The following is a 57,671-nucleotide window of genomic DNA, read 5'->3' on the forward strand; positions in this document are numbered from 1 at the left end:
TACAGGAGTTTTATTTTTAAGTTCACTTCTGTTTATTCCATTTATCAAGCTGGTTCCAGATAGTGCTATTGCACCTATTCTCATTGTTATTGGAGCATTGATGATTCAAAATATCAAAAACATCAATTTACAGGACTTAACAGAAGGTTTCCCTGCATTTTTAATTATTGCGCTTATTCCTCTTACGTACAGCATTGCTGATGGAATTGCATTTGGGTTCATTGCGTATCCACTGCTTAAATTATTCCTTGGTAAAATGCGTGAAGTATCGATGTTTATGTATGTAAGCGCGCTGTTGTTTTTCTTGAATTTTGTGCTGCATTATATTGCTTAAAATAGACAGCTGAGTATTTTTTCTCAGCTGTTTTTTGTGTTTGCGGTAAAGAATCCTCTTTTTAGATATCATACTCCGTATTTCGTGTCCTTTGGCTAATCTGCCGCTTCTAAAATGACGTTTCCTGCGTAAAGTAGTACAGAAGTCGGAGGGGAATATAAGGGGGGGAGAAAATGATGGGAATTAAATTAATTAAAATATCAGCCGTTTATTTTGGAATTGGCATCATATTGGGGTATTATATGTCAATTGTTCACAGCTACGCTTTGACACCTGTTCACGTGCACATCAATTTATTAGGATGGACATCGCTTACGTTAGCGGGACTTATTTATTATTTATTTCCTGCGTTTAGCGAAAGTAAATTAGCCAAACTGCACGTATGGTTGCATAATATAGGATTACCGGTCATGATGATTGGTTTATTTTTCATGATCGTACTAGAAAACCAAGCTTTTACCCCCGTAGTGGCAGCAGGAGCAACACTTACGGCTATTGGCGTTTTAATTTTCGTATATCACATCCTTAAAAATTTGAAATCTGAACGATAAACGAAGAAGGTCGGTGACGCCGGCTGCTAATTTCAAAAGGAAAAAGAACCAGCTATAGCGAATATACATGTAAACAAGGTGAAAGAGTGATTTACATAAAGGTGTGCTAGGCATCTTTATAAGGAGGGGTAAGCTGCAGGGATTTCTAGCTCTTATAAAAGCCAATAAAAGGGCTGATTATAAGTTTCTTGCGGCGGAGATACTATGGGAGAACATCAACAATTAGTGCGTGTTAGGGAGCTAGCAAATGAAATTATTCGACTTCGTCTTCAAGACCGTACAACTTATGACGAATTAGAGTTGCAAAATAATGTAGAGTTGTTGTCTCGTTCTGTGGTTGACTTAGTAAATATTATGTTAGCCGAAGATGTGGATTCTTCTACGTCTTTAAAAGCTACAGCTTCTAAAATGAAAATGGTGTATAATAACATGCATCAAGCTGAGAAAAAAGATTATTTGCATTTCTAATTGCTAGGCTCCTTTTCGCCACAAACGAAATGGAGGTGTACGAGGCAGATGCTATCGTCACTAACGACTTCTGAAGCTATTGTAGCATCCGTTCTTGCACTGGTTGTCATTGCCGTTTCCATTATCTTTTTTGCCACTCTTATTATGGTTGTTGTTCGACGAGAAAGAATCAGCAGCTTGGTTAATCACGGAGAGCATGCAGATGGAAAGCAAAAAAGCTTAGGTGAATTTTTTCGTTCTTTACGGAAAAAATAACTACCGTTTTCTTATTAAATAGATAAAAGCGGTCAATTTAAACGTTGACCGCTTTTTTTAGATGGTTTGCTTATTTTTTTCTAAAACAATACCCGCTGCTTCACTAACAGATGACACAACAGCAGAGGCATGGCGCTGAACAGCTTCAGGAGCTGTAGCCATAGCGAAACTGTTCGGCGTTAATTGAAACATAGGAATATCATTAAATGAATCCCCCACACATGCAATTTCCTCTGGTTTTAGCTGAAGATGATTTAATAAAATTTCAATGGCATTTCCTTTGCTGATATGTTTAGGCATAATATCCAAACACTGCTTGGCAGAAATATATGTATCAATATAATCACCAAACTCTTCGTTCACTTCTTTTTGCAGAGCTACCATTTCATCATGATCTCCAAGAACCGTGATTTTAGATGGAGAAAGAGCGTGACCAAATGAATCCGTCATTTTAATTTGTTCTTCGATAGGGAAAAACATGTGAGTTTCAATCGCTTCAATAATTTCATTTCGCTGCTCTACATAATTCGTGTCGTTTGAACAGACAAGTGTAATACGGTTAGGATCTATCGTTTTTTTATAAAGTTGAGCCGCTAAATCATCTTCAAACACTTTTCCATGAAGTTCTTGATTTTCTTTAGTCCACACAAATCCTCCGTTTTGGCTTATGCGATGAAATGTATTATTAATATCAGTAGAAATCTTTAAAATTTCCGCATCCATTCGTCCCGAAGCAAGACAAACCTCTACTCCTTGGCGCTGAAGTTCACTAAGTGCGTCTGCATTATGCTGTTCTACGTATTTTTCTTCGTGTAAAAGAGTGCCATCTAAATCGCTTACAAATAACTTAATCATTTCTTGAAAATTCCTTTCCCTAAAAAATTTGCTGTGATAAGAGCGTTACAAATTTATTACATTCCTTATTCTATCAGTGTTTCCCAAGAAACTCATAAAAAAAGCTCAAACCGGCGGTGAATTCAAAGAGATTAAGACATAACTACATCAATTTTTTCCGCAGGAGTCTTCGCTTTACCCTTCAAACAGCTAGAAACAGCTACATGAAATCCAGTTCACGATCACAATGAAAAAAATCCGAACGCAGTTGATTCTCAATTAAGAATCTGGATTTACCGTTCGGATCTTTCTTCAGCTACAATTCATTTGTCGCAGCCTTTTTTTCAGGTTTGTTCACTGTAAAAAAACAGCCGCGGTCTAAAAGACCGCGGCCATATTTTACAATACGTTAAAATATTTCGCTTCAGGATGTGCAAAAACAAGGGCTGTAACAGAAGCTTCTGGTTCCATCATGAAACCGTCTGTTAACTGAATGCCGATGTCTTCAGGTTTAAGTAATTTAAACAGTTTTGCTTGGTCTTCAAGGTCTGGACATGCAGGATATCCAAATGAAAAACGCTGACCTTGGTATTTGGCTGAAAAACGCTCCGCCATTGTAAAGTCAGGCGAATCAGGGAATCCCCAGCGGTCACGAATTTGCTGATGAACACGTTCTGCTAATCCTTCAGCTAGTTCAAGCGCAAGAGCTTGGAATACGTGACTCTTTAAAAACTCGCCGTTTTCTTTGAATTTCGCCGCGCGTTCGCGAATGCCTGTTCCTGCTGTTACAGAGAAGAAACATACATAGTCCATCTCTTTTTCTTTAGGCTTTGCAAAATCAGATAAGCACAGGAACTGTCCTTTTGCTTGCCGAGGGAAGGTAAAGCGTTCAATTTCTGTTTTCTCATCAGCAGGATCATAAATAATTAAATCATTTCCGTCTGCTTGAGCAGGGAAGAACTGATAAATAACCGCTGGCTTAATTAAGTTTTCTTTTAGTGCCAGTTCGAGCAGGTCATCAACGGTTTCTTTTAATTGAACAGCACGCTCGTCTTTTTCAGCAAGCAGCTTATTCACTTTTCCTTTTAGTCCTAAGTGATGGCCTAAAAGCATCTGCCAGTTAATATACGGAAGAACCTGTGCCAAATCGTAGTGTTTGACAACGTGCCGCTTTAAATCAGCCGGTACAAAAACAGGAGCGTCCGTTGAAATGGCGGATCTTTCTAAAACAGCGGTAGCTGCTTGAGCGGTTTGAGGCTGGCGTTCTCGAACTGTTACTTTCTTTTCTTGCCGCGTTTTTAAATCTGCTAAAAGCTGAATAACTTCTTCTTTGTTCTGCAGCTTATTTGCTAACGCTAATCCGTCCATCGCATCTTTGGCGTAGAGGACCGCACCTTCATATTCCGGGGCAATTTTAAAGTCAGTAAATTTACGGGAAAGGGCAGCGCCTCCTACCATAATTGGAACATCAATGCTTGATTGTGTTAAATCTTGGGCAGTTAAAACCATTTGCTGAGCTGACTTTACTAGAAGACCTGACAGGCCAATGATGTCTGGCTTTTCTTCTTTTACTGCTTCAATCAGCTGCTGTGGCGTTACTTTAATCCCTAAATCAATTACTTTAAAACCGTTGTTGCTTAAAATGATGTCTACTAAGTTTTTACCGATATCGTGCACGTCGCCTTTAACCGTTGCAAGAATCACTTTGCCTTTTCCAGAATCATTTTCAGTTGCTTCCATATGAGGTTCTAAAAAGGCAACGGATGCTTTCATAACTTCCGCACTTTGAAGCACTTCTGCTACAATCAGCTGGTTGTCATTAAACAAACGTCCAACTTCCGCCATCCCCTTCATAAGCGGTCCGTTAATAATATCTAACGGATCATCATATTGAGCTAAAGCTTGTTCTAAATCAGGAAGCAATCCTTCTTTTGTCCCTTCAACAATATACATTGCCAATCGTTCTTCGAGTGTTAGCGTAGAAATTTCTACTTTTGCTTCTTTCTTTTTATCACGATAAAAGTCGGTAAACGTGCTTAACGTTTCATCAGTTGTGTTAAATAATAACGCATTAGCAAGCTCAATTTCAGCTTCTGGAATAGAAGCATAGCGTTCTAATTTTTCTGTATTAACAATGGCATAATCCAGTCCAGCCTGCGTACAGTGATAAAGGTAAACCGCATTTAGTACTTCACGTCCGACTGGAGGAAGACCGAATGACACGTTACTTACGCCAAGAATGGTCAGGCAATCAGGCAGGGCTTCTTTAATCATTTTAATTCCTTTAACTGTTTCTTCAGCAGAACCAATATATTGTTCATCACCAGTCCCTACAGGAAACACAAGAGGGTCAAAAATAATATCTTTTGGATTAAAGCCATGTTTTTCAACAAGTAAATCATGTGAGCGTTTTGCAATCTCTACTTTTCGTTCTGCAGTAACGGCCATGCCTGTTTCATCGATTGTACCGACAACCAGAGCTGCACCGAATTTTTTTACTAGCGGTAAGATTGCATCAAAACGCTCTTCACCATCTTCTAAGTTAATGGAGTTAATAATGACCTTACCTTGCGAGTACGTTAAAGCTTTTTCAATAACTTTCTCGTCGGTTGAATCGATTACAAGAGGAACCTTCACTTTTTTTACAACTTCTTGAATAAACTCCTCCATGTCTTCCATTTCTTCACGGTCCGGATCTGCTAAGCAAATATCAATAACGTGAGCACCATTTTTAACTTGAGCACGCGCAATTTCAGATGCTTCTTCAATTTTTCCTTCCGCAATCAGACGCTTGAACTTGCGAGAACCGATTACATTCGTACGTTCTCCCACAAAAAGAGGGCGCATAGAATCATCATATACAAGTGGTTCAATACCGGTTACAGCATGGTTATGCTCGGAGCGATCAAGCGAACGAGGAGCAACCTCTTTTACCGCTTCAGCCAGTGCTTTAATATGAGCAGGTGTTGTACCGCAGCATCCGCCTACAAAGTTCAGCCAGCCTTTATCAGCAAACCCTTTAATTTTTTGAGCAAGCAGCTCAGGAGATTCATGATAATTGCCTTCTTCATCCGGAAGTCCAGCGTTTGGATAACAGCTAACTGCTGAAGTGGCTAGGTCTGAAAGAGAGCGAATATGATCCGTCATAAATTCAGGGCCTGTTGCGCAGTTAAGTCCGACTGAAAGAGGCTTCATGTGTTCCAGTGATAAGTAAAAAGATTCGATATCTTGACCAGCGAGAGTTGTTCCCATCGGCTCAATTGTTCCTGAAATCATAATAGGAACTTCGGTTTTGAGTTTTTCAAACGCCGCTGTAATGCCTAGAAATGCGGCTTTTACGTTCAGCATGTCTTGACAGGTTTCGACTAAAAGCAAGTCAACGCCGCCGTCTAACAAACCTCGAGCTTGCTCTTCGTACGATTCTACTAACTCAGGGAATGTAATACCTCCGGTAACAGAGAGAGTTTTAGTGGTAGGACCGATAGCTCCAGCTACGAACCTAGGCCATTCGGGAGTTGAATATTTATCGCGGGCTGCACAAGCAAGCTTCACAGCTTCGATATTCAATTCATACGCCAAGTGACCTAAATCGTATTCATCAAGTACGGTAGATGTTGAGCCAAACGTATTGGTTTCAATGATGTCAGCACCTGCTGCAAAGTACTCTTCATGAATGCGTTGAATGACATGAGGCGCTGTTCGAGTCAAATATTCGTTGCAGCCTTCATATTCTTCGCCGCCGAAATCTTCAGCGGTTAAATCAGCATCTTGAATCATCGTTCCCATTGCTCCATCGATGACGAGTATTCGCTTCTTTAGTTGTTGTTCGATAAGTGAGCTCATTTATATCTTCCTTTCTGATGTAACAAGTTGCTTGTCATGAATATAGCGTGTTAGAATTTCAGTCATTTCATAGCGCATAAACGGCGTAATTAAGTAAATACCGTCAAATAGCTCATATGCTGTATCAATTAAGTTTTTTGCAATGGCAAGGCCTTCGACTTCACCGCGAATCCGGTCATTTCCCGTTGTGTCCATGCGTTCTAGAATATCTTCTGATAATTTAATTCCAGGTACTTCATGGTGAATAAATCGAGCGTTTCTCGCGCTTGTTAACGGCATGATCCCGATGTATACCGGTGTTGTTAAATGTTTGGTTGCTTCATATACCTCTTCAATTTGCTTAGTTGAATAGAGAGGCTGAGTAATGAAATAGTGAGCCCCGCAATCGATTTTCTTTTCCAAACGCTGAACGGCTCGGTCTAAGTGACGCACGTTTGGGTTAAAGGCAGCCGCGATGGAAAAATTGGTTTTTTGACCAAGCGGTTTGCCGGAATAAGATAGTCCTTCATTAAACTGAGCGATTAAACTAATCAAGTCAAATGAAGATAAATCGTAGACAGAAGTGGCGCCAGGGAAATCGCCAACTTTTGACGGATCACCGGTAATTGCAAGCACTTGATTCATTCCTAGCGTATGAAGTCCCATTAAATGAGATTGAAGTCCAATTAAATTTCGATCGCGACAGGTAATATGAATAAGCGGTCGTGCTTTTGTTTCTTGCTGCATCAGTGTTGCCATTGCCAAGTTGCTGATGCGAGGTGAGGCAAGAGAATTATCAGCTAATGTAATAGCATCTACGCCGACTTTATCGAGTGCTTTTGCACCTTCTAAAAATTTCGTCGGACCCAGCTGTTTAGGCGGATCTAGCTCGACGATAACCGAGCGGCGCTTCTTCACAATTTCATGCATATGAGGTTTATCCTGCTGCTCACGCTCTTGAACCGTAACGGCTGGTCTCATTTTAACGACTTTGCTTGTAATCGGAGGCAGGTCTTTTAAGGCAGATGACATTGCGCGTACGTGAGCTGGTGTTGTACCGCAGCATCCTCCAATTAAGCGAACCCCTTGTTCGCGGAATAAACGTGCGCTTTCTACAAAGTAGTCTTCATTCGTTTCATACTCCAGCTTTCCTTCCACATACGCCGGAAGGCTGGCATTAGGGTAAGCAGATAAGAAAGCACGATCAGGAAGCGGTACTTCTTCAAGAGACTGAATCATATGATAAGGACCTAAACGGCAGTTTAGCCCGACAACATCTGCTCCTAAGTCTTCTAATTCTTTTAATGCATCTGCTAAAGGACGCCCATCTTGCAGTACGCCAATATCATGCAGGGAAACGTGGGTAATAATAGGCTTATCCGTTTCTTTTCTTGCCAGTGTAAGAACGGTTTTTAATTCTTCGAAATCATAGTATGTTTCAAACAAAAGGCCATCCACGCCTTCATTTAAAAGCCAAAACATTTGTTCACGAATGCTTCGCTTAACTTCTTCTAAACTAATAGCGTTTTTTTGGAAAGAACGAATTCCGCCGAGTGTACCAACCACGTAAGCCTGATCTTTTGCAGCTTGTTTCGCTAATTTTACACCAGCAACATTGATGTCTTTGACTGAATCTTCTAATCCATAACGGGCAAGTTTTTGATAATTAGCAGCGTACGTATTTGTTTGAATAACGTTTGCACCAGCTTCTACATAGGCTCTGTGAATACGAGAAACCTCTTCTGGTTTGGTGATGTTTAGTTCTTCAAAACAGCTGTCAATACCGTGTGAGTAAAGGAGGGTACCAGTGGCACCATCCCCAATTAAAATTTTAGACTTTAAATCTTCAAGTAACCCCATGTCAAAACCTCCTTAAATTGTTCCGCTTCTATTTCACGATTGATTCGTTTTATGCAATATGCCGATAAAATAGAAAAAGTCTTCTTAAGAAGAAGACTTTTTTCGCCTTCTTATCTTCCAAGCAATAAATTGCTTGCTGGATTTAGCACCATGTCTCTAACGACTGGTTGCTGAGGTTTCAAAGGGCCAGTCCCTCCACCTCTCATGATAAGAATCAATTGTATATAATTGAAACATATTTTTTTAAATAGAAAGAATACTTATTTAATAATTTATCTGATTTTTAGAAATTATACAACAGTAAATTGTGAATTTCCAGCAAATATTGAGGAAAATTTAAAAGCTAAAGGGAAAATATCCGTATATTTTGTTTGAAAATGACTGTTATGTTAGGGGTTAAGGAGTTTTTTGTGAAAAATACAAAAAGAAAATGAAAAAGAAAAAATAAACGAAAAGGCACAAGCGCTGGGATATGCGTAGATTTACACGTAAAAAGGCTCGTCTTTTTTTTACCGTTTCTACATATAGTGAACTATGAAGGGTAGAAGGGTGATGGGCATGAAAAGGTGGAAACTCACGCTGCAGGTTGCTGCTACGTATGTAGGCACTGTTGTAGGAGCCGGTTTTGCAACAGGCAAGGAAATAGTTCAATTTTTTACACAGTACGGGGAACTTGGAATGGTCGGGATTTTGGTCAGCGGCTTGTTTTTTATTTGGCTAGGTTCGAAAATGATGCTGCTTTCGCACGCAATTGGGGCTTCTTCTTATCAGCAGCTTAATACATATTTATTTGGTGATGTGCTTGGAAAAGCGGTAAACGGTGTAATGATTGTCATTTTATTTGGAGTAACTTCAGTCATGCTAGCGAGTACGGGAGCAATAGGAAAAGAACAGTTCGGGCTATGGCCTCCTGTTGGGATGATTTTTACAATTGTTTTAACTTATATATTTATCGCCAAAGGAATTAACGGTATTTTAATGGTTAATTCTCTTGTTGTGCCGATGATGCTTTCATTTGCTTTTATCATCTTTGTGCCAAATATCAGCTATTTCTCACTGATTCAAACGAAGCCGGATTTAACGCTCGTCACGCAGTGGAAGTGGGCGGTTAGTCCCTTTTTATATATTTCCCTAAATCTAGCTTTGGCTCAGGCTGTTTTAGTTCCATTAGGAAGCTCCGTAAAAGATAGGAGCGTGATTAAAAAAGGGGCCGTAATAGGAGGATGTGTACTTACGTTTATGCTTGTTTCTACTCATCTTGCCCTTTCCAATTTGCCTTATTCATTTCAACTTGATATTCCGATGAGTGCCGTTGTTAAAAATATCTCAGCGTGGGTGAATGTTTTATTTACGGTAGTTGTGTTAGGCGAGATTTTTACTACATTGATTGGAAATGTATTTGGAATCGCTAAGCAGATTCAGTCATTTCTTCCCCTGAATGACAAACAAGCTTTTGCATTTATTATCTTGGCTTGCTTTATTATTGGGCAATTCGGATATGCCCAGCTTCTTGAGTTTTTGTATCCGATATTTGGCTATATTGGACTAGCTTTTGTATGGATGCTATGTATTAAAAAAGAAAAAATAAGCTAAAAGCTGGATTTTAAAGAATAGATGTGAAAAAACGAAGTTAAATGATGTGACAAGTCGATTTTACTTTGCTATAATGTAAAACAAATAAGACTCTAGCAGTCGAATATATTATCCTTCGGGGTCGGGTGTAAGTCCCAACCGGCGGTGATAAAGCGTATGCTTTTAAGCCCGTGACCCGTTTTCATACGATGTATGTTAGCGGTGGATCTAGTTAAAATCTAGAGCCGACAGTAAAAGTCTGGATGGGAGAAGGATCAGGAAGCACAGTTGTTTTTTTGTGTTGAATTAATAAGGGACACGCTCGCCTTTTTTAAAGCTACCCTTGTTTTTATACACAAAATATAACTGTTTATTTCGTATACAATTAGCGGAATTTTGCATAGATAAAACTGATTCAGCTCAGCCGACCCTTTGGACATTTGTTCAAGGGGCTTTTTTATTTTCAGTGGTTGGGGGAAAGATAAATATGAAAAAAAAGCAGCTGCTATTTCAAAACGGTATAAGAAGTTGGAATAGCGCCAAGGCAGGTGAAGAAAATGTTCACGGGTATCATTGAAGAAATTGGAAAAATAAAACGTATTCAAAAGGCCACAGAAGCAATTGTTCTTACGATTGATGCGAAGACCGTGTTAGAAGATGTGAACTTAGGGGACAGTATTTCAGTTAACGGCGTGTGTTTAACCGTAACGGCTTACTCTCAAAATGAATTTACGGTCGATGTCATGCCGGAGACGATTAAAGCAAGCACCCTTCAGCTTCTAACCGTTGGATCACGTGTTAACTTAGAGCGGGCGATGGCTGCAAATGGCCGGTTTGGAGGGCATTTCGTTAGCGGACACGTTGATGGAATTGGAACCATTGTAAGCAAAACACGCAAAGGAAATGCCTTTTATTATGAAATTCAAGTCGATCCTGAACTTCGTGAATTTATGATGTTAAAAGGATCTGTTTCCGTAGACGGAACAAGTCTTACTATTTTTGATGTCAGCAACCAATCATTTACTATTTCTCTTATTCCCCATACGGTGCTTCACACAGTCGTAGGAGACAAACAGCGAGGAGACAAAGTGAATATTGAATGCGATATGTTAGCTAAATATATGCATCAGATGATGACAAATAAGTCAACTCCTGGCGCCTCGAATCGTTCAGGTAACATGAAGGATTTATTGCAGCAGCATGGTTTTACAAATTAACAGTGAGGTGAAAGAGATGTTTCATAAAGTAGAAGAAGCCATTGAAGAGTTAAAAAAGGGAAAAGTGGTTATTGTATGCGATGATGAAGATCGAGAAAACGAAGGAGATTTTATTGCATTAGCCGAAAAAACGACGCCTGAGGTTATTAACTTTATGGCTACTCATGGAAGAGGATTAATTTGTACACCTGTTAATGAAGAAATTGCACATAAATTGAATCTTCACCCGATGGTAGCGAACAATACGGATGTACATGGAACAGCATTTACAGTAAGTATTGATCATATTTCAAGTACAACAGGTATCAGTGCATACGAACGCTCTGCTACCGTTATGGCTCTTGTGAATGAAGCGACGGTACCAAGTGATTTTCAACGCCCAGGACATATTTTCCCATTGATTGCAAAAGACGGGGGCGTTCTCCAGCGTGCAGGTCATACAGAGGCTGCTGTTGATTTAGCAGTATTAGCAGGAGGAAAGCCTGCGGGTGTTATTTGTGAAATTATGAATGAAGATGGAACAATGGCACGCGTGCCGGATTTAACAAAAATTGCGGAGCAATTTGATTTAAAAATGATTACAATAAAAGATTTGATTGCCTACCGCCGCAAACATGACCAGCTTATTAGCCGTGAAGTAGAAGTGAGCTTACCTACGGCATTTGGTGAGTTTAAAGCTGTAGGATATACAAATAAACTTGATAATAAAGAACATGTGGCTCTTATCAAAGGTGATATTGATCATAATAGCCCCGTTCTCGTTCGCGTTCACTCTGAGTGTTTGACTGGAGATGTGTTTGGTTCTGAACGCTGCGACTGCGGTCCTCAGCTTCACGCAGCTCTTACGCAAATTGAAGAAGAAGGACGCGGCATTCTGCTGTATATGCGTCAAGAGGGCAGAGGGATTGGCTTATTAAATAAGCTAAGAGCATATAAGCTGCAGGAAGAAGGATACGATACGGTAGAAGCGAATGAAAAACTCGGGTTTGCTGCAGATTTACGAGAGTATGGAATCGGTGCTCAAATCTTAAAAGACCTTGGAGTCAAACAAATGAAGCTTTTAACGAATAACCCTCGTAAAATTACCGGGCTAAAAGGCTACGACCTTGAAGTGGTCGAGCGAGTGCCTCTTCAAATGCCGGCAGTGGATGCCAATAAAAAATACTTAGATACAAAAGCTAAAAAATTAGGTCATTTATTACATTTATAATTTTACACTTTTTTTCGTTATAACAAGTGAAGCTAATTCATGAAAAGAAATGTAAATAACTATATATTAATACTAGCAGGAGGAACAAAAGATGAATCATTTATATGAAGGAAATTTAGTAGGCACAGGATTAAAAATTGGAATCGTGGTAGGGCGTTTTAATGAATTTATTACAGGCCGTTTACTTAGTGGAGCAGAAGATGCGCTCAAACGTCACGGCGTAGCTGATGAAGACGTAGACGTGGCTTGGGTGCCGGGCGCTTATGAAATCCCATTAATCGCCAAAAAATTAGCTGAATCTAAAAAATATGATGCAGTGATTACGCTAGGAACCGTTATTCGAGGAGCTACTCCACACTTTGATTTTGTATGTAATGAAGTAGCAAAAGGCGTTGCATCTCAAAGCTTACAAACAGGCGTGCCAATTATCTTTGGTGTATTAACGACTGAAACAATTGAGCAAGCAATTGAACGTGCAGGAACAAAAGCAGGAAATAAAGGATGGGAAGCTGCAGCATCAGCTATCGAAATGGCTAACCTTTCAAAAATGATTGAAGGATAATAGATACGATTTCAGTTTTTATAAGCTGAAGAGTTAAAAGAGGCTGAAACAAAAGCATGTTAGTTAAAGAAAGATCCGAACGATGAATCGTTCGGATTTTTTCATTGGTAGGGTGAACGCAGGTTTCGTGTATGTAGTGGCTTCTAGCTGTAGATTAAAGGGTCAGGCGAAGACTTCTGCGGGAAAAGCGGAAGAAGTGTGACCCTGCAGAAGCGGAGGAGGCGAGGAGGCTTCGCGGCCGCCTGTGGAAAGCGAAGTCTTGCTCGGAAATCAACTGCAGTGTAAAAAGCGATCCATACTATCTTATGTATCCCGTTTGTTCGTCTTTAGATTGGATTGATGTAGTTATGTCTCAAGCTCTCTTAAATAGAAGCTAGCTATGTATAATTTGGCTAAAACGTCTTACTCTAAGTAATAATTAGGTCGTAAAAGGGAGACGTCTATGCCTCATTATACTGCTTTTTTTGCATTGATTATTATCAGCACAGCCGTTTTGCTTACAGTATTCATACGTAAAAAAGATAAAAAGCTAGTCGTTTTGCTTTTTTTTATCATTGGAATGGCTTATATACTAGAATATGTTGTATTTGTGTTGTTTGAAAGTTACGATTACGATCCCGATTTTATGACCAATGAATATTTTGATAATTTGTTCGGGTCCTTAACTTCTCAAGCGTTTGCTTTTCCAATCATGGCTATGGTGGTAGCTGCTTATCAATTGAAATTTCGCTATATTTTAATTATTTCAGCTATGTTTATGGGGATTGAAGAATTATTTTTACACTGGGATATTTATACACATCACTGGTGGAAAACAGTCTATACAGGCGCTTTAATGACTATAGGCTTTAGCATTTCAAAGATTTGGTATGTATGGCTAACAGAACGGTATATGACATTTGTGCATTACGCTACATTTTTTCTCGGGATGCTCGCCATTACTTCTACTATTATGTTTATGCTGTTAGCATATTTTCATAATAATTGGTTTTATACAGGATGGTTTGCGTCGGCTACTCATGATTCCGTAAATGCAACGATGATTTACGTTTGTGTTGTTACGGTTCTCCTCGTTTGGAGTGTAGCCAAAGAATTTTTTGTTGGAGCTGCAATGATTATAGCGGGGCTGCGTATAGTAGATATTTTACTGATTCACTATGGGGTTTTGCTGGTATCTATTACCACTTCACTTGTTCTTTTTACGCTTCTACAAGCGGGTGCATTCATTCTGAGCGTTATGCTTCAAAACTTTATTATGAAAAATTGTTATGGGACAAGCAAAAAAGACGTTGCGTTTCCAGCGAAGAACTACTAAGATAATACGTAACTCAAATAGTTTAGTTCAATAATATTTGAAACAAAGAAAAATGAATTGACGGTTATGCGTATTATTTGTAAGATAGGAAAGCAAATAATAGAAAGCCGAAACAGGGGAGTGAAGGATTCGTGAAAGAGTCCTTTTTTGTAGAAAAGGTACTTAATAATAATGTATTAATTGCTAAACACCTTACCTATGATGAAGTTGTGCTAATTGGGAAAGGAATAGGGTTTAATAAGAAAAAAGGCGATGAAATCGATGCAAAAGCCGTGGAGAAAATGTTTTTGTTAAAGAGTGAAGAAGAGCAAGAACAATACAAGCAGCTTTTAACGCAAGTGGATGAAGACGTGATTGAAATGATGAATGATATTGTAACGCACATTCAAAAGCGTGTTAACATTCCTTTGAATGAGCACATACACATTTCATTAACGGATCATATCGCGTTTGCGATAAAACGTTTTCAGCAGGGAATGGGGCTTAAAAATCCATTTTTACTTGAAACAAAAGCTTTATATCCAGAGGAATATACGATCGCATCTGAAGTGGTAGAAATTATTAGTCGCAAAATAGGCGTGCAGCTTCCAGTAGGAGAGATTGGTTTTATTGCGCTTCATATCCACAGTGCGCTGACTGAAAAAAACCTCCTGGAAGTGAATCAAGACTCGCAGCTTATTCAAACGATTATTAATGTGATTGAAGAATCGCTTCATCTGCGGGTAGACAAAGAATCTGTGCACTATATGAGATTGATTCGTCATTTGCATTTTGCGATTGATCGAGTAAAAACAGGAGAAAAAATAGAAGAGCCAAAAAAAATTGCTTTGCTATTGAAAGAAGAATATCCCCTGTGTTACAATGTGTCTTGGAAAGTGATAAAAGTAATGCAGCAAGCGTTACATTTACCTGTGTATGAAGCAGAAGCCGTTTACTTAACGATGCATCTGCAGCGACTTATAACAAAAACGGATTTATAAAATCATTTCAATACGTGTTACTGATACGATCAGGCATGAGTGAGAAATGAAGCGATGTGTAATTGGATGAGTGTATCCATTTATCGTTTCTTTTTCCTCATGCCTTTTTTTGTTATAAGAAAGCGCAATCATTGAAGGTTTCGCCTCAGGACATCAGGAGATGTAATAAGTTTTCTAGTTAAAGAAAGCGTTTTATGAAAGCGCGTTAATGATTCACGTATCAAATAAATAGCTTGTTGCACACTAAATATATAAAAGGAGGTAAGCGCCATGTTTAAAAAACTTTTTGGAGTATTACAAAAAGTCGGAAAAGCGCTTATGTTACCGGTTGCGATTTTACCGGCAGCAGGGATTTTACTTGGAGTAGGGACAGCGCTTCAAAACCCTACATTGTTGGATGCAGTACCGGCACTTGGTGCAGACTGGGTTCAATTGGTTTCAAATGTTTTGTCGCAAGCGGGTCAAATTGTATTTGACAACTTATCGCTATTGTTTGCCGTTGGTGTTGCCGTTGGTTTAGCTGGTGGTGACGGTGTAGCAGGTATTGCTGCAATCGTAGGCTACTTGATTATGAACAAAACGATGAGCACAATCTTAGTTGCTACAGGACAACTAGATCCTGACAAAATGGGTGCCAATCCAGCTTACACTAGCATCTTAGGAATTCCTACGTTAGCTACAGGTGTATTCGGGGGTATCATAGTAGGTATTTTAGCTTCATCCATGTATAATCGTTATTTCAATATTGAATTACCATCTTATTTAGGGTTCTTTGCAGGAAAACGATTTGTACCAATCATTACTGGGGTATTTTCAATTGTTTTAGGTGTTATTATGATTTTCATTTGGCCGCCAATTCAAAGCGGATTAAATGCTTTCTCTACTAACATGATTGATGCAAACCCAACTTTATCAGCGTTTGTATTTGGATTGATTGAACGTTCATTAATTCCATTTGGACTTCATCACATCTTCTACTCTCCGTTCTGGTTTGAGTTTGGTGATTACGTTAATAAAGCAGGTCAACATATTCACGGTGATCAAAAGATTTTCTTTGCTCAATTAGCAGATGGCGTGCCTTTAACAGCAGGAACATTCCAAGTTGGTAAATTCCCGTTCATGATGTTCGGATTGCCAGCAGCAGCTCTTGCGATTTATCACGAAGCTCGTCCTGAAAACAAAAAATATGTAGCTGGTATCATGGGTTCAGCTGCTTTAACATCTTTCTTAACGGGTATTACAGAGCCGCTTGAGTTCTCATTCTTATTCGTAGCACCAGTACTATTTGCAATTCACGCAGTATTTGCTGGTTTATCATTTATGGTTATGCAATTATTAAATGTTAAAATCGGTATGACATTCTCAGGTGGAGTTATCGATTACGTTCTATTTGGAGTTATGCAAAACCGTACAGCATGGTGGCTAGTTATTCCAGTAGGTTTAGTTCTAGCAGTTATTTACTACTTCGGTTTCCGCTTTGCAATCCGTAAATTTAACTTAAAAACACCGGGTCGTGAAGATAAAGAAGAAGGAGAAGAAGATGTAAAAGTAGAAGCAGCAGAGCTTCCAACAAATGTTTTAGCTGCACTTGGCGGTAAAGAAAACATTACACATTTAGATGCTTGTATTACGCGTTTGCGTGTATCCGTAGATGATGTAGGTAATGTTGATAAAAGCCGCTTGAAAAAACTTGGAGCAGCTGGTGTTCTTGAAGTTGGTAACAATATTCAAGCTATTTTCGGTCCGAAATCTGACACGTTAAAAGGTCAAATTCAAGACATTATGAATGGCAAAACACCGGTTGTCACAAAAGAAGAGACAAAAACAATTGAAAAACCTGTTGCAACATCTGAAGTAGGAAGCGATAATGGTAATGATATTGTTTCACCGATTGAGGGAGAATTGGTACCTTTATCGGAAGTACCAGATCAGGTATTTTCACAAAAACTAATGGGTGACGGTTTTGCGATTATTCCGAAAACAGGCACAGTAGTTGCACCAGTGGACGGAAAAATAGTAAACTTATTCCCGACGAAACATGCTTTAGGTATTGAATCAACGACTGGACGTGAAATTTTAATTCACGTTGGTATTGATACAGTTAATTTAAAAGGCGAAGGTTTTGAAGCTTTAGTTGCCCAAGGCGATGAAGTGAAAAAAGGACAGCCTCTATTGAAAATTGATTTAGACTTTGTAAAAGAAAATGCGCCATCGACGATTACGCCGATCATTTTCACGAATTTACAAGCTGATGAAAAAATTGATATCTTAAAGCAGGGCCAAGTTTCTCAACAAGAAGCAAATATTATTAACATTTCAAAGTAAAAAGGAGATTGATTTAACATGGCACAAAAAACATTTACAGTAACAGCAGACTCAGGAATTCACGCACGTCCAGCAACAACTTTAGTACAAGCAGCAAGCAAATTTGATTCTGATATCAACTTAGAATTCAACGGTAAAACTGTAAACTTAAAATCAATCATGGGCGTTATGTCTTTAGGTATTCAAAAAGGCGCTACAATCACTATCTCTGCAGAAGGTTCTGACGAAGCAGATGCACTTGCTGCTCTTGAAGATACAATGAGCAAAGAAGGATTAGGCGAATAATGACAAAGGAAATTCAAGGCATTGCCGCTTCTAGCGGCATTGCTATTGCTAAAGCATTTCGTCTAGAAAATCCAGAATTAACCGTTGAAAAAAAATCAGTAACTGAAGTTGAAGCAGAAGTAGCACGTCTAGAAGCTGCGCTAGAAAAGTCAAAATCAGAACTTGAAATTATTAGAGAGCACGCTCGTAAAGAACTTGGAGATGACAAAGCAGAAATCTTTGAAGCTCACTTATTAGTTCTAAGCGATCCTGAACTTATTAATCCAATTAAAGATAAAATTACAAATGAAAATGTAAACGCTGAACATGCACTTGATGAAGTAGCGGCAATGTTTATTAATATGTTTGAGTCAATGGACAATGAATATATGAAAGAACGTGCTGCTGATATCCGTGACGTAACAAAACGTGTATTAGCTCATCTTTTAGGTGTAAACGTTTCAAATCCAAGCTTAATCTCAGAAGAAGTTGTCATTATCGCAGAAGATTTAACGCCGTCTGATACAGCACAGTTAAATCGTAAGTTCGTAAAAGGATTTACAACAGATATTGGCGGACGTACTTCTCACTCAGCAATTATGGCGCGTTCAATGGAGATTCCAGCTGTTGTAGGTACAAAAACAGTTATGGAAGACATTCAAAACGGCGTATTAGTAATTGTTGATGGTTTAGATGGCGAAGTTATCGTTGATCCAAGCGAAGAAACAGTAAAAGCTTACGAGAAAAAAGCCGCTGAGTATGCAGAACAAAAAGCTGAGTGGGCTAAGCTTGTAAATGAAAAAACGGTTTCAGCTGATGATCATCACGTTGAACTTGCAGCTAACATTGGTACACCAGAAGATGTAAAAGGCGTATTAGAAAACGGCGGCGAAGGCGTTGGCCTTTATCGTACAGAATTCTTATATATGGGCCGCGAGGATCTTCCGACGGAAGAAGAGCAGTTTACTTCTTATAAAACAGTTCTTGAACGTATGGAAGGTAAACCAGTGGTTGTTCGTACTCTTGATATTGGTGGAGACAAAGAGCTTCCTTATTTAAATCTACCAAAAGAAATGAACCCATTCTTAGGATTCCGTGCTATTCGCTTATGTCTAGAGATGCAAGACATGTTCCGTACACAGCTTCGTGCGCTTCTACGTGCAAGCGTATACGGTAATCTGAAAATTATGTTTCCTATGATTGCTACTGTTGATGAGTTCCGTCAAGCAAAAGCTATTCTTTTAGAAGAAAAAGCTAAACTTCAACAAGAAGGCGTACAAGTTTCGGAAGACATCGAAGTAGGGATGATGGTAGAGATTCCTTCCTCAGCGGTAATCGCAGATTTATTTGCTAAAGAAGTAGATTTCTTCTCTATCGGAACAAACGATTTAATTCAATACACGCTTGCAGCTGACCGCATGAATGAGCGCGTGTCTTATTTATATCAACCGTATAACCCAGCGATTCTTCGCTTGGTGAATATGGTAATCAAAGCGGCTCACAAAGAAGGTAAGTGGGTAGGCATGTGCGGAGAGATGGCAGGGGATGAGATTGCAATCCCAATTCTTTTAGGTTTAGGCTTAGATGAATTCTCAATGAGTGCAACATCTATTCTGAAAGCTCGTTCTCAAATCCGTCAATTATCAAAAGCTGATATCGAACCTCATTTAGATACAATTCTATCAATGTCTTCTACGGAAGAAGTTATTGAGTTCGTAAAATCAACTTTTCATATTGGATAATAAAAAGGTGTGATCATATATGATCACACCTTTTTTATCTTTTAAGCGAAAATAGTAGGCAGAAGCATATTCGCAAACAGCATTGTAAGAAGTGCTGCTACGATCATGCCAAGGCTAGAAAAAGTACCTTCAATTTTTCCAAATTCAAAAGCTCTTGCTGTACCTGTCCCATGAGAAGCTACTCCTAAAAGAAGACCTCTTGCTAGAGAAGAGTGCAGTGCGAGGAGCTTAATCAGTTTTGGAGCGACCATACATCCTACTACACCGGTTATAATCACAAACATAATGGTGATATTTGGATCTCCTCCTAGCGTCTGAGATACATTAACGGCAATAGGAATCGTAACCGATCTTGGAATCAAGCTATGAACCAGCGTTGATTGTAAATGAAACACTAATGCTAACAGCATGGAAGATATCATGGCAGCAAACGTGCCGAGCCCTACGCTTAAGCTGATTTCAACACGATGTTTTTTGAGTAAATCAAAATACTTAAACATAGGAACAGCAAAAGCAACGGTTGCTGGTCCAAGCATAAAGCTAATAGCACTGGCACCTTGCTTATAATGATCATAAGAGCCATTCGTTACTAATAAGATGCCAATTAAAAGAATGGGGGCTAGTAAAATAGGGGAAACTAGCATAGACTTATATTTTTTATAGAGCACTTTTGTGCCGACATAAACGAGCAGTGTAAGCGGAAGAGCAATCCATGTGAGTAATGTCATTTTAGCGAACCTTCCTTTCTTCTTGAAATATGTTCTGCAATGATTCCCGTTATAGACATCACAATAATCGTACTGATTGTGATAATAATCACAATCTGGATTCCAAAATGCATCAATACATCTCCATAATTGATGAGTCCAACGACGGCTGGTATGAAAAATAGTAATAGTTCTCCCACTAACAGTGTTCCACCTTGTTCAACCCAGCTTAATTTAATTACTTTAAAGTACAGTAAGAAAAACAGTAAGAAAAATCCGATGATACTACCTGGCACTGGGAGGTCAAACCACTGTGAAATACTTTCTCCTATTAAAAACAGAGCCGTTAGTAATAAAATCTGTAAAATCACCATAATCAGTTTCATGATTAGCCTCCTTTATTTATGTTTTTATTCATTCATTCCTAGTTTGTTGAGACAATAATGGAGTCGTCTATGCTGAAAAGACGACTCCATCATGGGAAAAGAGAAACTATTTGGATTTTGCAAATGGGGATACAACTTGAGTAAATGAATGCTACACACTTATCTTACAAAAAAACGACTATAATATGAAATATATAATAACTATGATAACTATTCTTTTTAGTTATAGTTGAAAGAAATCTCTTTACAAATGCGTTGGTAACCTTTTCAAAAAAGAGTTTGTGAAATATAAGGTCTAATTATTTAATAAAAGGCAATAAAAAAAAGAGATGGAGACATGCTTAAATCAATTCAATCTAAAGACGAACCAATGGGATAAATGATTTAGTATGAATGACTTGTCACACCGCCATGAAAAAAATCCGAACGAGTTTGATTTTCTATCAAGAATGAAACTCATTCGGATTTTTAATTAAACTACTTTTGTCTCAGCTTTGTTAAACTGTACTTTTAATATAATCAATAAAAGCCTGTGTAGCATAAGAGATATATCGATCTTTTTTAACGATTAAAGCAATTTCCCATGGAATAGCATTCTCGAGATTAATTACTTTCACATGCTCCAAATCAAGCTTTTCACATAGTGAATAAGGGAAAAGAGCAATGCCGAGATTAGCAGCTACCAGCTCTCCAATGAAGTCCCACTGAGAGCTTTTAAAAGCAATATTAGGTGTAAATCCATTTTTTAAACATTCGTTATAGACCATTTCATGCATGGTGAAGTCTTCATGAAAGGAAATAAGCGTTTCGTCTTTTAACTCTTTTAATGAAATCGTAGAATGCTGAGCCAACGGATGAGATTTATGAACAACAAGCTGCAGTGTTTCTCGGGCTAAAGGAGTCGTAAAAAACATGTGTTCATCAACAGGAAGTAAAACTACGCCCACATCCACTTCTCCTTGTTCCACAAATTTTTGCATTCTTTTAGCGCCATATTCCACTAATTGAATATGAATCTCAGGGTATTGCTCTCGAAATGCTTTAATAATAGTAGGAAAAAACAATGTACCAATAATAGGGGGAATGCCTATTTTGATGGTTCCTCTTTTTAAATGCATTAAATCATACAGGGAATCCGATAAATCTCGGAGAGAAGATAAAATGCTTTCAGCCTGCTCGTACACGATTATTCCTGCATCGGTAAGCTGAACTTGTTTGCCAGCGCGATCAAACAAAGGTGTGCCCAGCTCTTCTTCTAATGATTTAACCATTTTACTGAGAGAAGGTTGAGAAATATGCAGCGCTTCAGAAGCTCTTGTGAAATTTTTATGTTTAGCCACTTCTGTTAAGTAATGCAAATGGCGAACATCCATTTTGTATACCTCCGTGTTCATACATGCTAATTAATAAGATACACACATTCTACCACATTCACAATCAGCTCTATACCTTTCTTTCCTATCAAATAAAATGATCAGTAGAAGAGGCAGTGAATACAAAAGAAATTGCCAACAATATATATTTACACATTGTTTATTTTAGAAGTATAATATATAAATCAGTAGAACGGTTACATATCGATCACAGAATCAATCAATAAGGTGGTTAGAACGGTTGAGTAAAGCAGATGAAATAAGAGATATCGTTTATATTAATGGCCATGTAAATAAAAAATGCTTTATTACATATGGAATTGAATTTAAAGAGTTTTATCATTCCCTTCCTACGCCGCTTGCAAATATATTATTGTTAAAGCACGGTTTTGAAGACAGTGATTACCATTACCAAACCCATATGGACTACGTAGAAGAAGAACAAATTCATCTTTTAGCAGAAGATGATGTTTATAATTATGGTGACTTTTGTTGGATTGATTTTGAGGATATATCTTCGTTGGATTTGTTAGAACCTCAAGATATTGCAGCGCTGCTGTATTTAGGTCATTTAAAAAAACCGCTCAATTCGCCATTTAATAATAAACTCGGTAATCAATTTGTTTATTTAGCTCATGATGATGGATTTTATAACAAAATCTATTTTCGAGACGTATATGATATGAAGCATATTTTAAGCCGAATCATTCCGTTAAAAATGTCAGCAATTAAGCAAAAAAGATTTGTATTTAGAAGGAAGAAGTTAGAATATCCAATACTGCCGCTCGTGTTAGCAAATACGCTTCTTACTTTAACGAATGACGGTTTGTTTATTGATTTTGAACACATGGTGCAATCCCGTAGAGATATTAAAATTCCGTTGTATACAATCGGTGACTTTGACGACATGAATGAAATGTATAATGATCGGTTTGAGCACAAAGAGATGAGTAAATTGCAGGCGCATCTAGTTCTCACTCATAAAGAGCTAGAGTGGAGCATTGAAGAAGTTCAATAATCTAAAAAGAGGTTGAGACATAACTAAATGAATTCAACTTAAAGACGAACACATGAGATAGATGAGCTGGACTGCTAGAAGGAACGAAACAGATAAAACTATATTCACCATCACAAAAAAACGAACCGTTAATCAAATATGTTGATTAACGGTTCGTTTTTCACTTGGGCTAAAATACCTTTGTTCCAGCCTCTTTTTGAATAGCCGTATAAAATGGATTTTTCCATTCCATTAGTACGGCGTAGTTGTGTGAATCTTCATCTTCAATATAGTTTGCTGCGAGACCAATAGGCATTCTGCCACAGCGCATTAAAAAGGTCATAACCGGATCGTAGAGAGTTCCGGCTGATACAAGGTTCATGTATTCAACAGGCGTGTACAAGGAAGACACTGATGCGTATCCAGGGATGCGGCACCCGCCGAGCAGCCTTTCTAACTTGTAATGAATCACGACTTCATATAAAGACTGCAAAAGCAGCTTCCCAAGCCCCATCGATCGATGCGAAGGAGTGACGCATACGTCCACTACATAAAGCGTATTACCAGAAGGATCGTGCGTATGAATATATCCGCTTCCTGTTACTTCATCCCATGTGTGAGCCTCATTTCCTTCCACTGAAACAATCGCGCTTGTGATAGATCCGCATATTGTCCGGTCTATCTCCACGCATAGCGCTCCATCCGGAAATAGGGAAACATGGTTATTTAACTGAGCTTTGCTCCATAATAATTCAAAAGGGAAAGGAGGGGGAAAACTTTCTTCTTGAATCCGAATCAGCTCATCGAAGTCATTTGATGTATATGATCGTACCGTACATGTTACAGGCTTATTTTGATGAAAGACAAAGCATTGCTTTTTATACACTGCTTTTTTGCCTCCTTTAAGAAATAATTTTCAGATAATTAAGTATACCATACGAAAAAAAGAAATTATTTCATATTTATTGAAGAATTTGACGAGAACGTGATAAAGTTAAAAAGATTCGAACTATTAGACGAGGTGAGAGAAATGGATGTTGAATTAAAAGGAAAAACAGCGCTTGTATTTGCGGCCAGCCAAGGGCTCGGTAAAGCGATTGCGGCCAGGCTCGCAGAAGAAGGCGCAAACGTTATGATTGCAAGTCGTTCAGAAGAGAAACTAATCCAAGTAGCGGAAGAGATTTCATATCTTGGAAGCGGACAAGTGTTACATAAAACGGCAGATGTCACGAAAACTCAAGACATTCAAGATGTTATTCAATATACAGTGGATACGTTTGGAACCATTGATATTTTAATTAATAATACAGGAGGTCCTAAAGCTGGGAACTTCCTTTCTTTAACAGATGATGATTGGAAGCATGCATTTGAGTTAAATCTCCTCAGCTATATTCGTATTATTCGTGAGGTAGTGCCCGTTATGAAAAAGAGCGGAGGGCGTATTGTCAATATTGCTTCTTCTTCCATTAAAGAGCCAATTGCTGGACTTATTCTGTCAAACACCTTCCGTACAGGAATCGTGGGGCTTACCAAAACACTTGCTTCAGAACTAGCAGAGGACGGTATCTTAATTAACACGGTTGCGCCAGGAAGAATTGCAACAGACCGAGTGAAAGAGCTAGATACCATTCGTGCTGAAAAAATGGGAGTAGATGTTTCAGAAATTGAAGAAGAGATGAGAAACCAAATTCCTCTTAAACGCTACGGTCAGCCTGAAGAGTTTGCTAAAGCCGTTGCTTTCTTTGTTTCGGGAGCGAATTCATATATGACAGGCCAGTCGTTTCTAATCGACGGAGGTATGGTAAAATCCATTTAGTTACATAGAAAAACCCTGCAGCTGCAGGGTTTTTTGTTAAATCCAAGTTGTAACTTGATCTAATGGTAAGCGATCGCTAGCGTGAGCTTCTTTAGCCGCTTTTCCAACTGAGATAAGCATAACCGGAATGTATCGATCCTCAATTTTAAATTCTTCTACAAATTTTTGAGCGTTAAATCCGCCCATTGAGCAAGTGTCTAATCCTTTTGCTTTTGCTGCAAGCATGAATGTCATAGATGCAAGAGAAGCATTCGTAAACGCTGCATCGCGGGCAAAAGCACCGTTTTTATAAGCACCGTTAATCTGTCCTGACAAAATATTTTTTACGTCTTCTGTCATGTGACCTGCTTCGACTAGTGGATTGTACACGTCATCTACATTTTTATTGGCTTCTAAATCACCTAAGACAGCTACTACAGCGCCTGCTTCTGTAATTTGTTTTTGGTTGTAAGCAATTGGAAGTAGACGTTCTTTCGCATCTTGGTCTGTAATAACAACGAAATGCCAGTGCTGTAAGTTCCAAGCTGATGGTGACTTCACTGTTGCTTCTAAAAGTTCCGTTAATTCTTCTTTGCTTAATTTAGCTGAAGAGTCATATTCTCGAATCGATGTACGTTCATTTACCACATCAAAAAAATCTTTTGTCATAATAAAAACCTCCGTTAAAAGTATGTATTTCTTTAGTGAATCGATGCACATTTTATAATGATACACTATTGAAGTCAATTTATATGCTTCTAGTATACCCGCTCTTATGTGCTGTCACTCACAAAAAAATGCATACACTTCTCACCATCGGCTTAACGTGATTGACGAGATGTAAGATAAGCTTCAATTCGATCACAGGCTTCACGCAGTGTGTTCATGGAATACGCATACGACAGGCGTACATATCCTTCACCGTGGGAAGAAAAAGCGCTGCCGGGTACTAGTGCAACACCTGCTTCTTTTACTAACTCCAGGGCAAAATCAAATGAATTGCTGTGGAAGTTCTGAATAGAAGGGAAGATATAAAAAGCACCAGTCGGCTTTTCTACGTCAAATCCCATGTTTACTAATCGGTCATAAACATAATTCAGTCTTTGTTCGTATTCTTTTTTCATATCCACCGCATCGTTTTTACCTGCTGTCAGTGCCTCGAGTGCAGCTGCTTGAGAGACAGAAGAAGCACAGCTCACGTTGTATTGATGAACTTTTAAAATATGTTTGGCTAAATAAGAAGGAGCAAATAAAAGGCCAATTCGCCAGCCCGTCATGGAATGAGACTTTGATACTCCGTTAATAACAATTGTTTTCTCTCTCATAGAGGAAATGGAGGCAATGGACTGATGTTTTTTATCAAAAACGAGCTCACTGTATATTTCATCAGATAGTACAAAAATATTTTTATCGCTTAAAAGAGCGGCAATTTCTTCTAATTCTTCCTGTGACAACGTCACGCCTGTAGGATTAGACGGATAAGGTAAGATGACGCATCTTGTTTTAGACGTCAAATGTTGTTGGATTAAATCCGCTGTTAGTCGAAATCCTGTTTCGGTTGTATCAATATGTACAGGTTTAGCGCCGTTTAACCGGATAAGCGGTTCGTATCCTGGGTAAACAGGTCCAGGTAAAATAACTTCAGAATCTTCTTCTAAAATGGTGCGAAGAGCAATATCAATTGCTTGACTAGCTCCAATGGTCACAATCACTTCATCCGCTGGGTTATAGTGCAAGTCATATTTTTCTTTGACAAATTGAGCTGCTGCCTCGCGCAGTTCTATTGTTCCAGCATTGTGAGTATAAGAAGTTTGGTTACCATCAATTGCAGATTTTGCCGCTTCTTTTACATGTTGTGGTGTTAAGAAGTCAGGTTGTCCAATTGTGAGGGATAAAACATCTTGGTATTGTGAGACCATATTATAAAATGTACGTATTCCTGATAGTTCAATTTCTTTGACACGTTTATTGATTAAGTGCTCCATGGTTTCAAATCCTTCCGCGTATTTTCAACTCATTTTATCACAATGAAAATAGGTAAAAAACCACTATTTGCGCATTTTGCAAATAGTGGTTTTAAGTTAGGTGTTATATAGCTTATTATAAGCAGTTGTTAGTTCATAAAATTGTTCTTCGTCTCTGTTATCTAACGCATCGTCGATAAGAGATTTCAAATGCTGTTTATTAAAATTTGTACTCATAGTCGTTAAAATACGATCAGCTTCTTTCGCGTAATAGTGTTGGTAAGGTGTGTACTGAGATGAGTGGGAATAGTGATTCATATTTTTTCGATAAGAACTCATAACATAAACCTCCTTTTTTAAAATAAAACGCAGCTTCTATTACTTGAAATGTACCCTTTCTATATAGTTGTTAACCCTGTTTTTAGCTGCGAATGTGCTAAGGTATGTGTTAGGAAATCAGAGGTTCCTTGCTTCACGTTCAATTCTCGATTCAAAAAAATAAGCGCATAAAAAGACCTGCATATATATGCAGGTCTTGTATATTAGTCAGTGTGTATTTGGCCTTCACGCCAATAAACAGGGGAAACGTAGCCAAAATCAACTTCATGATCGTCCAATGTTACAACGCAGTGATCAGAGCCTTCTTGTTCTTTAATATCTTGATATACAGCTTCTTCTACGTTTTCAATAATGGTCATTTCATTATCGTCATTAAAAAGAATGACGGAGCCTTTCATATTACGAACACCTTCTTTTAAGATTATTCATTCACTTTGTGTAGTATAAACCGTTTTGTCTGTAGAGTCCACAGCTATCTTTGATTTCTTGTTAAAAATTTGTGAACAGGCTTTTAGGAATGAATAAGAAACCCTCTAAATAGAAGAGTAACCGACTTATCTATTCTTTCTTGAAGGGTAGCAGAGTCGGGTTGGTTGGTACACCAGTAGAGAAGTGTGCCAAAAAAGTTAAGTATAGCAATAGAAGCCATTTCTTCGGCAGGGATATCGACTATAAGTTCACCTCGGTCTTGTCCTGTTTGAAAAACTTTTGTAAAATGAGCACGCATTTTTTCAATTTGAAGAATTTCAGATTGTTGAAAGGAACTGTTGGTAATAGCAATATGAAACCAAGAACGGATTAGGTGAGGGTTCGCTTCTTCGTTTGATTGTGCTAATAATAAAAACAGTTGTTTAACAATGGCAGCAGTTGATTCTTCTGTTTGAAGGAGCTGTTCTAATTTATAGGAGATACGGTTTGTAAAATTAATTCCAAGGTAGTGAAGAACTTCTTCTTTCGTTTTGAAGTAATTAAAAAATGTTCCCTTTGCTACACCCGCTTCATGGGTAATTTGAGACACAGTCGTTTTTTGATATCCCTGCTGTTGGAATAAAGAGATAGCTGCTTTTTGGATGCGTTTTTTTGTTTCTTCTTTTTGTAATCCTCTGTTCATAAATTACACCTCGTTCGAATAGGAGTAGTCGTTTGACTCAAGTTCATAAGCTAGTATAGAGAAGTAAAGTAGAGCAAGTAAAAAACTGAGCAGAGGATGAGATGACAGAGACCGACGCTCATGTTTTTATATAGTATATAATATTCTGTTAATTCGTAAAACAATATTTTATGTATATGTTTTAGGGAAAAAGGATAACAAAATAAGAAAATTTTTCTTTACGGATATAAGAGGCGGTCACTATAATGGGAAATATGGACTATTAGATGAGCAGGTGAGATGAGAGGAGTAAGTATATGAATCCAGATAAAGGAATTTTGTTGGAAAGTGGTACAAACGAACTGGAAATTGTCGAATTTAAGGTAGGAAATGTTTGGTTTGGCATCAATGTAGTAAAAGTTAGAGAGATTATTAATCCCGTATCTATTACACCTGTTCCAAATGCGCATTCTTACATAGAAGGTATTATAGAGCTAAGAGGGGAAGTACTTCCTGTTGTTGACATAGCAAAAGCGTTAAAAATGGAGCCTTCAAATACACCGGAAAAAGATAAGTTAATTGTTACAGAGTTCAATCAGCAAAAAATTGTCTTTCATACCCATGCAGTGACGCAAATTCACCGTATTTCTTGGAAAGAAATTGAGAAGCCTTCAGATTTGTATCAAGGTTTGGAAACACAGATTACTGGAGTGGTAAAATTAAACGGTCAAATGATTCTGCTGTTAGACTTTGAAAAGTTGATTTCTGACGTGAACCCTGATGCGGGTATTAATCAGTCGAAAATAAAAAAGCTAGGGGCTAGGGAACGCTCTAATAAAAAGATTGTCGTGGCTGAAGACTCGCCGCTGCTGCGCCGAATGATTGAAGATACTCTTGCACAAGCAGGTTATGAGAACACGGAATTTTTTGAGAACGGTGAGGAAGCATGGAACTATCTAAGCTCGGTGATCGATGAGGGAGCGGAAATCAGTGATCAAGTCCAGCTGCTTATTACAGATATAGAAATGCCGCAAATGGATGGGCATCATTTAACTAAAAAAGTGAAAGAAAATCCTCAGCTTTCTATACTTCCAGTCATTATCTTCTCTTCTCTTATCACAGAAGATTTACGCCACAAGGGAAAGATGGTAGGAGCGGAAGGACAAGTAAGTAAGCCGGAAATCGGAGAGCTTGTTGAGTTGATCGATCTCTATATCTTGTAGGATCACAAAAAAGTGCCTGAAAGCAGATTGCTCCACTTCAGGCACTTTTTTTAAAAATAACTTTTACCCAGCGGTTTAAACACAGGTGCTTGCCGTTTTCTTGGAGTCGAAACAGGGCTTTTAGCCGGCTGTACGAGATGACCCGTATATTTAGATAATAAGCGCTTCGCATAAGATAATGACATAGTCGTTTTGGGATTTCGATACTGATGGTTTAAATGGCCGAGGTGTGATAACTCTTTGAAGTCTTCTTTCTTTGGAGGCATATGGAAAAAGTAGTCTCCAACTGATACAAGTACATCTGATTTTTGTTGACTTTTACCAGGGTTTGGCGAAAAGTGAAGTCCTTCTTTTTTTGCTTTTCCTTCTAAAATTAGTTGATCTAATGCAATTTTCTTTAACGTATATAACTGCTTAGGATCAGGAGCAGCTTTTGCGTGACGATTTACAGTGAAAATAGCTTGTGCAATCTCAGATACAGACGGGGTCAAAGAGCCTTGTCCATTTGCTTGAGACATACGTTCACTCCCTTTCTATCATATCAGCTGTTCAACCTATAAGGTGAAAGCTGATACGTTCATTATAGCGTGTCTTGTCCCATTTGAAAATAATTACACGAAGAAGTATTTTGGTAATTAATGAAATTTCCTATGTATAGGGTTTGTTTTGTTACGCTTCCTTATACAAGTAAAGTGGAACAGCACGCCATACTTTCTATTTTTAAAGAAATGCTGCTCACACAGTTAAACCATCATTGATTAGTAAATCCCAAACTATTGAGCCATTCGTCGAGAAGGTCGAATATAAACACCAGTCCCATTTGGCACAATTCGAGCTAGCTCATTTACTTGGGCATTATACATGCGAATGCATCCTTTGGATACAGCTTTTCCAATAGAACTTGGATCATTTGTTCCGTGAATGCCATATGACTTTTTAGACAAGCTTAGCCACATTGTGCCAAAAGGCCCCCCGGGGTTTGGCTCCCGGTTAACGATAACAAAGTCTCCAGTAGGGGTTGCGCTCAGCATTTTTCCTGCTGCAATGGGATAGACTTTTTGTATGATATTATTTTTTCGTAATTCAAGCTGTTTTTCAGCAATAAACACGTGGATCGTGTAAGGAATGAGCTCTTTATCAGGGAGGTTTGGAATGATGATTACTTGCCCAGGCTTCAGCGTGCTATGGCTTACAAAAGGATTAGCCATCCACAGGTCTTCAACCGGCATACGGTAGTCACCTGAAACGCTTTGCCAGGTTTCACCGCGCTTTACTATATATCTCATTAGCTTCGCTCCTTTGATATATGACTATGTTGTAACAGTATACGATTGAAAAAAGTAAAAGTGACCTTTGTGAGCATAAAGTTATTTTGAAAAAGGTGTTGAAATTACATTGACTTATAAGCATGGACTGATTGATATAGGTTCAAATACGATACGCCTTGTTATTTATGAATACAAAAAAGGCAGAGGGTTTAAGCAAATTGAAAACGTGAAAGTAGCTGCACGGCTTCGAAATTATTTAAGTAAAGAAGGAGTGTTAACAGCTAAAGGAATATATACCTTGCTTGATACGCTTAAAACGTTTGGAGTTATTACCAAGCATCAGCAGCTCCCGCACGTTACCTGTGTGGCCACAGCTACCATCCGTCAAGCGGCTAATGCAAAAGAAGTTCTAGCGCTTGTAAAAAAAGAAACCGACTTTTCTATTCAACTATTGTCTGAATATGAAGAAGCGTACTACGGCTTTGTTGCCGTTATTCATTCCACTTCGATCGAAGAAGCCATTACAATTGACATTGGAGGGGGAAGTACGGAAGTTACGTATTTTCGCAATCGAGAGTTAGTGGAGTGCCACAGCTTTCCGTTCGGTGCCTTATCTCTGCGTCTAGAGTTCGTCAAAGGCAATATCCCCACTGCAGAAGAAAAAATGAAAATCCGCGATTTTGTAATCCGGCATTTCCATACTGTCCCGTGGCTTTTAAATCGCCAAGTTCCGATTGTATCAATTGGAGGAAGTGCAAGAAGTATGGTGCAAGTGCATCAAGGTTTTATCCACTATCCTCTCGCCGGTCTGCATCAATATGAAATGAATTTAGCTGATATATTGCATGTGAAATCTGCTATAGGCTCATTGTCTTATCACAATCTTCAAAAGCTAGACCGCTTGTCAAAAGATCGTGCGGATACAATTTTGCCAGCGATTGAAGTATTTCAATCATTATATGAAACAGTGAACGCGACTCGCTTCATCTTAAGCCGCAAAGGCTTAAGAGAAGGGGTGTTATTTAAGGAAGCGTCTGATGCTAATATCCAGCCAATGTACCCCGATGTCATACAGCAAAGTTTTCAAGAAATAATGGAAGAGTTTGAAGTAAGTAAAGATTACGTCAAACAGCTTACGCGCACAGCTAGTATGATGTTTCAGCATCTTAAGGAGCAGGGACCGGTTGATTTAAAAGAGGATGACTTAGCGCTTCTTATAAAAGCTGCGCAAGTGTATGATATAGGAAAGTATATTGACGCGGAATCAAGCAGCCAGCATACGTTTTATGTGCTTGCTAATCGTACAATCGATGGTATTTCACATAGAGAACGTTTAAAGTTGGCACTTGTTTCTTCATATAAAGGGAAGTCTTCTTTTAGGCAATATGTTGCTCCTTTTAAAAAGTGGTTAACAAAAGAAGAACAAAAAAAAGTCCAGCTGCTCGGTGCGGTTTTAAAAATAGCTGACGGTTTACATGCAACAAAGCGAAATATTGTTCAACATATTGACATGAAAAGCGATGAAAACACAGTTGCGATTAAACTATTATGTACAAAAACCTTTCGTGCTGAACAATATCAGGCTGAAAAACAGAAAAAGCATCTAGAAAAAGTAGTGAAAAAAAATATTGTTCTTGAATTTACTAAGCTTTAGAATAACGCTGGATCGGTTAGAATATTCAGTATAGCTAACTAGATTAAATCCATTATCCTGGAAGGTGAGGCTAATGTTAGAAAGTAATCGCACTTATAAGCAAACCATACAAGTGGCTGATTCAGCTTATTACAATAATCGTGAATTGAGCTGGTTGGCTTTTAACAAGCGGGTGCTGGAAGAAGCAGTAGATACGAAAAATCCTTTGCTTGAGCGGTTTAAATTTCTAGGAATTTTCAGTTCAAATCTGGATGAGTTTTTTATGATTCGGGTAGCCGGATTAAAAGATCAAGTGAAAGCTGGATTTAGCAAACCTGAAAACAAAGCAGGCTTAACTCCTAAACAGCAGCTATTTTCTATCTCCAAACAAAACCACGATCTAGTCAAGAAGCAGTATGAGACGTATATTCACACACTTCTTCCCGAATTACAGAAATACGGCGTGGAAATCATTACGGTTGAAAAGCTGGAGAAATCAAATCTAGATAAGCTTGAACAGTATTTTGACGAGCAAATCTTTCCCGTATTAACTCCTATGGCTATTGATACCTACCGGCCGTTTCCCATGTTGATGAATAAAAGCTTGAACTTAGCAGTCGTCCTTTCAGAAAATTTAAATGATGAGCAGCAAATTGCCGAGATAAAAGGAAGGTTAGCTATCGTTCAAGTACCTTCGATGCTAACGCGCTATATTGAAATAGCCACGTCAGATTCTACCCGTCTATTTGTATTGCTAGAGGATGTAATTGCCTATTTTATTAAAAAGTTGTTTAAGGGATACCGCGTTTCTTCCGTTTCTCGATTTCGAATTACCCGCAACGCAGATATGACTATTCACGAAGAAGACGCTCAAGATTTACTAAAAGAAATTGAAGAAGAGTTACAGAAGCGAAAATGGGGAGCGGCTGTTCGGCTTGAGATTAAGAGTCCATATGACCAGGGTGTACTAGCGTATTTAAAGTCAGTACTTGAAATTGACGATGAAGATGTGTATGAGATCGAAGGACAGCTGGATTTAACCAGTTTATTTTCGTTTTATAGATTACTTAAATCTACGCATGAAGAGTTGGCTGAAAAAGCCTTTATTCCCAAGCTTACAACAGAGTTACACCCGGATCAAAATGTTTTCGACCAAATGGTTCAAAGAGATATTTTGCTTCACCATCCTTATGAATCGTTTAAGCCGGTACTTGATTTTGTCAACGGTGCAGCAGACGATGAAAATGTGCTCGCTATTAAGCAAACGTTATACAGGGTAAGCGGAGATTCTCCCGTTATTAAAGCATTAAAACGAGCGGCTGCAAAAGGTAAGCAAGTGACGGTACTAGTTGAATTAAAGGCGAGGTTTGATGAAGAGAATAATGTGCAATGGGCTAAAGAGCTAGAGCGGGCAGGGTGCCACGTGATATATGGAATGACTCATTTAAAAACGCATGGTAAAATTACGCTTGTGGTGAGAAGAGAAGGAGAGCATATTAAACGATTTGTTCATCTTGGTACTGGGAATTACAACGATGCGACGGCAAAGATCTATACGGATATAAGTCTTTTTACTGTCAACCGAAACATCGGGATAGATGCGGCCAATTTTTTTAATTACTTAAGTGGCTATACGCAAAAACCAGTATATCATCATTTATCCGTTGCACCATTTGATATAAGAAACGATTTTTTGCATCTCATTGATCAGGAAATCCATTATCACAGACGGTATGGAAACGGAAGAATCATTGGAAAAATGAACTCGTTGACGGATAAGGTTTTAATTATGAAGCTATATGAAGCTTCTATAGCTGGTGTGACAATTGAACTCATTGTTAGAGGAGCGTGCTGCTTGCGCCCTCAAATTCAAGGCGTTAGCGAGAATATAAGAGTAAGAAGCATTGTCGGACGATTTTTAGAGCATAGCCGAATCTATTATTTTCATCATAATAAACAGGAAAAGTTTTTCTTTTCATCTGCAGATATGATGACAAGAAATATGGTGAAACGAGTAGAAATTTTATTTCCTATCTTGGATACACATTTGAAAAAAAAAGTGTGGAAGTGGCTTGAAGTTATGCTTGCTGATAATGTAAAAGCACGAGAACAAGATCAAGAAGGGAATTATCATTACGTCATAAAAAAAGAACATGAGCTCTCTATTAATAGTCAAGAGATCTTTTGTCAATATGCTCTTTGCGACAATCAAGAATAACATAAAAAAAGCCGAATACTCGGCTTTTTAGTGATGTTATTATCTAGGAATGGGACCAACAGGACCGTATCCAGGTCCGTAGTATGTGTTATAAACAGGAGCACCGCCTCCATAGCCGGCACCAGGGTAGCCTCCTCCAGGAAATCCACCGCCGTAAAATGGAACTGGATAAGGATAAGGTGGTGGACAGCACCCAGGTCTGCCTCCAAAACCGCCAACAGCTAGTCCGCCAAGCAGCCCACCAGCTAAGCCAGCAACAAAAGGAAATCCAAAAAAGCGCTCGTCACCATTTGGAATATTACGATATCCTGTATAGGGATATTGATAGTACATAATTTAACCTCCTTGTCAGTTGTCTTTGTAGTGTATGGCTGAACGGAAGCTTTTGAGCCTGGTTTATTTCTTTAAGACTAGAATTAGGCGGTCATGATCAGCTAAAAAAAGACAAAAAACATAAAAACGCCCTTACGGGGCGTTTTTATGTTGATTGCAAGGTGAAAAGCGTAATTTCAGGCGTAGCTAAAAAACGAAAAGGAATGCGAGTGGTTCCTAAGCCTCTATTCACATAAAGCTTCATTTTAGAATCTCCAACTTCGTACATTCCTTCAGGGTAAACCGTCCCAAAGGGCGGTGTAATCAAAGGACCGTAAAAAGGAATTTGAATTTGGCCTCCATGACTATGGCCGGAGAGCTGAAGATCCACTGGAAAAGGAGCTGCTTTGACAGCAACGTCAGGTTCATGAATCATAGCAATAGAAAAAATGTCCGGCTGTAATTGCCCTAGCGTTCCTTCATATTGTGGGTTCCCAAGCATAATATCATCGAGTCCACAAATATGAATGTAGCTTTTATCGGGCATGGACACCGTGTCAACTTCATTTACTAAAAGTCTAAATCCTGCGTCTTCAATGGCTTGTTTGTAGATATTTGTTCCATATCCCCCGTGATCATGATTACCATATATAGCATATTTTCCAAGAGGAGCCTGAAGCCTCTGTAAAATCGGAGGAATTCTTTCTGGATGCGGGTATTCATTAGGTACATCCATTAAATCTCCGGTAAATAATATAATAGTAGGCTTCAAATTATTTATGGTCACCATAAGCTGTTCTAGTTGTAATAAATCATAAGAGAGTCCAAGATGAATATCACTAAATTGTAAAATTTTTATTCCGTTAAAGCTTTTCGGAATGTTTTTAGAAGTAATTGTATGACGAACAATTTGCAGACGTCTAGGCTCAATATATTTGGCATATGTATACCCAAAAGACGTGGTGAGCAAAGACCCTAACGAAATAGACGCTAGTCCTTTCAAAAAAGATCGTCTTGTATACGTCTTTTTCATGCAAAATCAACCTATTCCTTATAGTTTTCAAGTTTTCATTATAGCATTGTTTTTTTTATCATCACAACGAGAAGTCTGCTTTTAAGTTAAATGGATAAAAGTTTCACTTTATTCAGAAAAAATAGTAAAATGATAGTTGTAAAACACTTATGTTTTGGGGAGGAATATAAATTGAAGAACAAGGTCGTAATTGTTACTGGCGGTTCAAGCGGAATGGGAAAACATATGGCGAAGCGATTTGCAGAACAAGGTGCTCATGTGGTAATCACAGGTAGGTCAGCCGATCGATTACAAGAGACAGAAAATGAAATTAAAACGTTTGATGGACAGGTACTTTCAGTGGTAATGGATGTACGCAATCCAGAAGATGTAGAACGAATGGTTCAAGAAACGGACAAGGCATTTGGCCAAATTGATTTTTTAGTTAATAACGCTGCAGGCAATTTTATATGTGCAGCTGAAGACTTATCCATTAATGGATGGAACAGCGTAATTAATATCGTATTAAATGGTACATTTTATTGCAGTTCCGCAGTAGGGAAATATTGGATCGATAAAGGTACAAAAGGGGCCATTACAAACATTGTGGCTACATATGCATGGAATGCAGGAGCAGGTGTTATTCATTCAGCTTGTGCCAAGTCAGGAGTTTTAACCATGACGCGCACGCTCGCGGTAGAGTGGGGAAAGAAATATGGTATACGGGTAAATGCGATTGCACCGGGGCCGATCGAGCGAACAGGAGGAGCCGATAAATTATTTGAGTCAGAAAAAATGAAAGCGCGTACATTGAATTCTGTACCACTAGGACGCCTTGGAACTCCTGAGGAAATAGCAGGATTAGCCAGTTTCTTATTCTCCGATGAAGCATCTTATATCAATGGGGAATGCATCACAATGGACGGGGGACAGTGGCTAAATCAGCATCCTTTTTAAGGTTGGATACGCACTAAAAAGTACAAAGCAAACCGAGAAGGGCTAGCAAAATTATGCTATTCGTATTATACTAACGTAAAGTGAACAAGGAGAGGGGAGAGTTGAGTGGACCCGTTAGATGTATTAACAAACATAGAGAAAACTCTTCCGTATTATCAAGCAATTTTTAGTGCAGATGGACATAGAGTAATTGGCTATGAAGTGTTGGCGAGGTTTCAAAATGAAGGGGAAATTGAAAGTCTCGGCCCATTCTTTCATGATGATGCGATTCCGGATGAATATCGCATAGAAGTTGATTATGCTGTTTTAACGCAAGCGCTCGAGCATATGTTGACCCAGGAAGAACAATTTTTAATTTTTATTAATCAGAACCCTAATTTATTAATGAACGATCATGGAGAATCCTTGCTAGAATTATTGCAACTTTTCGAAAATAAAGGATTATCGCTTGATCGAATTGTTCTCGAAATTACAGAACACAATTTTAGTGGAGATTTGGAATCACTTCAACACTTACTAAAGTATTATCAAACATATGGTATTAAGATTGCAATTGATAATATAGGAAAAGAAAGTAGTAATCTAGACAGGATTGGGTTGCTTTCACCAGATATCTTAAAAGTAGATTTACATATTCTGAGACAAACGGACATGGCGCAGTCGTATCAAGACGTATTGTATTCTTTATCTCTGTTAGCAAGAAAAATGGGTGCTACGCTTCTATACGAAGATATAGAAGCCTCCTATCAGCTGCAATATGCATGGAGAAACGGAGGCAGGTATTTTCAAGGTTATTATTTACATAAGCCGGCTGCTGAACTTGTCGATCCGAACATCTTAAAGGATAAACTAAAGGAACGTTTTGAAATGTATATCGCTCACGAAAAGAAAAAGCTGCTTGCTGTTTACCAGCTGACAGAACGCTTTCAAGATAAAATGCAGCAGGTAATGACAAAGTGCAGAAAGTTAGAAACGTATGACGATATGCTGCCTGTTATTGCAGAAGAACTATCCAACGTGTGTTTTCGCCTTTACATCTGCGATGAAAATGGATTTCAAAAGTCTTCTAACTATGTAAAGAAAAACGAGGATTGGATTCTTGAACCTGAATATGTAAAGAAAAATTGGAGCTGGCGCCCATATTTTCTTGAGAATATTATTCGAATGAGCTATGAGAAAAAAGGCATATTATCAGATTTGTATAATGATATTGAAACAGGTGAGAATATCCGAACTTTTTCGTATCCGATTGATAATATGCACTATATATTCCTTGATATTTCATATTCTTTTTTATACGAAAGAGACGTTTTGTAGAGAATAAATAAGTTGAAGTTAAACCGGCAACCAGCAAAAGTGGTTGCCGTTTTTTTATGTTTTTTTAGAGGAGAACGACAGTCGGTTATAGAGATATGCATAGGTAAAGAAAATTTCGGAATTCTAATAAAAAAGAAGTTAAGGAGCTGATTTAATTTGAAGAAAATATGCTTACTTGTCTTTTTGCTGATTGTCTTGTACTCAGGAAAGTCTGTTCATGCAGAAGTATCAGGAGAGATTAGGCATGAAATCTTTATAAATTTGCAGGACGCTTATCAGGCTCAGCTAAGAGCTGCGTCTGCTCATACTAATCAAGACGCTGTTCGTGAGCTGAAATTGTTTTTAGATGATGAGTATGCATCTGTGTTTTTTAATGAGGCTCTCTTACAAAAAGCTCAAGGGTATGTCGGAGAGGGACCTGAATATTTAACACACTACATCCCTTTCTTTTCTTTCGATGAACAAACGAAGGTAGCTCTTCATTCCGACCAAAACAAAGCTTATGTCTATCAATTTTTTCCGGCTGTGCATAGTGAACGGGTAAAATACCAAGATCATTACGAAATGATCACGTTAGTAAAAAAACAAGGGAAATGGAAAGTGCAAAAGTCTATATATAGTAAGTAACACTCAAAATAGCCAAGAAAAGCTTATTTTGAGTGTTTCGGTTACCCGATGTTAAGAAGCTTCTCAAGCGCTTGAAGGTCAAATCCTCTGATAATTTCCTGGTCAACACGAATGGTCGGAGTGGAATAAGATTCTAACTCAGTAGTCATTCGTTTTCGAGCAGAAGCATCTTTAGATACGTCAAATTCTTTATAGGAAACGTGATGATGCTGTAAAAACTGTTTAACAATTTCGCAAGGTGGGCAAGCTGGTTGTGTGTACAACTCTATAGATCTCAATGAAAGCACCTCCCTATATTAAAATGAATGGTGTTAAAGTAGAATGAAGTTTTGTATGATACATAGTATATCGCTATGTTATTATAATAAAAAACGACATATATCGCTATAATAAGGCATTTTCTTATGAAAAATCACGTAAAGTACTTGTGTTTTTTTAGTATGTGGCATATAGTGAAATGGTGTCTTTTAAGTATTAGTTTAGATAAAGTATTTATTTGAATTGATATTGTAGAAAAGTCGAATGCGTAATGATGTAATAGGTGAAAGGAGAGATTATATGTCACAATTACAAGGTATTTTAACTCGTCTTGTGAATCTCCGTGAGCAAGCAAGTGGAAGTGAAGCGCCACAACGCTTCTTCGAAGTAGAGGGAAAAAGAATTTGCAGCGTGAAATATCATGCAAAAACTGAAACATACGAACTTGAAGTATATCAAGATGGTGAAAAGCCAGCCGTTTATCAATTTGATAACGTTGATATGATTGCAATTGAGATTTTTGAACTTATTCATTAAGGGATAAAGCAAAACGAATGCCGCAAAGGATTTTATACTTTGCGGCATTTTTTTGTTACTGCGTATGGAGTTTTTGCGGTGGCTTCTGTCCTATTTTCCCGAGAAATATCGACAAAGCGATAGCGGATTTTCTGATAAATGGAAGGAACGGGTCGAATGCTGTAAAAAAATCAAAATAAAAAATTCAGATAATTATGAACTTTCGTTGACACTTGTTTTAAAAGAATCTAGACTTAACATATAAGGGAAAACATCGAGTGTGTCTGCTTCTATTCCCTCTTAAAGGTTCGCATTTACGTAAGCAAGCTATTTTCATTTTGTAGCTTGTTCTTTTTCTCTTTACACGCGTGGAAGTTATGAGAAATGGAAGGAGAATGTATAAATGATTGATATTGATCACAATCAGTTAAATCAAATTGAACTTCGAGATTTGCTTGTCACTTCTGATAAAGTTGCTCATGTTCAAGTGGGAAATAATTTAGAACATGCTTTGCTCGTGTTAACAAAGACTGGCTATACGTCCATTCCCGTATTAAATCCAAGGTTTCAGCTGCAGGGGTTCGTGAGCATGACGCTTATTTTAGATTCGATTTTAGGATTAAAGCGCATTGAATTTGAACGATTAGAAACCATGAAAGTAGAAGAAGTTATGAATCAAAATGTCCCTCGTGTCTCCATGAAAAAATCTGTATTAAAAGTCATAAATGCCATGATTAACCATCCTTTTTTGTGCGTAGAGAATGAAGATGGCATTTTTGAAGGGATTTTAACACGAAGAAATTTGTTGAAGTCATTAAGGAGGCAGTCCATCATTCTCCCGAAAGAGTCATTTCAATAATTTTTTTAAGAAATCGTGTTTCAGCCTATCTTTCTCCGTTTTTTTCTTATATGATAAAGGTAAAATGAAAGTAAAAAGAGGCTTGAAAGGAATAACTGAATGCAATTAATAGAATGTCGAATGCTCGTTGTATTAGCTCAAGAATTAAATATGAGAAAAGCTGCAGAGAGATTATTTGTATCGCAACCAGCTTTATCACAGAGGCTGCAAACCATTGAAAAAGCATGGGATACACAAATCTTCATTCGTTCGCAAAAAGGACTGTCATTAACGCCTGCTGGAGAAAAGATTGTTCAATTTGCAAAAGAAGTGGTAGAAAAAGAAGATCGGGTTCGTGAGGACTTGCATCATTTAGATAATGAAGTATATGGTACACTCAAATTAGCGGTGGCTTCGATTATTGGACAGCACTGGCTGCCGGCGGTGTTAAAACGCTATATGGATCGCTACCCACATGCTAAAATCTCTCTTGTAACCGGCTGGAGCAGTGAAATGCTTCGCTATCTGTACGAAGATGAGGTACATATTGGAATCATACGCGGAAATCCGGATTGGAAAGGCGTCAAAGAACATTTATTTACAGATCCTCTTTACCTAGTTGATTCAGAAATTGAAAGGGCAGCGGAAGTAGTAAATACTCATCGACCATTTATTCAATTTAAAAGTGACTCAACGTATTATCAAGAAATTTTAGAATGGTGGCATCGAGAGTTTCATACTACACCGAAGCGTACGATTGTAGTGGATCAGATTGAGACGTGTAAGCAAATGGCTTTAAATGGTCTTGGCTTCGCTATTTTACCATCGATTGCTATTAAAGAAGCTGGAAGCCATATTCACCGGACGCCGCTTCTGAAAGCAAATGGAGAGCCAATTACGCGAGACACTTCTTTAGTTGGATATGAATCAGCGTTTAAACTGAAGCAAGTTCGAGCATTTGTTGATATTGTACGTGAATATGTAAGAGAAACGGTATAAAGCGAGCCTAGATGCTCGCTTTTTTTATTTGCAATCGTTATCTTTTTATTAAAACGATAATGATGCTTGTCATTGTGAAAGCATTTTGTTACATTAAATGAGACATTGCTTACTTAGGAGGAATACATAATGAAAATGATGGATGCTAATGAGATTATCTCATTTATTCAAAACAGCACAAAATCAACACCGGTAAAAGTTTACGTAAAAGGTGAAGTAGAAGGAATTGACTTTGGTTCATCTTCTAAAACATTCGTAACGGGAAACACAGGTGTAGTATTTGGTGAATGGAAAGAAATCAAAGCTGCTATTGAAGCAAACGAAGGAAAAATTGAAGACTACGTAATTGAAAACGATCGCCGCAACTCTGCGATTCCTTTATTAGATATGAAAGGAATTAAAGCTCGTATTGAGCCAGGCGCTATTATTCGCGATCAAGTTGAAATCGGCGACAACGCTGTTATTATGATGGGTGCATCTATTAACATCGGCTCTGTGATCGGTGAAGGAACAATGATCGACATGAACGTAGTACTTGGTGGTCGTGCGACAGTAGGTAAAAACTGTCACATCGGCGCAGGTTCTGTATTAGCTGGTGTTATTGAGCCACCTTCTGCAAAACCAGTTGTAGTAGAAGATGATGTAGTAATCGGTGCTAATGCTGTTGTTCTTGAAGGTGTAACAGTAGGTAAAGGTGCCGTAGTTGCTGCAGGTGCAATTGTGGTAGAAGATGTAGCTCCTTACACAGTAGTAGCAGGTACGCCGGCTCGCGTTATTAAAGAAATTGACGAAAAAACAAAGTCTAAAACAGAAATCAAGCAAGAATTGCGTCAATTAAACGAAGAATAAGAAAAACGATCAGTTTGCGCTTTTTCTTTGCTGAATTAATCGGTTTTAGCGATTGGGATACTGAATCCTTGAACGTATCATATGGACAAGTTGGAAGCGTGGGCAACCACGCTTTCTTCTTTATTTCGTGAGGAGGACATACACATGGCTGAAAATGAATTTGTGAAAATAAGAAGAGAGCTACATAAAATTCCTGAATTAGGGTTTCAAGAGGTGAAAACACAGCGTTTTTTGCTTGATTATATTAACACTCTTCCGCAAGAGCGCTTAGAAGTAAAGACGTGGAAAACAGGACTCTTTGTTAAAGTACATGGTACAAATCCAACTAAAACAATAGGCTACCGAGCAGATATTGACGGTCTTCCTATCACGGAAGAAACGAATTATTCTTTTCAATCACAGCATGAAGGACTCATGCATGCCTGCGGACATGATATGCATATGGCCATTGGATTAGGCGTACTGACTTACTTTGCTCAGCATGAAATCAAAGATAATGTACTGTTTATCTTTCAACCTGCAGAAGAAGGTCCAGGAGGAGCACAGCCAATGCTCCAAAGCGACATCATGAAAGAATGGCTGCCAGATTTCATCTTCGCCCTTCACGTAGCGCCTGAATATCCGGTTGGGTCGATTGCGCTGAAGGAAGGGTTACTATTTGCTAACACGTCTGAGCTATTTATTGATTTAAAAGGAAAAGGCGGCCATGCTGCTTATCCACATACAACAAATGATATGGTAGTTGCTGCATGTCAGCTCGTTTCACAGCTTCAAACTATTGTTGCTCGCAACGTTGATCCGCTAGACAGCGCTGTAATTACAGTAGGAAAAATTCAAGGCGGGACGGTTCAAAATATTATTGCGGAGAGAGCTCGCATAGAAGGAACCATTCGCACGCTATCTCCTGAATCAATGACGCGTGTTAAAGAACGAATTGAAGCGATTGTTAAAGGAGTAGAAGTAGGGTATCAGTGTGAAACAGCCATTGATTATGGCTGTATGTATCATCAAGTATATAATCACCATGAAGTCACCCGAGAGTTCATGGAATTTGCCGAAGCGCAAACGGACGTGGATGTCATTGAGTGTAAAGAAGCAATGACAGGAGAAGATTTTGGCTATATGCTAAAAGATATTCCTGGATTTATGTTTTGGCTTGGCGTTCAGTCTGAATATGGGCTTCATCATGCAAAGCTGCAGCCTCATGAAGGCGCAATAGATATTGCGATTTCACTTATTACAAAATATTTTGAACATAAAGGCAATCAATAAATCGTATAATCATTTTTCCTTATGGCTAAATTAATACCATGAGGAGGTGGGCAACGATGGCACGAATTGGTGTAGAATACGGTTTAACAGATGTACAAGCTGCACTTCAGCAGCTCGGACATGAAGTGGTACAATTACGCAACGAAAGTGATGCACAAGGGTGCGATTGCTGTGTTGTAACAGGACAGGATTCAAACGTAATGGGGATTTCTGATGCAGTAACGCAAGGCTCAGTTATTACAGCTAGCGGATTAACGGCAGAAGAAATTTGTCAGCAAGTAGGCAACAAGGTACAAGGATAAAAGAAAGCCGAAGGAATAAATCCTTCGGCTATTTTTTATGCATGCTGAGGCTGCTTGGCATCTTCAGGCTGCTTTTTATCAATATTTACTTGGTGAGGGAACGGAATATCAATACCGTTTGCGTCAAACGCTTCTTTAAACTCTTTGCGAAGCTGACGTTCAATCCCCCACTGTTCACCGTTTTTAGCTTTGCCAACTACACGAAGCACAACGTCCGATGCGCCTAGACCCTGAACTCCTATCACATTTGGTCCTTCTACAATGTTTTCATTTGTTGCAGCAACGCGCTCGCATACTTTTTCTAGTACGGAAATAGCTTTGTCAATATCATCATCATACGAAATGCCAATATCGATCAACGCGCGCATATTGCCTCGGGAATGATTGCTTAAGCTGGTAATTTCACGGTTAGGCACATAGTGTAGAGTTCCATCAAATCCGCGAATTTGAGTAGTACGAAGACCTACTGATTCGACAATTCCTGAAAAACTTCCGGTTGTTACATAGTCGTCAACATCAAGCTGTTTTTCAAGAAGTAAAAAGAAACCTGTTACAACGTCGCTAACCAGTCCTTGAGCACCGAACCCGATTGCTAGACCCACAACTCCGGCACCAGCTAATAGAGCTGTGGCATGGATATTTACTGCTTCAAGCAGCATAACGACAAAAATAAAAATAAGTACATATGAAAACACATTAACGGTTAAACTTTTGAGTGTGAGTATACGTCCGCGCGTAGCATTTTCGCGCTCGCTCATTTTTTCAAAGGAACGTTCAATAACTTTTTTACCAATTGCTCGTACAAGTAAAAATACAATGGTAATGGCAATGAGTTTTAACACAATAACTCCGGCATCGGTAAGAAGCTGTTCCCAGTTGATGTCTTGCATCTTAAACATTAGTTGTTCATCCTTCCTATGTTCTGTTTCAATATTAATAAGTGGGAATTTATTCTGTGGAAAAGATTTTGTAAGAGTATGAGCACATTTGTTTATTCCCGATATTAGACATGCTAAACTGAGAAGGTAAATAAATGCAACCCTTTTATAGCATTTTTTTGCTGAAGTCAGGGTTTAATTTGCCCTAAAGGCGGGCATAACAACTATGTTACCATTATAAGATGTTGTTTAAATTCATTCTTAATTAATATTGACTAAAAAAACAATATCCATTATAATGAAAACCGTTATAACAGTACATAAGTGAGAATGTTTTATACATTTTCTCATTTAATAATTATTTGGAGGGATCATGTATGCCAGAACGTATGGTAGGTAAACAAGCTCCACGCTTTGAAATGGAAGCTGTATTATCAAACAAAGAATTCGGTAAAGTTAGCTTAGAAGAAAATATTAAAAATGACAAATGGACAGTATTATTCTTCTATCCAATGGACTTTACATTTGTATGTCCAACAGAAATCACTGCACTTTCTGACCGTTATGATGAGTTTGAAGATCTTGACGCAGAAGTAATCGGTGTTTCTACAGACACAATCCATACACACTTAGCTTGGATCAACACTGATCGTAAAGATAATGGTTTAGGTGATCTTAAATATCCATTAGCAGCTGATACAAATCACGTTGTTTCTCGTGAGTACGGCGTTTTAATTGAAGAAGAAGGTGTAGCACTTCGCGGTTTATTCATCATCAGCCCAGAAGGCGAATTACAATATTCAGTTGTAAACCACAACAATATTGGCCGTGACGTTGATGAAACTTTACGTGTTCTTCAAGCGTTACAAACTGGCGGACTTTGCCCAGCTAACTGGAAACCAGGTCAAGCTACTTTAAACGCGTAAGCACAACGTTTAAAAGGTCTAACGTCCACGTTAGGCCTTTTTTTCATCGGATAATAAAGAACATATAGTTAATAATAGTGAAAATAAGGGAGGCTTTTATTCATGAAATTACGTCAGCCAATGCCTGAGTTAACGGGCGCTACAGAATGGTTAAACGGAGAGGTTACAAAAGAGCAGCTAATCGGCGAAAAGCCAACGCTTATTCATTTTTGGTCAGTAAGCTGTCATTTATGTAAAGAAGCAATGCCTCAAGTAAATGAATTTCGCGACCAATACAAGGATCAATTAAACGTAGTAGCAGTTCATATGCCGCGCTCTGAAGATGATTTAGACTTATCAAAAATTAAAGAAGTAGCAGCAGAACATGATATTACGCAGCCAATTTTTGTAGACAGTGAGCATAAATTAACGGATGCATTTGAAAATCAATATGTACCGGCATATTATGTATTTGACAAAACAGGTCAGCTACGCCACTTCCAAGCTGGTGGAAGCGGTATGAAAATGCTTGAAAAGCGCGTGAATCGTGTATTAGGCGAGAACGAATAAATACAGGCAGTTGTAACAGGTGAAAAGCATTCGATGCTTAGTAGAACTTGCATCGAATGTTTTTCTTTTTTGTGTGTAGGAAGTAACTGATAAAGGAAATATAAAAATGTGGATTTTTTCTTGTGAGTTTACACCATACTAACACTAACAACATGATACGAAACTTACTATTGGAGGTAATTTACATATGAAATTAGGTATGATTGGCTTAGGGAAAATGGGAGCAAACTTAGTATTGAATTTACTAGATCATAACCATTCTGTAGTAGCATTCGATGTGAACAACGAAGCCGTACAGAAAGTATCAGAAAAGGGAGCAGAAGGCGCTTCTTCCATTAAAGAATTAGTGAGCAAATTAGAAAAACCACGCATTGCTTGGGTCATGGTTCCGGCTGGAGAGCTCACAGAAAAAGTAATTTCTGAGCTCCAAGAACTACTTGAAGAAGGAGATATGATTATTGAAGGCGGTAATTCCAAGTATAAAGATTCTGTACGACGTGCTGCAGCTTCTGCTGAAAAAGGAATTCACTACTTTGATGTCGGAACAAGCGGCGGAATGGAAGGTGCCCGAAACGGTGCTTGTATGATGATTGGGGGAGATAAAGAAGCATTTGCTACAATCGAACCTATTTTCCGCGACATCAACGTAGAAAACGGCTATCTTTATTCAGGTGCAGCAGGAAGCGGCCACTTCTTGAAAATGGTTCATAACGGAATTGAGTACGGCATGATGCAAGCAATTGCTGAAGGTTTTGATGTGTTAGAGAAAAGTGAATTTGACTATGACTATGAAGCTGTAGCCCGCGTATGGAATAATGGCTCTGTTATTCGCTCATGGTTAATCGAATTAATGGAACGTGCATTTTCAAAAGATGCAAAACTTGACAGTATTAAAGGAGTTATGCATTCTTCCGGTGAAGGAAAATGGACGGTTGAATCAGCTTTAGATTTACAAGTGCCAACGCCAGTTATTGCTTTATCGTTAATGATGCGCTATCGTTCACTTGAAGACGATACGTTTACAGGTAAAGTAGTTGCCGCTCTTCGCAATGAGTTTGGCGGACATGCAGTAGAAAAACAATAAAAAAAGACACTGGGACAAACGTATTTTAGACGAAGTGAAAAACGAACCATTGATCAACATGTTTGATTAGTGGTTCGTTTTTTTGTTACAGTGAATAGTTTCGTCTGTTTAGATCTTTCTAGCAGTTGATAGGAGTGCAAGTGGGGCGCCCGCGGAAAGCAAAGTCTTGCAGGGAAATCAACTGCGGTATCACAAGCAGCTCAACTAATGTATTCCATTTGTTCGTCTTTAGATTGAATTCATTTAGTTATATCCCATCCTCTTTTTTATGACTATTTACCTTTTTTTGAAAAAATATCTAAAAATTATGGTAATTTATTTCGGGAACCGATATATTTAAATATGTGTGCCACATTTTAGCTAAAGGAAGGAAGGGGTATATGGAAACGTTTAAAAAACTAAAAGATTTTTATTTGCCGTACCGAATGTACTTTTTTTATTCTGCTATTTGCTTGTTGTTGGTAACCTCCATCACTGTGATTTACCCTATTGTGCTGCAATATACGATTGATCATATTGTGTTAGGAAAACAATATCAGCTAGTCGATAATGTAGCATTTATTTTTATTGGGCTGATGATTGTCAAAGGAATCTTTACATATATTCAGCAATATTACGGCGACTTATTTGGAATTAAGTCCGTGTATACTCTTCGCAATAAACTTTACCGCAAACTTCAGTATTTACCGTTTTCTTACTATGACAATGCTAAAACAGGGGACTTGATGTCTAGGTTGACAGCTGATGTAGAAGGATTTCGTTTTTTTCTATCTTTTGGCTTCTCAGAATTAATTCGCTTCGTTATTTTACTTACTGCCAGCTTTTCCGTTATGTTCTACTACTCTATTTCACTCACTCTTGTCACAATCTGCCTGCTGCCTTTTTTGGGAGTAGCTGTTTATCGTTTTGATAAACGCGTTCATCCAGCGTTTCGCTTAATTCGCCAATCGTTTGGGGAACTTAATACAAATGTTCAGGAAAATATAAGCGGCATACAAACGGTCAAGTCACTATCAAGAGAAAAATTTCAAACCTCTAAATTTAACGACTCCAACGGAGTTTATAAAAATCGAAACATTGAAACCGCGAATGTGTGGGCAACTTATTTCCCTTTAATGGAGTTTATAGGAAACTTATCCATTGTTGGTCTCCTTGCGTACGGAGGAGCGCTTGTTATGAACGGAAGCGTACGTCCGGGGGAGCTTGTTGCTTTCTTTAGCTTAACCTCTTATTTAATGTGGCCTATTATGAATCTAGGGTTTGTTATCAATATGTTTTCACAGTCTAAAGCTTCAGGTGAAAGGCTGCTAGAAATTTTAGAAGAAGAAGAAAAAGTCCATGAGCATGCCGGGAGTTTCTCTATTAATGGAACGGTCGAGTTTCAACATGTTAGCTTATCCTATCCAAACGAAGAAAAAAAGTCGCTTGAGAACATATCATTTTCTGCTTCTAAAGGAAAAGTAGTAGGTTTAATCGGAGCAACTGGAGCAGGCAAAACAAGCTTAACACAGCTGCTTACGAGGTTTTACGAACCGACTTCAGGACAAATCTTAGTTAATCATCTTCCGATTAAAGAGTATCCGCTCTCTGTTCTTCGGAAAGAAATTGGCTTTGTACTTCAAGAAACGTTTTTGTTCTCAAGCAGCATAGGAACCAACATTTCCTATGGAGTGCCAGGGATTTCTAGAGAAGACATTGTTGATGCTGCAAAACGAGCGCAGGCACACGACTTTATTATGGAGCTTCCTGATGGGTATGACACGATGCTGGGAGAGAGAGGACTGGGGTTATCAGGAGGACAAAAGCAGCGCATTGCGATTGCACGAGCGCTTATCTTAAACCCGAGCATCTTAGTATTAGATGATGCGACGAGTGCCGTTGATATGAAAACAGAAAGAGAAATTCAATTGGCTTTAAAAGAAGTGATGAAAAATCGTACTACGTTTATTATCGCACACCGCCTTTCTTCTTTGCGACATGCCGATGAAATTTTGGTTTTACATGAGGGTCAAATAAAAGAGAGAGGAAGCCATGAAACGCTCATTCAAAAGCAAGGGATTTATAAAAATATTTATGACATTCAATATGAAAGCAATACGTCGGTAATGAACGTATAACAAGGGAGGAATAGAATGGAAGCTCAAAAAAATAAAGTTGTGCGAGAGCGCTTTTATTATCAAACAGATCAAATCATTGATAAGATGTTTAACTGGAAGCAAATGGCCCGCTTGTTTCGTTATCTTCATCCATACCGAAAAAACTTGCTTCCTTTCTCGTTTCTTATGGTCATTATCACGACGGTCATTAGACTCGCTATTCCTATTTTGATAGGTGTCTATACGCTTGATCACGCTGTAAAAGATAAGAATAGCACGCTGCTCATGCAGTTAGTTTTCATAATCTTTAGCTTGTATGTCCTCTCTTATATTTCGAATGTTTTTCGAATTAAATGGATGAACCAACTCGGGCAGCACGTTATATATGATTTAAGAAAACATTTATTTACGCATGTTCAAGGGCTGTCGCACCGGTTTTTTGATACGCGTTCAGGAGGCTCTATTCTTGTAAGGATTATGAATGATATTAACTCTCTTCAAGATTTATTTACCAACGGGGTAGTTAACCTGTTTATGGACCTCTTATTGTTATTTGGGATTGTAGTTATCTTATTTTCTCTCAGTCCTGCTTTGACATGTGCTGTTTTAGTCATTTTACCGATTATGTTCTTGATTTCCACAAAGCTGAGAAGAAGAATTCGTCGGTCATGGCAAGTTGTTCGTATGAAGCAGTCAGTATTAAATTCACATTTAAATGAGAGTATTCAAGGCATTCGCGTCACTCAATCATTTGCTCAAGAACAAGAAAATATGCTGTTTTTCGAGCGCATAAACAGTGAAAATTACGAGAGCTGGAGGCAAGCTACTCGAAAAAATGCCATGTTTCGACCGTTTGTAGAACTCACAAATGCTGTCGGAACGGCTATTTTAATTTGGTTCGGTGCCGCACTTATTCAAGATGAACGGCTAACAATTGGTATTTTTGTATCATTTGCTTTTTATCTTGGAATGTTTTGGGAACCGATTTCTCGTTTAGGGCAAGTGTATAATCAATTATTAATGGGAATGGCTTCATCCGAGCGTATTTTTGAATTTCTAGATGAAAAACCTCTCGTCACAGATTTGGAAACCGCTACGTCTTTAGACGGTATGAAGGGAAAAGTCGAGTTCAAGCACGTCTCATTTTCTTATGATGGGAAGCGGAAAGCTCTCAACAACGTATCAATTGACATAAAAGAAGGCCAGACGGTTGCTTTAGTGGGGCATACTGGATCTGGAAAAACGTCCATTGCTAATTTAATCACCCGTTTTTATGATGTGAACGAAGGGCAGATTTTAATTGATAATATGCCTATTCAAGATATTACGTTAGCAAGTTTACGGGCGCAAATTAGTATTGTGCTGCAAGAAACCTTTATCTTTTCAGGAACCATTATGGAAAACATACGGTTTGGAAAACCGGATGCTACTGATGATGAAGTGATTAAGGCCGCAAAAGCGGTAGGAGCTGCAGATTTTATAAAGCGTCTGAAAAAAGGCTATGATACGGAAGTAGAAGAACGAGGAAACGTCTTATCCGTGGGAGAGCGTCAACTGATTTCATTTGCTCGAACGCTGTTGGCTGATCCTCGTATTATCATTTTAGATGAAGCGACAGCAAGCATCGATACGGAAACAGAAGTGAAGATTCAACAGGCGCTTAAAACGCTGTTAAAAGACAGAACTGCCATCATGATTGCTCATCGGTTATCTACTATACGAGAGGCAGATAACATCATTGTATTAGATCACGGAAGCATTATTGAAACAGGGAATCACAGGGAACTAATGCAGCAAAAAGGCGTATATTATTACCTTGTTCAAACCCATGCTACAGCTTAAAAAAAACAGAGGGAGCTAATCCTTCTGTTTTTCTATGAGTGTGAGAAATGGTAAAGAGGTATAAGTGTTAAAGGGAAAATGAGGTTGATGCAAAAGAATTGTGGTAAAATAACGGTAGTTCAGATTTTTTCCTGTACATAATGGAGGAATTCAAATGAAAAAAGAATTTGCAGTCATCGGATTAGGTAGATTTGGAGGAAGCATTTGTAAAACATTAAGCGATCAAGGAATGGAAGTTCTGGCGATTGATATTGATGAAGAAAAGGTAAATGAGTATGCTAACGTTGCTTCGCATGCAGTAGTAGGCGATTCAATGGATGAAGGGGTTCTAAAAAGTTTAGGAATTCGTAATTTTGATCACGTTATCGTAGCTATTGGTGACAATATTCAGGCAAGTATTTTGACGACCCTTATTTTAAAAGAGCTGGGCGTTGAAAAAATAACGGTAAAAGCGCAAAATGACTATCATGCCAAAGTATTATCAAAAATTGGCGCCAATTTTATCGTGCATCCCGAACGAGATATGGGACGAAGAATTGCCAATAACATGATTTCAAACAGCGTGCTGGATTATTTAGAGCTATCTGAAGAACACAGTATTGTCGAATTAGTAGCGAGTAAAAGAATGGCTGGCAATACGCTGATTGAGTTAGACATTCGTGCGAAATATGGCATTAACATTGTAGCCATTAAGCGTGATCGAGATATCATCGTTTCTCCTCAGGCGTCCGAAACGATTCAAGAAGGGGACGTGTTGATTGTTATTGGAGCAGATGCAGATATCAACCGCTTCGAAAATAAATTTGCCAGTGCTTAATAAAAAAGAGCAGATGCAATTGCATCTGCTCTTTTTCTTTTATTAAACCTCCATAATGATTGGTAAAATCATTGGACGGCGCTTTGTTTTTTCGTAAAGGAATGGAGCCAATGTGTCTGTGATTTCATTTTTAATCTCAGACCATTGTGACGTACGACGTTCCATCACTTTGTTCAAGTGTTTTGTGATAAGAGACTGTGCATCATTGATTAAGTCACCAGATTCGCGCATATAAACAAAACCACGAGAGATAATGTCTGGACCAGCAGCGATCTTGAAGTCTTTCATATTGATGCTTACAACGACAATAACAAGACCTTCTTCAGATAAAATGCGGCGGTCACGAAGTACGATATTTCCAATGTCACCAATTCCGCTTCCGTCAATATATACAGAGCCTGAAGGGATTTTGCCGGCTACTGAAGCTTCGCTGTCGCTTAAAGCTAGCACCTCTCCATTATCCATAATGAAGCAGTTTTCTTCAGGAACTCCACAGTCTGTTGCAAGTTTGATGTGCATTTTCTGCATGCGATACTCACCGTGAATTGGCATAAAGTATTTTGGTTTCATCAAACGAAGCATTAATTTTTGCTCTTCCTGTCCACCGTGTCCAGAAGTATGGATATCGTTTAGAGCACCATGAATAACCTCTGCTCCTGCACGGAATAGCATATCAATTGTTTTGCTAACACTTACTGTATTTCCTGGAATAGGTGAAGATGAGAATACAACCGTATCTCCAGGGATAATTTGAATTTGGCGGTGAGTACCATTTGCAATTCTAGATAGCGCTGCCATCGGTTCACCTTGGCTGCCTGTACATAAAATAGTCACGCGGTTAGCTGGAATTCGGTTAATTTGAGAAGGCTCAATGAACGTATCTTTTGGACATGAAATATATCCAAGCTGTTGGCCAATCTCAATAGCTGCTTCCATACTGCGTCCAAATACAGCAACTTTACGGTTATGCAATACGGCTGCTTCCACTACTTGCTGTAAGCGGTGAATATTTGAAGCAAACGTTGCAAAAATAATACGGCCGTCTACTTTACGGAAAATGTCATGAATGCTGTCACCTACGCGTCGCTCAGACATCGTAAAGTTAGGAATTTCACTGTTTGTACTGTCTGAAAGCAAGCATAGAACGCCTTCTTTACCGATTTCAGCCATTTTTGTTAAGTTAGCCGGTTCGCCCACTGGTGTAAAATCAAACTTGAAATCTCCTGTATGTACGATTTGTCCGTTTGGTGTTTTTACCACAATTCCGTAAGAATCAGGAATACTGTGAGTTGTACGGAAGAACGTTACCGATGTTTTACGGAATTTAATTACGTCATCTTCAGTAATTTCATGAAGCTGAGCTGTGCGAAGCAACCCATGCTCGTCTAATTTGTTGCGAAGAAGCCCAAGGGCTAATTTCCCTGCATAAATAGGAATGTTTAATTCTCTTAATAAGTAAGGAATTCCGCCGATGTGATCTTCATGACCATGTGTAACGAAAAGGCCACGGATTTTATCTGCATTTTTTACTAAATAACTGTAGTCAGGAATAACGTAGTCAATTCCTAAAAGCTCGTCTTCAGGGAATTTAATTCCTGCATCAATAAGAATAATTTCATCTTGAAACTGTACGGCATACGTATTTTTACCGATTTCGCCTAGTCCACCCAGGGCGAAAACTGCCGTTTGATTATTTTTTACAAATTTCATTTTCATCATATCTCCAATACTTTAAAATCTTCATGCTGTTGTTCATATTCTAGATAGTCTCCAGTCACTGCTTGAACAAACTCAATATTAATTGAACGCGCTTTTAGCTTTTTACGAACGTCACGCTCAGAATCTGCGTTCACATACACTGTTTTTGTATTTTCACGTACAGCTACTTCACTCATTTTTTCTTGAAAATAAACTTTAAAAATCATAACAAAAATCTCTCCTTAATTCCGAAATTCAAATAACTTATTTTATTATATTATAAAATGTGTATGTATTTCATGTATTTTCTAAAGAAACTTGCTTTCACTACATTTTAGTCATCTAAATATAACAAGTCAATTAATTATAGAATAATATTAATAGGAAACGGATACAAGACTATATTTTCCGGGCGTATAAAAAATAAGGGCTATTCCATTGTACGATGCAGACACACACTCTGCAAATTTTACAACAGAAAGCCCTAAAAAAATCGATTATGCCATCGTTTTTTTACGCAATAATTCATTCCAGCGTTTTAGCAGCCTTTTTCGAAAATCTTTTAACATGATTTTTCAGCTCCTTTGTTTTTTTTGCGATACCTGCCTGTCTCTCTCTGTACTTTTATTATATGATGAAAAGGGAGAGGTTTCTCGTGGTTAAATATGGAAAAGTTGTAAATAGGACCGTCCATTTATAGAGAAACTAGTGCTCGTTTGATATAATTGGAAAGGCTTAACAAAGAGATAAAAAATTATAAAAAATAAGGTGATAAACGTGGAACGAAAGATTATTTTTTTTGATATTGATGGAACGTTATTGGATCATGATAAAAAACTGCCTGCTTCTACAAAAAAAGCTGTCCAGCTGTTAAAAGAGCAGGGGCATGAAGTGGCAATTGCAACTGGAAGGGCTCCTTTTATGTTTAAAGATCTGCGTGAAGAGTTGGATATTCAAACATATATTAGCTTTAATGGTCAGTACATTGTTTTAAATGGAGAAGTTCTTTACAAAAACCCGTTAAATAAAGAAGAGCTTCAAGATTTAACAGCTTTTGCTGTTGAGCATGATCACCCTGTCGTATACATGGATCATGAAGATATGAAATCAAACATTGAATTTCATGATTATATCGAATCCAGCATCAGCACGCTGAAAATTGGATTTACCCACCCTCACCACGACCCTACTTATTTCAAAGGGCGTGAAATTTATCAATCCCTCTTATTCTGTACAGCGGGAGAAGAAGCTCCTTATGAAGAAAAATTTAAGAAATTTGACTTTATTCGCTGGCATGAATTTTCAACTGATGTTCTGCCAAAAGGTGGATCAAAAGCACGAGGAATTGAGACCATGATTGAAAAGCTTGGCTTTGACAAAAAAGATGTATATGCATTCGGAGACGGCTTAAACGATATCGAAATGCTGGAATTTGTCGGAAATGGCGTAGCGATGGGGAATGCGGAAGAAGTCGTGAAAGAAGTTGCTAATCTTGTTACAAAAGATGTAGCAGAAGATGGTATTCTTCACGGATTAGAGCTAGTAGGATTATTAAAGTAAGAAAAACGCGAGCTCTAGCTCGCGTTTTTTAGCGTTCATATGGAAAAGCATTTTCAGGTTCTTGAAATGGATTTTCTTTATTAATGTAATCATAAAACATAATTCCGTCTAAATGATCAATTTCGTGCTGAAATACGACAGCAGGAAGGCCTTTCAAACGAATTTTCACTTCTTCGCCTTCAAGCGTTGTGCCTTTTACTGTGATACGTGCATATCGAGGAACAAATCCTGGGATATCTTGATCGACAGACAAGCAGCCTTCACCGCCTGTAAGGTATGTCTTTTCTACTGAGTGGCTAATGATCTTAGGATTAAATAATGCATAGCTGTATAGCTTGCCTTTTTCATCCGTAACGTGTACCCCAATCATTCGTTTTGATACATTAATTTGAGGAGCGGCAAGCCCAATACCAGATCGCAGTCCATATTTAGCAGCAATTTCAGGATCTTGGCTGTTTTTTACATATTCTAATAAGCTATGTAAAATCTTTTTATCTTCTTCAGAAGCAGGTAACGGTACTTCTTTTGCTACTTCTCGCAGCGTTGGGTGTCCGTCTTGAATAATATCGTTCATTGTAATCAACTTTCACATCTCCCTAGGCTATTTTATAGGTATAAAGTGTACCAAATCCGTATAAAAAAGTCATTACCTCGACCTTGACCACATAAATGTTTCTACTAATTATATGTATCACACATATGGAAAAACATGCATAAGAAAAAAWAAAAGCGACCGTTAGCCGCTTTTATTGTATAATTACCAGCCGCCACAGCTGCAGCCGATAATAACTAATAAAATGAACAGTACGATTAATAACACAAAACCTTTATTAGAACCGCCACAGCCATATCCACCATAACCCAACATAATGTAACCTCCCGTAGTTATCAATCCCAAGGTAAAAAGTAATAAACTCCCTTTTTTTCACGATTGGGTTAGTATAATATATTAAAAGGTGGTAAAAGGGTGTAGATAAATTGCTAATTTCCTACAAAAATTGTATAATGACCCATGAATAAGGGAGGATTTACCAGATATGAAATGCGTCGGAAGATATATAGTTATCGGCATTGCTGCTATGTCACTAGCAGGCTGTGCAGAGGGCTCATCGCCTGAGCTTGAGGTATACAATGGATTAGAAAAAGTGGTAGCGCAAGAAAAGCAATTTGCTGATCAGCAAAAACCGTTAGCTGATTTAGAACAGCAAGAAAATGCGATATACGACCAAATTATTGAGCTAGGGATTAAAGATAAAAAGAAAATAAAAAATAAAGCACAAAAAGCGCAGCATTTATTAGATGAGCGTGAAAATAAATTACAAAAAGAAGAAAAAAGCATCAGCGCTTCGCAAAAACAGTTTGAAGCGACAGAGCCAAAGATCCAAAAGCTAGAAGATGGCAAAGCAAAAGAAGAGGCGCTTGAACTATCTTCGTTAATGAAGAAGCGTTATAAGGCCTACCAGTCCTTACATGATGCCTATCTTCATTCCATTGAATTAGATCGTCAGCTATATACGCTCTTTGAAAAAGACAATGTGAAATTAGAGAACCTTGAAACACAAATCGCTTCGATCAACGCTACTTATAAAGAAGTTGAAAAGAAAAAAGAAACGTTTAACACATTAACAGCTGACTATAACAAAGCCAAAGAGGATTTTTATAATAAAACAAAGTTAAAGGTGAAAAATAGCGAGGATAAATAAGAAGGCCTGTGAAGTTTACAGGTCTTTTTTTTTGGCTGAAAAGGAAGGTTTTCTGAAATAAAGAAAGAGTTTCGACATGATTCAAGTAAAAATTACAAAAGGTTATTGTTTTAAAAATTCGTTTATTTGTGGCAAGATAGGAGATGTGCAGACGTAAAAAAAGAGAAGGTTATTATAAAACATATAATACAGTTTGTGTCTGTGTAATAGTACAGCATGTCTTTTTTATGTGTTTTATTTCACAAACTAAAAAAGCGTAATTTCTTGATGTAAATGCATTGACGAACTGTTTTAGTGTATTGTAAACTAGGTAGCGTAGTAAGTGTTGTATTAATCATTTTTGCAAAATAATTAATACAGTTTAACGAAACGCTCGTTTCGCTTAAACTTTCCTTTTACGTAAATGTTTGCACAGAATTCGCTGGGGAATACATAGAAATGTTAAGGATTAGCGAATTCAAAAAGCTACTCGACAAAATATGACTTTTACTTGTCCATTTGGGACATTCTAAAAGCGTGTATGTTTGTTTGATTAGTAAAATGAATTTATACGGCTTAAATGAAAGGAAGAGGTGACTTAGATGGCTGCTAAAACTAAAAAAGCTATTATTGATGTATCAAAGCAACTTGATAAAATCGCTGAGCAGTACCAAACGTTCCAAATTCTTAATGAAGAGGGCGAAGTAGTAAATAAATCAGCGTTGCCAGATTTATCTGACGAAAAATTAAAAGAGTTAATGACTCGCATGGTATACACTCGTATTCTTGATCAACGTTCAATTTCATTGAACCGTCAAGGTCGTTTAGGTTTCTATGCACCAACTGCTGGGCAAGAAGCTTCTCAAATCGCTTCACATTTCGCATTAGAAAAAGAAGACTTCATTTTACCTGGGTACCGTGATGTGCCTCAGTTAATTTGGCATGGTCTTCCACTATATCAAGCGTTCTTATTCTC

General features: G+C 38.2%; 58 protein-coding genes and 2 riboswitches (2 of these 60 running past the window's edge). Of the genes, 36 read left to right on the forward strand and 22 right to left on the reverse strand.

Annotation, left to right across the window (positions count from 1 at the left end; all coding sequences use genetic code 11):
• The 4 genes from AC1D0Y_RS08965 to AC1D0Y_RS08980 form a co-directional block, all read left to right on the forward strand.
• On the forward strand, positions 1-334 hold the 3' end of the coding sequence (locus tag AC1D0Y_RS08965; protein WP_028407911.1) for an NCS2 family permease. It extends 965 nt beyond the left edge of the window; 334 of the gene's 1,299 nt are visible here — the last part of the coding sequence; the start codon falls outside the window, past its left edge; the stop codon is at positions 332-334.
• 176 nt (positions 335-510) lie between these two features.
• Entirely contained in the window at positions 511-885 is a 375-nt protein-coding gene (locus AC1D0Y_RS08970; protein ID WP_050689415.1) for a cbb3-type cytochrome c oxidase subunit I, read from the forward strand.
• Between the two features lie 204 nt (positions 886-1,089).
• Entirely contained in the window at positions 1,090-1,353 is a 264-nt protein-coding gene (locus tag AC1D0Y_RS08975) for a hypothetical protein (protein ID WP_013055998.1), read from the forward strand.
• Between the two features lie 48 nt (positions 1,354-1,401).
• Positions 1,402-1,608 carry a hypothetical protein gene (locus tag AC1D0Y_RS08980; protein ID WP_013055999.1) on the forward strand — a complete coding sequence of 69 codons (207 nt, stop codon included), beginning with the start codon at positions 1,402-1,404 and terminating at the stop codon, positions 1,606-1,608.
• Between the two features lie 57 nt (positions 1,609-1,665).
• On the opposite strand, the gene AC1D0Y_RS08985 is transcribed toward AC1D0Y_RS08980, so the two are convergent.
• From AC1D0Y_RS08985 to AC1D0Y_RS08995, 3 genes are all read right to left on the reverse strand, one after another.
• Complete coding sequence (locus AC1D0Y_RS08985; RefSeq protein ID WP_028407913.1) at positions 1,666-2,463, reverse strand: HAD family hydrolase; 798 nt, start codon at positions 2,461-2,463, stop codon at positions 1,666-1,668.
• A 378-nt stretch (positions 2,464-2,841) separates the two neighbouring features.
• The gene (metH, locus tag AC1D0Y_RS08990) at positions 2,842-6,285 is read right to left on the reverse strand and encodes a methionine synthase (protein ID WP_028407914.1); all 3,444 of its coding nucleotides are present in this window, start codon (positions 6,283-6,285) and stop codon (positions 2,842-2,844) included.
• Positions 6,286-8,124, reverse strand: coding sequence for a bifunctional homocysteine S-methyltransferase/methylenetetrahydrofolate reductase (locus AC1D0Y_RS08995; RefSeq protein ID WP_060746726.1), 1,839 nt, complete (start codon positions 8,122-8,124; stop codon positions 6,286-6,288). It abuts the gene before it with no gap.
• 107 nt (positions 8,125-8,231) lie between these two features.
• Positions 8,232-8,338: riboswitch (SAM riboswitch) on the reverse strand.
• Positions 8,339-8,682: 344 nt separating this feature from the next.
• Here AC1D0Y_RS08995 and AC1D0Y_RS09000 point away from each other — a divergent pair.
• The 9 genes from AC1D0Y_RS09000 to ptsP all read left to right on the forward strand — a co-directional run bounded on the left by AC1D0Y_RS09000 (position 8,683) and on the right by ptsP (position 19,311).
• Positions 8,683-9,717, forward strand: a complete 1,035-nt coding sequence (locus AC1D0Y_RS09000) for a YkvI family membrane protein (RefSeq protein ID WP_225049647.1) — start codon at positions 8,683-8,685, stop codon at positions 9,715-9,717.
• A gap of 107 nt (positions 9,718-9,824) precedes the next feature.
• A riboswitch (FMN riboswitch) is annotated at positions 9,825-9,975 on the forward strand.
• Between the two features lie 278 nt (positions 9,976-10,253).
• Positions 10,254-10,913, forward strand: a complete 660-nt coding sequence (ribE, locus tag AC1D0Y_RS09005) for a riboflavin synthase (protein ID WP_013056005.1) — start codon at positions 10,254-10,256, stop codon at positions 10,911-10,913.
• A gap of 16 nt (positions 10,914-10,929) precedes the next feature.
• Positions 10,930-12,123, forward strand: a complete 1,194-nt coding sequence (locus tag AC1D0Y_RS09010; protein WP_028407917.1) for a bifunctional 3,4-dihydroxy-2-butanone-4-phosphate synthase/GTP cyclohydrolase II — start codon at positions 10,930-10,932, stop codon at positions 12,121-12,123.
• Between the two features lie 91 nt (positions 12,124-12,214).
• A complete protein-coding gene (ribH, locus tag AC1D0Y_RS09015; RefSeq protein ID WP_013056007.1) occupies positions 12,215-12,685 on the forward strand; it encodes a 6,7-dimethyl-8-ribityllumazine synthase in 471 nt (156 codons plus the stop codon).
• Between the two features lie 442 nt (positions 12,686-13,127).
• Positions 13,128-14,000 (forward strand): hypothetical protein, encoded by an 873-nt coding sequence (locus AC1D0Y_RS09020; protein WP_028407918.1) that lies wholly within the window; start codon positions 13,128-13,130, stop codon positions 13,998-14,000.
• Positions 14,001-14,131: 131 nt separating this feature from the next.
• Positions 14,132-14,980, forward strand: coding sequence for a glucose PTS transporter transcription antiterminator GlcT (glcT, locus tag AC1D0Y_RS09025; protein WP_028407919.1), 849 nt, complete (start codon positions 14,132-14,134; stop codon positions 14,978-14,980).
• A 270-nt stretch (positions 14,981-15,250) separates the two neighbouring features.
• On the forward strand, positions 15,251-17,305 hold the full coding sequence (gene ptsG / locus AC1D0Y_RS09030) for a glucose-specific PTS transporter subunit IIBC (protein ID WP_028407920.1): 2,055 nt from the start codon (positions 15,251-15,253) through the stop codon (positions 17,303-17,305).
• An 18-nt stretch (positions 17,306-17,323) separates the two neighbouring features.
• Entirely contained in the window at positions 17,324-17,590 is a 267-nt protein-coding gene (locus AC1D0Y_RS09035; protein ID WP_013056011.1) for a phosphocarrier protein HPr, read from the forward strand.
• On the forward strand, positions 17,590-19,311 hold the full coding sequence (gene ptsP / locus AC1D0Y_RS09040; RefSeq protein WP_013082261.1) for a phosphoenolpyruvate--protein phosphotransferase: 1,722 nt from the start codon (positions 17,590-17,592) through the stop codon (positions 19,309-19,311). Before AC1D0Y_RS09035 ends, ptsP begins: the two co-directional genes overlap by 1 nt.
• A 41-nt stretch (positions 19,312-19,352) precedes the next feature.
• On the opposite strand, the gene AC1D0Y_RS09045 is transcribed toward ptsP, so the two are convergent.
• The 3 genes from AC1D0Y_RS09045 to AC1D0Y_RS09055 form a co-directional block, all read right to left on the reverse strand.
• Entirely contained in the window at positions 19,353-20,039 is a 687-nt protein-coding gene (locus tag AC1D0Y_RS09045) for an LrgB family protein (RefSeq protein ID WP_013056013.1), read from the reverse strand.
• Entirely contained in the window at positions 20,036-20,404 is a 369-nt protein-coding gene (locus AC1D0Y_RS09050) for a CidA/LrgA family holin-like protein (RefSeq protein WP_013082263.1), read from the reverse strand. The genes AC1D0Y_RS09045 and AC1D0Y_RS09050 overlap by 4 nt, the downstream gene beginning before the upstream one ends.
• A 497-nt stretch (positions 20,405-20,901) precedes the next feature.
• Positions 20,902-21,777, reverse strand: coding sequence for a LysR family transcriptional regulator (locus tag AC1D0Y_RS09055; protein ID WP_028407921.1), 876 nt, complete (start codon positions 21,775-21,777; stop codon positions 20,902-20,904).
• Between the two features lie 241 nt (positions 21,778-22,018).
• Here AC1D0Y_RS09055 and AC1D0Y_RS09060 point away from each other — a divergent pair, with 241 nt between their 5' ends.
• Entirely contained in the window at positions 22,019-22,795 is a 777-nt protein-coding gene (locus AC1D0Y_RS09060; protein ID WP_034275587.1) for a hypothetical protein, read from the forward strand.
• Between the two features lie 169 nt (positions 22,796-22,964).
• Here AC1D0Y_RS09060 and AC1D0Y_RS09065 read toward each other — a convergent pair whose 3' ends face one another.
• Positions 22,965-23,660 carry a GNAT family N-acetyltransferase gene (locus AC1D0Y_RS09065; RefSeq protein ID WP_477707513.1) on the reverse strand — a complete coding sequence of 232 codons (696 nt, stop codon included), beginning with the start codon at positions 23,658-23,660 and terminating at the stop codon, positions 22,965-22,967.
• Positions 23,661-23,804: 144 nt separating this feature from the next.
• Between AC1D0Y_RS09065 and AC1D0Y_RS09070 the strand changes: the two genes are divergently transcribed.
• Positions 23,805-24,590, forward strand: coding sequence for an SDR family oxidoreductase (locus tag AC1D0Y_RS09070; protein ID WP_028407924.1), 786 nt, complete (start codon positions 23,805-23,807; stop codon positions 24,588-24,590).
• Between the two features lie 36 nt (positions 24,591-24,626).
• On the opposite strand, the gene AC1D0Y_RS09075 is transcribed toward AC1D0Y_RS09070, so the two are convergent.
• The 5 genes from AC1D0Y_RS09075 to AC1D0Y_RS09095 form a co-directional block, all read right to left on the reverse strand.
• Positions 24,627-25,238 carry a nitroreductase family protein gene (locus tag AC1D0Y_RS09075; protein ID WP_025749407.1) on the reverse strand — a complete coding sequence of 204 codons (612 nt, stop codon included), beginning with the start codon at positions 25,236-25,238 and terminating at the stop codon, positions 24,627-24,629.
• A 152-nt stretch (positions 25,239-25,390) separates the two neighbouring features.
• The gene (locus tag AC1D0Y_RS09080; protein ID WP_028407925.1) at positions 25,391-26,554 is read right to left on the reverse strand and encodes an aminotransferase A; all 1,164 of its coding nucleotides are present in this window, start codon (positions 26,552-26,554) and stop codon (positions 25,391-25,393) included.
• 96 nt (positions 26,555-26,650) lie between these two features.
• Complete coding sequence (locus AC1D0Y_RS09085) at positions 26,651-26,872, reverse strand: IDEAL domain-containing protein (RefSeq protein ID WP_028407926.1); 222 nt, start codon at positions 26,870-26,872, stop codon at positions 26,651-26,653.
• A 203-nt stretch (positions 26,873-27,075) separates the two neighbouring features.
• On the reverse strand, positions 27,076-27,270 hold the full coding sequence (locus AC1D0Y_RS09090) for a hypothetical protein (protein ID WP_013056022.1): 195 nt from the start codon (positions 27,268-27,270) through the stop codon (positions 27,076-27,078).
• Positions 27,271-27,383: 113 nt separating this feature from the next.
• Positions 27,384-27,983, reverse strand: coding sequence for a TetR/AcrR family transcriptional regulator (locus AC1D0Y_RS09095; RefSeq protein WP_013082269.1), 600 nt, complete (start codon positions 27,981-27,983; stop codon positions 27,384-27,386).
• 296 nt (positions 27,984-28,279) lie between these two features.
• Between AC1D0Y_RS09095 and AC1D0Y_RS09100 the strand changes: the two genes are divergently transcribed.
• Positions 28,280-29,185 (forward strand): chemotaxis protein, encoded by a 906-nt coding sequence (locus tag AC1D0Y_RS09100; RefSeq protein ID WP_098248373.1) that lies wholly within the window; start codon positions 28,280-28,282, stop codon positions 29,183-29,185.
• Between the two features lie 50 nt (positions 29,186-29,235).
• Here the strand turns inward: AC1D0Y_RS09100 and AC1D0Y_RS09105 are convergent, their stop codons facing one another.
• Positions 29,236-29,703 carry a YkyB family protein gene (locus AC1D0Y_RS09105; RefSeq protein WP_013056025.1) on the reverse strand — a complete coding sequence of 156 codons (468 nt, stop codon included), beginning with the start codon at positions 29,701-29,703 and terminating at the stop codon, positions 29,236-29,238.
• Positions 29,704-29,958: 255 nt separating this feature from the next.
• Positions 29,959-30,471, reverse strand: a complete 513-nt coding sequence (locus AC1D0Y_RS09110) for a L,D-transpeptidase family protein (RefSeq protein WP_098332283.1) — start codon at positions 30,469-30,471, stop codon at positions 29,959-29,961.
• Between the two features lie 109 nt (positions 30,472-30,580).
• Between AC1D0Y_RS09110 and AC1D0Y_RS09115 the strand changes: the two genes are divergently transcribed.
• Positions 30,581-32,107: a Ppx/GppA phosphatase family protein gene (locus AC1D0Y_RS09115; protein ID WP_477707514.1), complete on the forward strand. Its 1,527-nt coding sequence runs from the start codon at positions 30,581-30,583 to the stop codon at positions 32,105-32,107.
• 73 nt (positions 32,108-32,180) lie between these two features.
• Positions 32,181-34,304: an RNA degradosome polyphosphate kinase gene (locus AC1D0Y_RS09120; RefSeq protein WP_098791197.1), complete on the forward strand. Its 2,124-nt coding sequence runs from the start codon at positions 32,181-32,183 to the stop codon at positions 34,302-34,304.
• Positions 34,305-34,343: 39 nt separating this feature from the next.
• On the opposite strand, the gene AC1D0Y_RS09125 is transcribed toward AC1D0Y_RS09120, so the two are convergent.
• Positions 34,344-34,637 carry a hypothetical protein gene (locus AC1D0Y_RS09125; protein WP_013082274.1) on the reverse strand — a complete coding sequence of 98 codons (294 nt, stop codon included), beginning with the start codon at positions 34,635-34,637 and terminating at the stop codon, positions 34,344-34,346.
• Positions 34,638-34,782: 145 nt separating this feature from the next.
• Positions 34,783-35,649 (reverse strand): metallophosphoesterase, encoded by an 867-nt coding sequence (locus tag AC1D0Y_RS09130; RefSeq protein ID WP_013082275.1) that lies wholly within the window; start codon positions 35,647-35,649, stop codon positions 34,783-34,785.
• 171 nt (positions 35,650-35,820) lie between these two features.
• Between AC1D0Y_RS09130 and fadH the strand changes: the two genes are divergently transcribed.
• The 3 genes from fadH to AC1D0Y_RS09145 all read left to right on the forward strand — a co-directional run bounded on the left by fadH (position 35,821) and on the right by AC1D0Y_RS09145 (position 38,529).
• Positions 35,821-36,585: a 2,4-dienoyl-CoA reductase gene (gene fadH, locus AC1D0Y_RS09135; RefSeq protein ID WP_028407931.1), complete on the forward strand. Its 765-nt coding sequence runs from the start codon at positions 35,821-35,823 to the stop codon at positions 36,583-36,585.
• Between the two features lie 105 nt (positions 36,586-36,690).
• Positions 36,691-37,902 carry an EAL domain-containing protein gene (locus AC1D0Y_RS09140; RefSeq protein ID WP_013056032.1) on the forward strand — a complete coding sequence of 404 codons (1,212 nt, stop codon included), beginning with the start codon at positions 36,691-36,693 and terminating at the stop codon, positions 37,900-37,902.
• Between the two features lie 156 nt (positions 37,903-38,058).
• Complete coding sequence (locus tag AC1D0Y_RS09145; protein WP_477707515.1) at positions 38,059-38,529, forward strand: DUF3993 domain-containing protein; 471 nt, start codon at positions 38,059-38,061, stop codon at positions 38,527-38,529.
• A gap of 41 nt (positions 38,530-38,570) precedes the next feature.
• Here AC1D0Y_RS09145 and AC1D0Y_RS09150 read toward each other — a convergent pair whose 3' ends face one another.
• Positions 38,571-38,807: a glutaredoxin domain-containing protein gene (locus AC1D0Y_RS09150; protein WP_013056034.1), complete on the reverse strand. Its 237-nt coding sequence runs from the start codon at positions 38,805-38,807 to the stop codon at positions 38,571-38,573.
• A 280-nt stretch (positions 38,808-39,087) separates the two neighbouring features.
• On the opposite strand from AC1D0Y_RS09150, the gene AC1D0Y_RS09155 reads away from it, so the two are divergent.
• The 6 genes from AC1D0Y_RS09155 (at position 39,088) to AC1D0Y_RS09180 (ending at position 43,563) form a co-directional block, all read left to right on the forward strand.
• Entirely contained in the window at positions 39,088-39,324 is a 237-nt protein-coding gene (locus AC1D0Y_RS09155) for a YkuJ family protein (protein WP_013056035.1), read from the forward strand.
• Between the two features lie 382 nt (positions 39,325-39,706).
• Entirely contained in the window at positions 39,707-40,162 is a 456-nt protein-coding gene (cbpB, locus tag AC1D0Y_RS09160) for a cyclic-di-AMP-binding protein CbpB (RefSeq protein ID WP_013056036.1), read from the forward strand.
• Positions 40,163-40,261: 99 nt separating this feature from the next.
• The gene (locus AC1D0Y_RS09165) at positions 40,262-41,140 is read left to right on the forward strand and encodes a LysR family transcriptional regulator (protein ID WP_013056037.1); all 879 of its coding nucleotides are present in this window, start codon (positions 40,262-40,264) and stop codon (positions 41,138-41,140) included.
• A 129-nt stretch (positions 41,141-41,269) separates the two neighbouring features.
• Complete coding sequence (gene dapD / locus AC1D0Y_RS09170) at positions 41,270-41,989, forward strand: 2,3,4,5-tetrahydropyridine-2,6-dicarboxylate N-acetyltransferase (RefSeq protein WP_013082280.1); 720 nt, start codon at positions 41,270-41,272, stop codon at positions 41,987-41,989.
• Positions 41,990-42,133: 144 nt separating this feature from the next.
• Positions 42,134-43,261, forward strand: a complete 1,128-nt coding sequence (locus tag AC1D0Y_RS09175) for an N-acetyldiaminopimelate deacetylase (RefSeq protein WP_028407934.1) — start codon at positions 42,134-42,136, stop codon at positions 43,259-43,261.
• Between the two features lie 56 nt (positions 43,262-43,317).
• On the forward strand, positions 43,318-43,563 hold the full coding sequence (locus AC1D0Y_RS09180; protein ID WP_013056040.1) for a YkuS family protein: 246 nt from the start codon (positions 43,318-43,320) through the stop codon (positions 43,561-43,563).
• A 35-nt stretch (positions 43,564-43,598) separates the two neighbouring features.
• Here AC1D0Y_RS09180 and AC1D0Y_RS09185 read toward each other — a convergent pair whose 3' ends face one another.
• Positions 43,599-44,462 carry a mechanosensitive ion channel family protein gene (locus AC1D0Y_RS09185; protein WP_477707516.1) on the reverse strand — a complete coding sequence of 288 codons (864 nt, stop codon included), beginning with the start codon at positions 44,460-44,462 and terminating at the stop codon, positions 43,599-43,601.
• Between the two features lie 356 nt (positions 44,463-44,818).
• On the opposite strand from AC1D0Y_RS09185, the gene AC1D0Y_RS09190 reads away from it, so the two are divergent.
• From AC1D0Y_RS09190 to AC1D0Y_RS09215, 6 genes are all read left to right on the forward strand, one after another.
• Positions 44,819-45,367: a peroxiredoxin gene (locus AC1D0Y_RS09190; RefSeq protein ID WP_014461006.1), complete on the forward strand. Its 549-nt coding sequence runs from the start codon at positions 44,819-44,821 to the stop codon at positions 45,365-45,367.
• A 102-nt stretch (positions 45,368-45,469) separates the two neighbouring features.
• On the forward strand, positions 45,470-45,916 hold the full coding sequence (locus tag AC1D0Y_RS09195) for a redoxin domain-containing protein (protein WP_013056043.1): 447 nt from the start codon (positions 45,470-45,472) through the stop codon (positions 45,914-45,916).
• A gap of 187 nt (positions 45,917-46,103) precedes the next feature.
• Positions 46,104-47,000, forward strand: coding sequence for a phosphogluconate dehydrogenase (NAD(+)-dependent, decarboxylating) (gnd, locus tag AC1D0Y_RS09200; protein ID WP_014461004.1), 897 nt, complete (start codon positions 46,104-46,106; stop codon positions 46,998-47,000).
• Between the two features lie 380 nt (positions 47,001-47,380).
• The gene (locus AC1D0Y_RS09205) at positions 47,381-49,117 is read left to right on the forward strand and encodes an ABC transporter ATP-binding protein (RefSeq protein WP_028407937.1); all 1,737 of its coding nucleotides are present in this window, start codon (positions 47,381-47,383) and stop codon (positions 49,115-49,117) included.
• A gap of 15 nt (positions 49,118-49,132) precedes the next feature.
• On the forward strand, positions 49,133-50,938 hold the full coding sequence (locus tag AC1D0Y_RS09210) for an ABC transporter ATP-binding protein (protein WP_477707517.1): 1,806 nt from the start codon (positions 49,133-49,135) through the stop codon (positions 50,936-50,938).
• A 154-nt stretch (positions 50,939-51,092) separates the two neighbouring features.
• On the forward strand, positions 51,093-51,755 hold the full coding sequence (locus tag AC1D0Y_RS09215) for a potassium channel family protein (protein ID WP_013056047.1): 663 nt from the start codon (positions 51,093-51,095) through the stop codon (positions 51,753-51,755).
• A 42-nt stretch (positions 51,756-51,797) separates the two neighbouring features.
• On the opposite strand, the gene rnjA is transcribed toward AC1D0Y_RS09215, so the two are convergent.
• Complete coding sequence (gene rnjA, locus AC1D0Y_RS09220; RefSeq protein WP_013056048.1) at positions 51,798-53,465, reverse strand: ribonuclease J1; 1,668 nt, start codon at positions 53,463-53,465, stop codon at positions 51,798-51,800.
• Between the two features lie 5 nt (positions 53,466-53,470).
• On the reverse strand, positions 53,471-53,680 hold the full coding sequence (locus AC1D0Y_RS09225; protein ID WP_013056049.1) for a DNA-dependent RNA polymerase subunit epsilon: 210 nt from the start codon (positions 53,678-53,680) through the stop codon (positions 53,471-53,473).
• A 550-nt stretch (positions 53,681-54,230) separates the two neighbouring features.
• On the opposite strand from AC1D0Y_RS09225, the gene AC1D0Y_RS09230 reads away from it, so the two are divergent.
• Positions 54,231-55,013, forward strand: a complete 783-nt coding sequence (locus tag AC1D0Y_RS09230) for a Cof-type HAD-IIB family hydrolase (RefSeq protein WP_028407939.1) — start codon at positions 54,231-54,233, stop codon at positions 55,011-55,013.
• A 28-nt stretch (positions 55,014-55,041) separates the two neighbouring features.
• Here AC1D0Y_RS09230 and def read toward each other — a convergent pair whose 3' ends face one another.
• Together def and AC1D0Y_RS09240 are read right to left on the reverse strand one after the other, a co-directional pair.
• Positions 55,042-55,596, reverse strand: a complete 555-nt coding sequence (def, locus tag AC1D0Y_RS09235) for a peptide deformylase (RefSeq protein ID WP_013056051.1) — start codon at positions 55,594-55,596, stop codon at positions 55,042-55,044.
• A 174-nt stretch (positions 55,597-55,770) separates the two neighbouring features.
• Entirely contained in the window at positions 55,771-55,881 is a 111-nt protein-coding gene (locus AC1D0Y_RS09240; protein ID WP_016763434.1) for a YjcZ family sporulation protein, read from the reverse strand.
• A 169-nt stretch (positions 55,882-56,050) separates the two neighbouring features.
• On the opposite strand from AC1D0Y_RS09240, the gene AC1D0Y_RS09245 reads away from it, so the two are divergent.
• Together AC1D0Y_RS09245 and pdhA are read left to right on the forward strand one after the other, a co-directional pair.
• Complete coding sequence (locus AC1D0Y_RS09245; protein ID WP_098333598.1) at positions 56,051-56,716, forward strand: YkyA family protein; 666 nt, start codon at positions 56,051-56,053, stop codon at positions 56,714-56,716.
• A gap of 581 nt (positions 56,717-57,297) precedes the next feature.
• On the forward strand, positions 57,298-57,671 hold the start of the coding sequence (pdhA, locus tag AC1D0Y_RS09250) for a pyruvate dehydrogenase (acetyl-transferring) E1 component subunit alpha (protein ID WP_013056054.1). Its footprint extends 742 nt past the window's final position; 374 of the gene's 1,116 nt are visible here — the first part of the coding sequence; the start codon lies at positions 57,298-57,300; its stop codon lies off the right edge, out of view.

Source organism: Priestia sp. P1_B12_1 (genome assembly GCF_056406695.1).

What these genes read in the sequence shown, in the direction of transcription:
- metH (WP_028407914.1), bottom strand. Translation starts at nt 6,285, where the DNA reads ATGAGCTCACTTATCGAACAACAACTAAAGAAGCGAATACTCGTCATC.
- AC1D0Y_RS09045 (WP_013056013.1), bottom strand. Translation starts at nt 20,039, where the DNA reads ATGACATTACTCACATGGATTGCTCTTCCGCTTACACTGCTCGTTTAT.
- rnjA (WP_013056048.1), bottom strand. Translation starts at nt 53,465, where the DNA reads ATGAAATTTGTAAAAAATAATCAAACGGCAGTTTTCGCCCTGGGTGGA.
- AC1D0Y_RS09085 (WP_028407926.1), bottom strand. Translation starts at nt 26,872, where the DNA reads ATGAGTTCTTATCGAAAAAATATGAATCACTATTCCCACTCATCTCAG.
- AC1D0Y_RS09165 (WP_013056037.1), top strand. Translation starts at nt 40,262, where the DNA reads ATGCAATTAATAGAATGTCGAATGCTCGTTGTATTAGCTCAAGAATTA.
- AC1D0Y_RS09080 (WP_028407925.1), bottom strand. Translation starts at nt 26,554, where the DNA reads ATGGAGCACTTAATCAATAAACGTGTCAAAGAAATTGAACTATCAGGA.
- AC1D0Y_RS09000 (WP_225049647.1), top strand. Translation starts at nt 8,683, where the DNA reads ATGAAAAGGTGGAAACTCACGCTGCAGGTTGCTGCTACGTATGTAGGC.
- AC1D0Y_RS09100 (WP_098248373.1), top strand. Translation starts at nt 28,280, where the DNA reads ATGAATCCAGATAAAGGAATTTTGTTGGAAAGTGGTACAAACGAACTG.
- cbpB (WP_013056036.1), top strand. Translation starts at nt 39,707, where the DNA reads ATGATTGATATTGATCACAATCAGTTAAATCAAATTGAACTTCGAGAT.
- AC1D0Y_RS09095 (WP_013082269.1), bottom strand. Translation starts at nt 27,983, where the DNA reads ATGAACAGAGGATTACAAAAAGAAGAAACAAAAAAACGCATCCAAAAA.
- AC1D0Y_RS09215 (WP_013056047.1), top strand. Translation starts at nt 51,093, where the DNA reads ATGAAAAAAGAATTTGCAGTCATCGGATTAGGTAGATTTGGAGGAAGC.
- AC1D0Y_RS09120 (WP_098791197.1), top strand. Translation starts at nt 32,181, where the DNA reads ATGTTAGAAAGTAATCGCACTTATAAGCAAACCATACAAGTGGCTGAT.
- AC1D0Y_RS09010 (WP_028407917.1), top strand. Translation starts at nt 10,930, where the DNA reads ATGTTTCATAAAGTAGAAGAAGCCATTGAAGAGTTAAAAAAGGGAAAA.
- AC1D0Y_RS09240 (WP_016763434.1), bottom strand. Translation starts at nt 55,881, where the DNA reads ATGTTGGGTTATGGTGGATATGGCTGTGGCGGTTCTAATAAAGGTTTT.
- AC1D0Y_RS09110 (WP_098332283.1), bottom strand. Translation starts at nt 30,471, where the DNA reads ATGAGATATATAGTAAAGCGCGGTGAAACCTGGCAAAGCGTTTCAGGT.
- ptsG (WP_028407920.1), top strand. Translation starts at nt 15,251, where the DNA reads ATGTTTAAAAAACTTTTTGGAGTATTACAAAAAGTCGGAAAAGCGCTT.
- AC1D0Y_RS08975 (WP_013055998.1), top strand. Translation starts at nt 1,090, where the DNA reads ATGGGAGAACATCAACAATTAGTGCGTGTTAGGGAGCTAGCAAATGAA.
- AC1D0Y_RS09125 (WP_013082274.1), bottom strand. Translation starts at nt 34,637, where the DNA reads ATGTACTATCAATATCCCTATACAGGATATCGTAATATTCCAAATGGT.
- AC1D0Y_RS09075 (WP_025749407.1), bottom strand. Translation starts at nt 25,238, where the DNA reads ATGACAAAAGATTTTTTTGATGTGGTAAATGAACGTACATCGATTCGA.
- AC1D0Y_RS09020 (WP_028407918.1), top strand. Translation starts at nt 13,128, where the DNA reads ATGCCTCATTATACTGCTTTTTTTGCATTGATTATTATCAGCACAGCC.
- AC1D0Y_RS09090 (WP_013056022.1), bottom strand. Translation starts at nt 27,270, where the DNA reads ATGAAAGGCTCCGTCATTCTTTTTAATGACGATAATGAAATGACCATT.
- AC1D0Y_RS09105 (WP_013056025.1), bottom strand. Translation starts at nt 29,703, where the DNA reads ATGTCTCAAGCAAATGGACAAGGCTCTTTGACCCCGTCTGTATCTGAG.
- AC1D0Y_RS09210 (WP_477707517.1), top strand. Translation starts at nt 49,133, where the DNA reads ATGGAAGCTCAAAAAAATAAAGTTGTGCGAGAGCGCTTTTATTATCAA.
- AC1D0Y_RS09190 (WP_014461006.1), top strand. Translation starts at nt 44,819, where the DNA reads ATGCCAGAACGTATGGTAGGTAAACAAGCTCCACGCTTTGAAATGGAA.
- AC1D0Y_RS09055 (WP_028407921.1), bottom strand. Translation starts at nt 21,777, where the DNA reads ATGGATGTTCGCCATTTGCATTACTTAACAGAAGTGGCTAAACATAAA.
- ptsP (WP_013082261.1), top strand. Translation starts at nt 17,590, where the DNA reads ATGACAAAGGAAATTCAAGGCATTGCCGCTTCTAGCGGCATTGCTATT.
- AC1D0Y_RS09050 (WP_013082263.1), bottom strand. Translation starts at nt 20,404, where the DNA reads ATGAAACTGATTATGGTGATTTTACAGATTTTATTACTAACGGCTCTG.
- AC1D0Y_RS08980 (WP_013055999.1), top strand. Translation starts at nt 1,402, where the DNA reads ATGCTATCGTCACTAACGACTTCTGAAGCTATTGTAGCATCCGTTCTT.
- gnd (WP_014461004.1), top strand. Translation starts at nt 46,104, where the DNA reads ATGAAATTAGGTATGATTGGCTTAGGGAAAATGGGAGCAAACTTAGTA.
- AC1D0Y_RS09070 (WP_028407924.1), top strand. Translation starts at nt 23,805, where the DNA reads ATGGATGTTGAATTAAAAGGAAAAACAGCGCTTGTATTTGCGGCCAGC.
- AC1D0Y_RS09130 (WP_013082275.1), bottom strand. Translation starts at nt 35,649, where the DNA reads ATGAAAAAGACGTATACAAGACGATCTTTTTTGAAAGGACTAGCGTCT.
- ribE (WP_013056005.1), top strand. Translation starts at nt 10,254, where the DNA reads ATGTTCACGGGTATCATTGAAGAAATTGGAAAAATAAAACGTATTCAA.
- AC1D0Y_RS09245 (WP_098333598.1), top strand. Translation starts at nt 56,051, where the DNA reads ATGAAATGCGTCGGAAGATATATAGTTATCGGCATTGCTGCTATGTCA.
- AC1D0Y_RS09180 (WP_013056040.1), top strand. Translation starts at nt 43,318, where the DNA reads ATGGCACGAATTGGTGTAGAATACGGTTTAACAGATGTACAAGCTGCA.
- AC1D0Y_RS08970 (WP_050689415.1), top strand. Translation starts at nt 511, where the DNA reads ATGGGAATTAAATTAATTAAAATATCAGCCGTTTATTTTGGAATTGGC.
- AC1D0Y_RS08985 (WP_028407913.1), bottom strand. Translation starts at nt 2,463, where the DNA reads ATGATTAAGTTATTTGTAAGCGATTTAGATGGCACTCTTTTACACGAA.
- AC1D0Y_RS09185 (WP_477707516.1), bottom strand. Translation starts at nt 44,462, where the DNA reads ATGTTTAAGATGCAAGACATCAACTGGGAACAGCTTCTTACCGATGCC.
- AC1D0Y_RS09035 (WP_013056011.1), top strand. Translation starts at nt 17,324, where the DNA reads ATGGCACAAAAAACATTTACAGTAACAGCAGACTCAGGAATTCACGCA.
- AC1D0Y_RS09205 (WP_028407937.1), top strand. Translation starts at nt 47,381, where the DNA reads ATGGAAACGTTTAAAAAACTAAAAGATTTTTATTTGCCGTACCGAATG.
- AC1D0Y_RS09175 (WP_028407934.1), top strand. Translation starts at nt 42,134, where the DNA reads ATGGCTGAAAATGAATTTGTGAAAATAAGAAGAGAGCTACATAAAATT.
- AC1D0Y_RS09155 (WP_013056035.1), top strand. Translation starts at nt 39,088, where the DNA reads ATGTCACAATTACAAGGTATTTTAACTCGTCTTGTGAATCTCCGTGAG.
- AC1D0Y_RS09225 (WP_013056049.1), bottom strand. Translation starts at nt 53,680, where the DNA reads ATGATTTTTAAAGTTTATTTTCAAGAAAAAATGAGTGAAGTAGCTGTA.
- AC1D0Y_RS08995 (WP_060746726.1), bottom strand. Translation starts at nt 8,124, where the DNA reads ATGGGGTTACTTGAAGATTTAAAGTCTAAAATTTTAATTGGGGATGGT.
- AC1D0Y_RS09195 (WP_013056043.1), top strand. Translation starts at nt 45,470, where the DNA reads ATGAAATTACGTCAGCCAATGCCTGAGTTAACGGGCGCTACAGAATGG.
- ribH (WP_013056007.1), top strand. Translation starts at nt 12,215, where the DNA reads ATGAATCATTTATATGAAGGAAATTTAGTAGGCACAGGATTAAAAATT.
- dapD (WP_013082280.1), top strand. Translation starts at nt 41,270, where the DNA reads ATGAAAATGATGGATGCTAATGAGATTATCTCATTTATTCAAAACAGC.